This window comes from Streptomyces sp. NPDC056503 (assembly GCF_042794995.1).
Lineage (GTDB): Bacteria > Actinomycetota > Actinomycetes > Streptomycetales > Streptomycetaceae > Streptomyces.
In genome coordinates this window covers 113,433-166,700 of sequence record NZ_JBHTST010000001.1, presented here as the reverse complement: position 1 = coordinate 166,700, position 53,268 = coordinate 113,433, and the positions used below count along the sequence as shown (strand labels likewise).

Here is a 53,268-nt window from a genome sequence, read left to right as displayed (position 1 = left end):
GGGCGGGGCCGCGGGGCGCCTCGGCGGCGTCGTGGGACGAGGTCACGCGGAGTCACCCTCACGCATCGGGACCCGGACGCCCTTCTCGTCGGCGACGCGCTCCGCGATGTCGTAGCCGGCGTCGACGTGCCGGATGACGCCCATGCCGGGGTCGTTGGTGAGCACGCGGCGGATCTTCTCGCCGGCGAGCTTGGTGCCGTCGGCGACGGAGACCTGGCCGGCGTGGATGGAGCGGCCCATGCCGACGCCGCCGCCGTGGTGGATGGAGACCCAGGAGGCGCCGGAGGCGACGTTGACCATGGCGTTGAGCAGCGGCCAGTCGGCGATCGCGTCGGAGCCGTCGAGCATGGCCTCGGTCTCGCGGTACGGGGAGGCGACCGAGCCGCAGTCGAGGTGGTCGCGGCCGATGGCGAGGGGGGCGGCGAGGGTGCCGTTGCCGACCATGTCGTTGAACATGTCGCCGGCCTTGTCGCGCTCGCCCTGGCCGAGCCAGCAGATGCGGGCCGGGAGGCCCTGGAAGTGGACGCGCTCGCCGGCCATCTTGATCCAGCGGTGGAGGGACTCGTTCTCCGGGAAGAGGTCGAGGATCGCCTTGTCCGTCTTGTGGATGTCGCTCGCCTCGCCGGAGAGGGCGGCCCAGCGGAACGGGCCCTTGCCCTCGCAGAACAGCGGGCGGATGTACGCGGGCACGAAGCCGGGGAAGGCGAAGGCGCGGTCGTAGCCGGCGAGCTGGGCCTCGCCACGGATCGAGTTGCCGTAGTCGAAGACCTCGGCGCCGGCGTCCATGAAGCCGACCATGGCCTCGACGTGCTTCGCCATCGACTCGCGGGAGCGCGTGGTGAAGCCGGCCGGGTCCTTGGCCGCCGCGTCGGCCATGTCGTCGAAGGCGACGCCGATCGGGAGGTACGCGAGCGGGTCGTGGGCCGAGGTCTGGTCGGTCACGATGTCGATCGGGGCGCCCTCGGCGAGCATCCGCGGGAGCAGCTCGGCGGCGTTGCCGAGGAGGCCGATGGAGAGCGGGCGGCGGGCGTCGCGCGCCTCGACGGCGAGCTGGAGGGCGTGGGCGAGGTCGTCGGCCTTCACGTCCAGGTAGCGGTGCTCGATGCGGCGCTCGATGGCGCGCGGGTCGACGTCGATGCAGATCGCGACGCCGTCGTTCATCGTCACGGCGAGCGGCTGGGCGCCGCCCATGCCGCCGAGGCCGGCGGTGAGGGTGATCGTGCCCGCGAGGGTGCCGTTGAACTTCTTCGCGGCGACGGCGGCGAAGGTCTCGTAGGTGCCCTGGAGGATGCCCTGGGTGCCGATGTAGATCCAGGAGCCGGCCGTCATCTGGCCGTACATCGTGAGGCCGAGGTGCTCCAGGCGGCGGAACTCCTCCCAGTTGGCCCAGTCGCCGACCAGGTTGGAGTTGGCGAGGAGGACGCGCGGGGCCCACTCGTGCGTCTGCATGACGCCGACGGGACGGCCGGACTGGACGAGCATCGTCTCGTCCTGCTTGAGGGTGCGCAGGGTGCGGACCATGGCGTCGAAGGAGCGCCAGTCGCGGGCGGCCTTGCCGGTGCCGCCGTAGACGACGAGCTTGTCCGGGTGTTCGGCGACCTCGGGGTCGAGGTTGTTCTGGAGCATCCGGAGGGCGGCCTCCTGCTGCCATCCCAGGGCGCTCAGTTCCGTACCGCGCGCTGCTCGTACGGGGCGGGGTCCTGACATGGCGGTGCCTCCTCGAATGTCGTTCAGATATTCACATCCTGACTTGCTGAATACTTGTAGTCAACAGGGCGCGGCCGCCCCGCCCCGCGAACCGGGCCCCGGACGCCCCCGTGACGCCCCGCGCCCGGCCCGCCAGGATGGACCCCATGGCCTCCTACCGCCGCGATCTCGCCGTCCGAGCCGCCGTCGCCCAAGGACTCCTCACCCCCGAAGCCCCCGTCGTCGCCCTCCTCGACACCGCCGGCATCCGCGCCTCCGCCGCCGCCCTGACCAGCGCCTTCGCCACCGTCACCCGCGCCGAGACGCTGCACGCCTTCGCCGTGAAGGCCGCCCCGCTCGTGCCCGTCCTCCGGCTCCTCGCCGAGGCGGGCATCGGCGCCGAGGTGGCGAGCCCCGGCGAGCTGGCCCTCGCGCGGGCCGCCGGACTGCCCCCGTCCCGCACCGTCCTCGACTCGCCCGCCAAGACGCCCGCCGAACTGCGCGAGGCCCTCGCCCTCGGCATCGCCGTCAACGCCGACAACCTCCAGGAGCTGGCCAGGATCGACGCCCTCGTCGCCTCCGCCCCCACCGCCTCGCCGCTCGGCCTCCGGGTCAACCCGCAGGTCGGCGCGGGGACGATCGGCGCGCTGTCCACCGCCACCGCCACCTCCAAGTTCGGGGTCGCGCTGCGCGACGAGGGCGCCCGCGAGGCCGTCGTCCAGGCCTTCCTGGACCGGCCCTGGCTCACCCGGCTGCACACCCACACCGGCTCCCAGGGCGTCCCGCTCACCCTGATGGCGGAAGGCGTCCGGGCCGCGTACGAGCTGGCCGAGGAGATCAACGCCAAGGCGGGCCACCCCCGGATCGACACCCTCGACATCGGCGGCGGCCTCCCGGTGAACTTCGCCTCCGACGAGGAGACCCCCACCTACGCCGCGTACGCCCGGCTGCTCGCCGACACCGTCCCCGGCCTGCTCGACGGGCGCTACCGCCTGGTCACCGAGTTCGGGCGCTCCCTGCTCGCCAAGCACGGCACGGTCCTCACCCGCGTCGAGTACACCAAGACCGCCGGCGGGCGCCCGATCGCCGTCACCCACGCCGGCGTCCAGCTCGCCACCCGCACCGTGTACGCCCCCGAGGCCTGGCCGCTGCGGATCCTCGCGTACGACCCCGAGGGCCGCCCCCGGACCGGCGAGGTCACCGTCCAGGACGTGGCCGGCCCCGCCTGCTTCGCCGGCGACCTGCTCGCCGCCGGCCGCGCGCTGCCGCTGCTCCACCCGGGCGACGTGGTCGCCGTCCCCGACACCGGCGCGTACGCCTTCGCCCACCACTACGCCTACAACAGCCTGCCCCGCCCCGCCGTGCACGGATTCACCGTCACCGGCGACGGCGCGGTCGCCTTCGCGACCGTCCGCCCGGCCCAGACCGCGGCGGAGCTCGTCGCCGAGGCGGGCGGCGCGCACGCCGACGCGCTCGTCCGGTAGCGCGGGTCCGGGACAGCCACTTCGATGGAGCCATGACCACCACCACCGTCGTCGTGGAGCGCCGGGTCGCCGCCTCGCCCGGCCGCGTCTGGGAGGCGATCACCGACCTGCCGGACATGCCCCGGGTGCTGTCCGGCGTCCAGCGGGTCGAGGTGCTCACCGAGGGCGGCTTCGGCGTGGGCACCCGCTGGCGGGAGACCCGGAGGATGCTCGGCAAGGAGGCCACGGAGGAGATGACCGTGACCGAGTGCGAGCCGCCCGACCGGTACGTGACGGTCGCCGACTCGCACGGCATGCACTACGTCTCCGAGCTCTCGCTGCGCACCGACGGCCCCGAGGGCAGCGTGCTGCGGATGTCCTTCTCCGCCCGCCCGGCACAGGGCCGCCGGCAGAACCTCCTCGCGCGCCTCCTCGCCCGGTTCGGCGCGAAGGCCGTCTCCAAGGCGCTCGCGAAGGACCTGGAGGACATCGCGAGGACGGTCGAGAGCCGCTACTGACGACCTCCGCCGGACGCTTCTCTACCTGATTCCGGTCACCCGTAGGCATGTTCCGATGGAAAATGCCAGAACTCCCTCCCGGGGCCACGCCGTTCAGTAACGTCACCGTCACTGCCGTTGCTCGCACGCCGTATCGGGAGGGGAACCCGCGTGCCCGGAATCGACGAGTGCCTGAAGGAGGCCATGGCCGTGCCGGGTGCCCGCGGCGCCTGGCTGGTCGACTGGAACAGCGGCCTCGCGCTCGGGACCGCGGGCGAGTCGCCGGTCGGAGACCACGAGACGACGGCCGCCGAGACCGCCGAACTAGCCAGGGCGGCCGCCGAGTTCGACTCCTTCACCACAGTCGCCGGAGACACCGGGGAGACGGAGGACGACGACGGCGAACCACCCGTCGAGGACCTTATCGTCACCACCCGGGCCGGGTACCACATCCTCCGCTTCGTCCGGACCTCCTTCGACAGCAGCGTCTTCCTCCACCTCTGGCTCGACCGCGACACCGGCAACCTCGCCCTCGCCCGCATCCGCCTCGGCGACCTCGCCGAGCGGCTGGTCCTCGGATGAGCGTCTCCCCCATGCTCGTCCGGCTCGCGGCGGAGCGGGCCACCGGCGCCCTGCTGCGCGACCACGGCACCCTCTACCTCGTCGACGGCCGCGTCGTGCACGCCGAGAGCCCCGCCGCCCCCGGCATGGACGTCCTGCTCACCACCGCCGGGCGGCTGCCCCGCGAAGGCTGGGACGAGGCCGTCGACCGGGCCGGCGCCCACCGCGCGGTCGGCCGCTTCCTCGTCGACAGCGGCCGGCTGCGCGACGGCGAGCTGGAGATCTGCCACCTCGGCGCCGTCTTCGACGCCGCCTTCTTCGCCCTCTCCCCCACCAGCGGCCCCACCCGCTTCCGGTACGGCGTCGGCCACTGGTTCGGCACCGTCCGGCCGGTCTCCGCCGAGGCCGTCGAGCGCGAGACCCTCCGCCGCCGCGAACTCCTCGACGCCGTCTGGCCGTACCCCTCCGTCGACGCCGCCCCCGTGGTGCCCCGCCCGGCCGCCCCCGGCCAGGGCGTCGGCGCCCGCCGGCGCGCCCTGCTCGCCGCCGCCGACGGCCTCCGCACCCCCGCCGAGCTGGCCCGGCTCCTCGGCCGCCCCGCCTTCCACACCCTCCTCGACATCCGCAGGCTGGCCGCCGCCGGACTCGTCGAGACCCCGCTCGACGCGGCCCCCGACGCCACCCCCGCTCCCCCTCCCCCGGTCTTCCCCCCGGTGCCCCCGGTGACCGACCCCGACATCGCCCTGCTGCGCCGGCTCCGTGACGCCCTGGAGGCACACCTGTGATGAGGCGTGCTCTGCGCCTGCGCGCCGAGAGGAGACAGTTGATGACAGCCGAAGCCGAGGTGCTCGGCGAGCTCAGACGCCTGCGCGCCCGGCTGCCCCAGCTCACCGGTGCGCTCGCGGCCAGCGCCGACGGCCTCGTCCTCGCCCACGACACCGTGGACGGCGCCGCGGAGAACGTGGCCGCGCTGACCGCCGCGGCGCTCGGCGTCGGCCGGCGGCTCACCGAGTCCACCGGCCAGGGCGGCTTCCGCGAACTGCTGGTACGCGGCGAGGACGGATACGTCGCCACGTACGCGGCCGGCGGCTCCGCCGTCCTCACCCTGCTCGCCGAACCCCGCATCAACGTGGGACGGCTCCACCTGGAGGCCCGCCGGGCCGGCGTCCGCATCGGCGAACTCGTCGACGGGGCGCTGGACCGCCGCGAGCCGCACTGACCCCTCCACCCCTCACTCGGAGAAACCGAACCGATCCAGAAGGAAGCGACACCATGGCGAACACCGAGACCTCCCTCAAGGAAGCGGCCTCGATCGAGGGCGCGATCGGCGCGGCCCTCGTCGACTACACCAGCGGCATGGCACTCGGCACCATAGGCGGCGGCAAGGAGCTGGACCTGACCGTCGCCGCCGCGGGCAACACCGACGTGGTCCGGGCCAAGGTCCGGACCATGGAGATGCTGGGCCTCAACGAGGAGATCGAGGACATCCTGATCACCCTCGGCACCCAGTACCACCTCATCCGCCTGCTCAAGGGACGCGGCAACAACGGCCTCTTCCTCTACCTGGCGCTGTCCAAGGACCGGGCCAACCTGGCGATGGCCCGCCACCAGCTGAAGAAGATCGAGGCGGAGCTGGACATCTGACCCCCGGGGCCGACTACTCGACGAACAGTCCCCGCTCCGCCGCCTTCGCGTCGAACTGCTCCAGACGCGCCTGCGCGTCGGGCAGCTCGTCCGCCATGGCCTCCAGGAGGACCCGGCCGAGGAGCATCGGCGCGCAGGCGGTGTCGAAGGCGAGCCCGGTGCCGACGGCGGCCGGGATGAGCAGGTCGGAGTGGGCGGCGACGGGCGCGAAGGCGGACTCGGCCACGGTCACCACCGTGAGGCCGGCCGCCCGCGCGTACTCCAGCGCCTCGACGACCTCGCGGGGATGCCGGGGCAGCGCGAAGCAGAGCAGCGCGGTGGCCCCGGCCCGTACGGCCGCGTCGATCCGGTCGGTGAGCATCGAGCCGCCCTCGTCGAGCAGCCGGACGTCCGGGTGCACCTTGGCGGCGAAGTACGCGAAGCCGCGGGCCTGCGAGGAGGCGGCGCGCAGGCCCAGGACGAGGAGCGGGCGGGAGCCGGCGAGCAGCCGTCCGGCGCGCTCCACGGGCGCGGGGTCGGCAAGCAGCCCGGCGAGGTGCCGCAGGTTCTCGATCTCGGCGAGGACGGCCTGCTGGTACTCGTTGTGCCCGCCCTCCGCCTCCCCGGCCGGGGTGGCGGGACCGGGCGGCGCGACCTCCCGCAGATGGCGGCGGAGCGCCGGGTAGCCGTCGAAGCCGAGGGCGACCGCGAAGCGGGTGACGGAGGGCTGGCTGACGCCGGCGAGCTCGGCGAGCTCGACGCTGGAGAGGAAGGGCGCGTCGGCGGCCCGCCGGACCATGCAGTGGGCGATGCGCCGCTGCGTGGGCGTGAGCCGGTGCCCCTCGAAGAGCGCCTGGAGCCGCCCGGCCGGGCTGTCGCTCATGCCGTCCCCCTTCATCCCATTCATCCCTGACCCTGTCTGCATAAGGATATGCAGAGGGGGTGGAGGGACGGACGAGGCGTCATGGTCACGCCATGACGTCCGGTTCGTCCGAGGGCTGTAACAAACGCGGGATGCCGGTGGACCCGCACCCCCACGCGGAAAGAATAGCGACGTCGCCGACAGACCGGCCGGCTCCGGCCCGGCCGACGGGGGAAGAGGAAACGACATGAACTCCAAGACGGTCAGGGCCCGTTCGGGACGCCGAGGCCTGCGCGGCGCCGCCCTCGGCGCGGCCGTGGTCGCGGCCCTGCTGACCACCACCGCCTGCCAGGGCGACGACGACCCGGCCGCCGCGCCCAGCGCCGGCGCCCCGTCGACCGCCGCCCCCTCGGGCTCCGCGTCGGCCGGGGGCGGCACTCCCGAGACCACCGCGCCCACGGGCGACTCCGGGACCGGCGGCGCCACCCCCTCGGCCACGGGCACCGGGGACAGCGGCGAGACCGGTGGCGGCAACGGCACCGAGTACGCCGACTGCGAGGCCTCCGGCCTGGGCACCGAGGTCGAGCTCCAGGACGAGCGCGGGGAGACCCCCCGGCACTTCCTGCTGACCGTCACCAACCGGAGCAAGACGCCGTGCGTGCTCAACGAGGCGCCGATCGTACGGCTCAAGGCCGGGAACTCCGCCCCGATCGTCGAGACGCTCGGCGAGCCGGACAGTGAGCCGGTCGTCGTCGAGGGCGGCGGCAAGGCCTACGCGGGCCTGTACGTCTTCGGCAACGACGAGGGCGGCGAGGCGGAGTACGACCAGTCCGACCGGTTCACCGCCACCCTGGTCGCCGGCGAGGGCACCGAGCTGAACGGCACGCTGGTCTTCGACCTGCCCGACGGTCTCGGCACCGTCTCCGTCGACGACGCGGCGCGGGTCAACGGCTGGGCCGGCACCGAGGGCCTGGCGATGCGCCCGATCACGCAGCTCTGACCCTCCGGGAGGAGTGACGCGGGGACCGCCGCACCCCCATCGCTGGGGGGCGGGACGACGGCGGTCCCCGCGGGGGACACGGGCCCGGGTTCAGGGCCGGTCTCCGCGTCCGCGGCGTCTTCAGAGGTCCGGGAGCCGCTCCGGAGGTTCCGTGACGCCGACGGAGACCACTCTGCCGGAGGCGTGTTAAGCGGGTGCTGCGCGGACGTGACGCGCTCGTACCGTTTGCGCGAACGCCCGCGCGGCACCCGTCGGCCCCTCGGGGGTGCTACTTCGTGCCGCCGTTGGCCAGGAAGGCCAGCAGGTCCTGACGGCTGACGACGCCGGTGGGCTTGCCCTCGACGAGGACGATGGCGGCGTCGGCGTTGCCGAGGACCGACATCAGGTCGGCGACCGGCTCGCCGGAGCCGACCTGCGGCAGCGGCGCGGACATGTGGTCCTCCAGCGGGTCCTCCAGCTGGGCCTTCTGGGTGAAGAGGTGGTCCAGGAGCTCGCGCTCCACGACCGAGCCGATGACCTCGGCGGCCATGACGTCGGGGTGGCCGGCGCCGGGCTTCACGATCGGCATCTGGGAGACGCCGTACTCGCGCAGCACCTCGATGGCCTGGCCGACGGTCTCGTCCGGGTGCATGTGGACGAGCGAGGGCAGGCCGCCCGACTTGTGGCGCAGGACGTCGGCGACGGTGGCGGTGGCGGTGGACTCCAGGAAGCCGTAGTCGGCCATCCACTCGTCGTTGAAGATCTTCGACATGTAGCCGCGGCCCGAGTCCGGCAGCAGGACGACGACGACGTCGTCGGGGCCGAGCTCCTGGGCGACCTCCAGGGCGGCGACCACGGCCATGCCGCAGGAGCCGCCGACGAGCAGGCCCTCCTCCTTGGCGAGGCGGCGGGTCATCTGGAAGGAGTCCTTGTCGGAGACCGCGACGATCCGGTCCGTGACGTTCCGGTCGTAGGCGGTGGGCCAGAAGTCCTCACCGACGCCCTCGACCAGGTACGGACGGCCGGAGCCACCGGAGTAGACGGAGCCCTCGGGGTCGGCGCCGATCACCTTGACCTTGCCGCCGCTGGCCTCCTTCAGGTAGTTGCCGGTGCCGGAGATGGTGCCGCCGGTGCCGACGCCCGCGACGAAGTGGGTGATCTTCCCCTCCGTCTGCTCCCACAGCTCGGGACCGGTGGTCTCGTAGTGGGAGCGCGGGTTGTTCGGGTTGGAGTACTGGTCGGGCTTCCAGGCACCGGGCGTCTCGCGGACGAGGCGGTCCGAGACGTTGTAGTACGAGTCCGGGTGCTCGGGATCGACGGCGGTGGGGCAGACGACGACCTCGGCGCCGTAGGCCCGCAGCACGTTGATCTTGTCGAGGGACACCTTGTCCGGGCAGACGAAGATGCACTTGTAGCCCTTCTGCTGGGCCACGATCGCCAGGCCGACGCCGGTGTTGCCCGACGTGGGCTCGACGATGGTGCCGCCGGGCTTCAGCTCGCCGCTCTGCTCGGCCGCCTCGATCATGCGCAGGGCGATGCGGTCCTTGACCGACCCGCCGGGGTTGAAGTACTCGACCTTGGCGAGGACGGTGGCCTGAATGCCGGCCGTCACGTTGTTGAGCTTCACCAGCGGGGTGTTGCCGACGAGGCTGATCATCGAGTCGTGGAATTGCACCGTGTTCTCCGGGGTCTCCGTAATGGTGTGGCCAGCGTATGCGTAGTCGGGACGCCTTTCGGGGCAGTTAGACCTCGAACGGCTTGAAGGACCTGTGGGACCGCACGGCTCGAAGGAGGTGACGCCCGGGATGTCCAGGGCGAGGGTGGCACGCCGGATCGCGGCGGGAGCGGCGTACGGCGGCGGAAGCATCGGCCTGATCGGCGTGGCCGCGGTCGGGGTCCTGCTCGCGGAGGCGCAGCTCGCGAAGCGGACGGTGGGCACGGGGACGGCTCCCCTGCCGCCGGCGGTGGACGGGCTCTACGGCAGGGTCTTCGGCACGGAGGACCCGCTCCGACTGGCCCTTCTGGGTGATTCCACGGCCGCCGGGCAGGGGGTGCGCCGGGCGGGTCAGACGCCGGGCGCGCTGCTCGCCTCGGGGCTCGCGGCGGTCACGGAGCGGCCGGTGGTGCTGAAGAACGTGGCGCTGTCGGGAGCCCGCTCGGACGACCTGGAGCGACAGGTGTCGCTGCTGCTCGCGCAGCCGCTGGGGCCGCCGGACGTCTGCGTGATCATGATCGGGGCGAACGACGTGACGCACCGGATGCCCGCGACGGAGTCGGTACGGCTCCTGGCGGCGGCCGTGCGGCGGCTGCGGACGGCCGGGGCGGAGGTGGTCGTCGGCACCTGCCCGGACCTCGGCACGATCGAGCCGGTCTACCAGCCGCTGCGCTGGCTGGCCCGGCGGGCCTCCCGGCAGCTCGCGGCGGCGCAGACGATCGTGGTGGTGGAGCAGGGCGGGCGGACGGTGTCGCTGGGCGACCTGCTGGGCCCCGAGTTCGCGGCGAACCCGCGGGAGATGTTCGGGGTGGACCTCTTCCACCCGTCGGCGGAGGGGTACGCGACGGCGGCGATGGCCGTGCTGCCGACCCTGTGCGCCGCGCTCGGCGTATGGCCGGAACCCGACCGTCTGGAGCCGGGCCGCCGCGAGGACATCCTGCCGGTGGCGAAGGCGGCGGCGGAGGCGGTGAAGCAGGCGGGCACGGAGGTGACCGGTGCGCGGGCCCCGTGGGCGCTCCTGAAGCACCGGCGCCGGAGGCGGCTGACGGAGGCCGCGGAGGCGGAGGCGGGCGTCCCGGTGGAGGCGGGCGACGGCGCGGCCGAGGCCGGTGGCGGGGACGTACGGGGGCCCCGTCCGGACCCCCTGCCGCAGGACTCCCCGCAGACCTGAGCAAGCGCTTAGAAAAGAGGCCCTCGTCACACGCCGATCCCGGTGACCCCGCGCGGTACGTGCAGGTAACTTCCCCTTGAGTCCGACCGCCCACCAGCCTCCTGGAGCCGTGATGCCCGAAGCCGTGATCGTCTCGACCGCCCGTTCCCCCATCGGCCGGGCCTTCAAGGGCTCCCTGAAGGACCTGCGCCCCGACGACCTCACGGCCACGATCATCCAGGCCGCGCTCGCCAAGGTCCCCGAGCTCGACCCGCGCGACATCGACGACCTGATGCTGGGCTGCGGCCTCCCGGGCGGCGAGCAGGGCAACAACCTGGGCCGGATCGTCGCCGTGCAGATGGGCATGGACCACCTGCCGGGCTGCACCGTCACCCGCTACTGCTCCTCCTCGCTCCAGACCTCCCGGATGGCGCTGCACGCGATCAAGGCGGGCGAGGGCGACGTCTTCATCTCGGCGGGCGTCGAGATGGTGTCCAGCTTCGCCAAGGGCAACTCGGACTCGTGGCCCGACACCCACAACCCGCTCTTCGCCGAGGCCGAGGCCCGCACCGAGGCCGTCGCCGCCACCGAGGGCTCCACCTGGCACGACCCGCGCGAGGACGGCCTCGTCCCCGACGCGTACATCGCCATGGGCCAGACCGCGGAGAACCTCGCCCGCTGGAAGGGCATCAGCCGCCGGGAGATGGACGAGTTCGGCGTCCGTTCGCAGAACCTCGCCGAGCAGGCCATCAAGAACGGCTTCTGGGAGCGCGAGATCACCCCGGTGACGACCCCGGACGGCACGGTCGTCTCCGCGGACGACGGCCCGCGCGCCGGCGTCACCCTGGAGGGCGTACAGGGCCTCAAGCCGGTCTTCCGCCCCGACGGCCTGGTCACCGCCGGCAACTGCTGCCCGCTGAACGACGGCGCCGCCGCGCTCGTCATCATGTCGGACACCAAGGCCCGCGAGCTGGGCCTGACCCCGCTGGCCCGGATCGTCTCCACCGGCGTCTCCGGCCTCTCCCCCGAGATCATGGGCCTCGGCCCGGTCGAGGCGTCGAAGCAGGCGCTCCAGCGCGCCGGCCTGACCATCGGCGACATCGACCTCGCCGAGATCAACGAGGCCTTCGCCGCCCAGGTCATCCCCTCCTACCAGGACCTGGGCCTGGACCTGGACAAGGTGAACGTCAACGGCGGCGCCATCGCCGTCGGCCACCCCTTCGGCATGACGGGCGCCCGCATCACCGGCACCCTGATCAACAGCCTCCAGTTCCACGACAAGCAGTTCGGCCTGGAGACCATGTGCGTCGGCGGCGGCCAGGGCATGGCGATGGTCATCGAGCGGCTGAGCTGAGCCGTAGCGGAGGGTAGGGGTCGCCCGAGGAACGAGGGCGGCACCTGCCCGCAGCGGAGGCGAAGCCCAGCGCGACCGACAGACCGAGCGGCTGAGCCGATTCCGTGGCGGAAGGCAGGCCCGGTCTCCAGTGGCCGAGTGCGTCAACCTCCCCGCGTCCAAGCCGTGACCGAATCTCCCCCAGGATGTGACATACATCCCGGGGGAGTTCGTTTTCGCAGGTCAGAGCGGTTACGGGACTAAACACCCGGCCAAAATACCTGTCCGTTTCGTGACGTAATGCACTGACAGGGGGTCCCGACCCGCGACAAGCTGATGTAGGAAGTCGGGGGATCGACTCGAATCGGGAGTACGTCAGTGAGCGCCATGTCTCTTGCCCTGCTGCTGACCACCGCCGCTGCCACGGCCGTGGGCGCTGCTGCCCTGCACCACGTGCGGGGTCTCCGCAAGGAGGTCACCGCCCTGCGCACCGAGCTCGCCGCCGGCCGCGGCGTGACGGTCCCCGCGGCCCGCACCTCGCCCGCCGCCGAGATACGGGCCGCGGTCACGGAGGCCCTGGCCGAGGAGCGCGAGCGCGAGCTCGCCGAGGCGCGGGCCTTCTGGGCCGCGCAGGAGGCCCGGGACGCGGCCGACGCGCCCTCCGCCCTCCTCGGCGGCCTGGGCGGCGAGGAGTCCACCGGGCTCTTCGTGCCGCGCCAGACGGACTTCGTGGGCCTGGAGGCGATGGCTCTGGAGGCGATGGAGGCCGAGGCGGCCGCGCTCGACGGCATCGCCGACCCGGTGGACGACTTCCCCGAGTACCCGGAGGACTCCGCGGAGCTGGCCGCCGCCCGCCGCCGGCACCCCTCGCACCCGGACTTCGTGCCGGTGCAGACCCCGGTCGTCACGGACCACGAGCGCACGGTGGCGCGCCTGGAGGAGCTGGCCGACACGGCCACGGCCCTCACCGACGTCCGCCCCGGCCCGCTCGGCACCCTCGACGTGTACGTCTTCGCCGACGGCACCACGCTGTGTATGACCCCGGGCCACCGCGAGACCGCCGAGCGCCTCGCCGAAGCCCTCCGCTCCGGGCGCACCCCGGTCCTCCTCGGCGGCTCCGGCGTCTCCGGCGCCTTCGCCCTCACGTTCTCCTACGGCGAGTCCGACGAGGAGAACGTCTACATCCTCGCGGACCGCGTCATCGCGTCCCTCTAGTCCGCACCGCACCGCACCGCACCGCTCCGTACCGATCCGATCCGATCCGTACCGGCGGTGCGGGCCTCGGCCCGCGCAGCCTCCGCCGGCCCGCCTACAGCCCCGAGCGCTCCCGGGCCTCCCGTACCAAGCCCACGGCCTCGTCCAGCTCCCGTTCGCGGGAGGGGGACGGGGCCGTTCGCAGGATCTCGGCCAGGTCGTGGCCGGCCACGGCCAGCTGGTCGGCGACGGTGAAGACGCCCGCGTCGGGGATGATCCGGGGCTCCAGAGCGGGCGTCTCGGCGCGCTGCGCCCGCACCGCCAGCTCCCGGGCCAGGGCCAGCCCCTCCGCCGCCGCGCCCCGCTGGAGGCGGCTCTGCGGGGCCGCCCGGAGACGGTCGGCGAAGCGTTCCACGGCGGCGGTCAGTTCACTCGTATCCAGCACCCGGCCGACCCTACCCGGGCCCGGGGAGGGACGCGGAAGGGCCCGCCCGGCGAGTGCCGGACGGGCCCTTCCCCCGAGTCACGGGGTGCGTCAGTCGTCGCCCTGGAGGATCGACAGCAGACGCAGCATCTCCAGGTAGATCCACACCAGGGTCATGGTGAGACCGAAGGCGGCCAGCCAGGCCTCCTCGCGCGGGGCACCGTAGGTGATGCCGTCCTCGACCTGCTTGAAGTCGAGGGCGAGGAAGCAGGCGCCGAGGATGATGCCGATGACGCCGAAGAGGATGCCGAGGCCACCGCTGCGGAAGCCGAGGCCGTCACCGCCGGCGAAGACCGCGAAGAGCAGGTTGACCACCATGAGCAGCATGAAGCCCATGGCCGCGGCCATCACGAAGCCGGTGAAGCGGCGGTTGACCCGGATCCAGCCCATCTTGTACGCGATGAGCACACCGGCGAAGACCGCCATCGTGCCGAGGACGGCCTGGATGACCACGCCGTCGGCGATGTAGGTCGAGACGGCGGCCGAGATCACTCCGAGGAAGACGCCCTCGAAGGCCGCGTAGCCCAGGATCAGCGCCGGCGACGGCTTGCGCTTGAAGGACTGCACGAGCGACAGGACGAGCGCGACCAGGGCGGCGCCGATGGCGATGCCGTAGGACTTGCCGAGGTTCGCGGGGTCGACCGGCAGCAGCAGCCAGGACAGGACGGCGGTGAGCACGACCGTGCCGAGCGTCATGGCCGTACGGCTCACGACGTCGTCGATCGTCATCACGTTGCCGCGCGCCTGCTGCGGGGCGCCCGCCTGGACGTCCTGCGGCGCGTAGGGGTTGGTGGCGTACGGGTTGGTCGCACCCTCGGCGTACGGGTTACCGGTCGCGTACGGGTTCGCTCCGACGGCGGGGCCCCCGGCCTGCGGCTGCTGCGCGTTGAAGCCCGCGTAGCCGTTGTCGCGGCTGAACCCCCGTCGCGAGAAGACCGGGTTGCTGCTCCTCATCTCACTCCTCCTGGACGGCCGCACTGCGCGGCCTTGCGTCAAGGGTAATGGGTAGGCAAAAGAAACTCTCTAGTGCTCGGGGAGGATCTTTTGGAAGGAGAGGAGAGGAGGGGAGGGAGGGGTGGGCGGAGCCGATGACAGGAGGTGGGGAGGGGGGCGGTTCGCCGGGCCGCAGGGGTCTCCTGGGGCCCGGTGGTGCCCGGAACCGGACTTGAACCGGTACGGCCCGAAGGCCAGCGAGGTTTAAGCTCGCCGTGTCTGCTATTCCACCATCCGGGCGTTGCCGCGAATGTTCCGCGTTGGCACAGGAGCCTATCGGGGCCCTTCCCTCGTTCAGCGGTAACAAGGGCCCGATGTTGTCTTATTTTATTGACGCTTGAGGGTGCGTCAGTGCAGGTGAGCAGGGATTTCCCGGACTGTGACCGGGGTCGCGGGCACGAAGGCGCCACCCCTGGATTGACCAGATCTCGCCGCAGGTGTGTCACGTCCGCCGCCAGGCCGCCGTCGGGCCGCCGGTCAGGGTCGCCGTCATACCAGAGGAGGAGGCGAGGCGGCCGCGGTCCGACCCGAGAGGGCCCTCGGAACGGGCACGTGGACGGACGACCGGGACAAGAACGTTCGAAACGATGGAGTGGTTCCCGGAACACCGGGTTTCCGCTCATCCGATCGACCGTCGTGACAGGAGTCCCCTCGTGACCACCACCCCCACCGTGCCCCGCGTCACCGCGGTGGCCGCCCGCGCCACGGAACTCACGAAGGTCTACGGCCAGGGCGAGACCCAGGTGGTCGCGCTCGACCGGGTCAGCGTGGACTTCCGCCAGGGAGAGTTCACCGCGATCATGGGCCCCTCCGGCTCCGGCAAGTCGACGCTCATGCACTGCGTCGCCGGCCTCGACTCCTTCTCCTCCGGTTCGGTCCGGATCGGCGAGACCGAGCTCTCCACCCTCAAGGACAAGCAGCTCACCCAGCTCCGCCGGGACAAGATCGGCTTCATCTTCCAGGCGTTCAACCTGCTGCCGACCCTGACCGCCATGGAGAACATCACGCTCCCCATGGACATCGCCGGCCGCAAGGCCGACCAGGCGTGGGTCCAGAAGGTCATCGACATGCTCGGGCTCTCCGCCCGCCTCAAGCACCGCCCGACCGAGCTCTCCGGCGGCCAGCAGCAGCGCGTCGCCGTCGCCCGCGCCCTCGCCTCCCAGCCGGAGATCATCTTCGGCGACGAGCCCACCGGAAACCTGGACTCCCGCTCCGGCGCCGAGGTCCTCGGCTTCCTCCGGAACTCGGTCCGCGAGCTCGGCCAGACCGTCGTCATGGTCACCCACGACCCCGTCGCCGCCTCCTACGCGGACCGCGTGATCTTCCTGGCGGACGGCCGGATCGTCGACGAGATGCTGCGCCCCTCCGCCGACGGCGTGCTCGACCGCATGAAGGCCTTCGACGCCAAGGGCCGTACGAGCTGACGCGGACGCGCCGGCCCCGCACCTGACTTCCGTCCCGCCTTCCTCCAGGACCTCACCCATGTTCCGTACCGCCCTGCGCAACGTCCTCGCGCACAAGGCGCGGCTGCTGATGACCGTGCTCGCCGTGATGCTCGGCGTCGCCTTCGTCTCCGGCACCCTCGTCTTCACCGACACCCTCTCCCAGGCCTTCCGCGGCCAGTCCGCGAAGAGCTACGACGACGTGGCCGTCGCGGTCAGCCTCCGGCCGAGCCCGGAGGAGGCCGCCAAGAACCCGGGCCTCTCCCAGGCGACCGTCGACAAGGTCGCGAAGCTCGACGGCGTCACCGGCGTCCGGCCCCGCGTCGACGGCTTCGCCGGCGTGCCGGACGAGAAGGGGAAGCTGATCGGCTCCGGCTGGTCCAACAAGGGCACCAACTTCGCCCCCGGCCCCGACGGCAAGGACCCGGCCCTCGCCTTCGTCTCCGGCACCGGCCCCACCGAGCCCGGCCAGATCGCCCTCGACAAGGACACCGCCGACGAAGGCGGGTACCGGGTCGGCGAGCCGGTCCGCGTCGCCACCAACGGCCCGGTGAAGGAGTACACCCTCTCCGGCGTCTTCACCACGGAGGACGGCGCCGTCAACGCCGGCGGCAGCCTCGTCGTCTTCGACGCCCCGGTCGCCCAGAAGCTCTACCTGAAGCCCGGCTACTACTCCGACCTGAACGTCTCGGCCGCCCCCGGCACCGACGACGAGAAGCTCCGCGACGAGGTCCTGGAGGTCGTCCCGAAGGCGGCCACCGCCCAGACCGGCCAGGCCCTGGCCGACCAGCAGGCCCGCGACATCGAGTCCGGCCTCGGCGTGCTCAACCAGATGCTGCTCGGCTTCGCCGGCATCGCGCTCTTCGTCGGGATCTTCCTGATCGCCAACACCTTCACCATGCTGGTCGCCCAGCGCACCAAGGAACTGGCCCTGATGCGCGCGGTCGGTGCCTCGCGCAAGCAGATCACCCGCTCCGTCCTGGCCGAGGCCGGCATCGTCGGCGTGGTCGCCTCCGCGATCGGCTACGTGCTCGGCATCGGGCTCGCCGTGGGCCTGCGCTCCGGCATGGCCGCCTTCGACATGAAGGTCCCGGCCGGCGACCTGGTCCTGGGCGTCACCCCGGTCCTCTCCGCCTTCGGCGTCGGCGTCGTCATCACCATGCTGGCCGCGTGGCTGCCCGGCCGTCGCGCCGCGAAGATCCCGCCGGTCGCCGCCATGAACAGCGTCCACGCCACCCCGAACGCCAAGTCGCTCGTCGTGCGGAACGCGATCGGCGCCGCGATCACCGCCATCGGCGCCGTCCTGATCGTGCTCGGCGCCAACGCGGGCGGCGACGAGGGCCGGATGACCATCGCGGGCGGTGCCTTCACCACCCTCATCGGCGTCATCATCCTCATCCCGTTCCTGTCCCGGCCCGTGATCGCGCTGATCCGCCCCTTCTTCGTGAAGGCCTTCGGGATCTCCGGCAAGCTCGCCGGCCTCAACGCGGTCCGCAACCCGCGCCGCACCGGCGCCACCGCCTCCGCCCTCGCCATCGGCCTCACCCTCGTCACCGGCCTCACCGTGATCGGCGTCAGCGCCGGCCAGGCCATCGACAAGATGACCGTCGACAACATCAAGGCCGACTACATGGTCTCCATGGCCAGCGGCGAGGGCCTGTCGCAGGAGGCCCTGACGGCCCTGGAGAAGACCCCGGGCGTCACCGCGGTCTCCCCGCAGCAGGCCGGCGGCCTCGACATCAAGGGGAAGTACGTCTCCGCCTCCGGCATCACCCCCGGCGCCATCGAGAAGGTCCTGAAGGTCGACGTCGTGGAGGGCTCGCTCGCCGGGCTCGCCGACGGGCAGATCGCCGTCGCCGACGAGACCGCCGCCAAGCGCGGCCTGAAGGTCGGCGCCTCCGTCCCGGTCGAGTACCTGGACAAGAAGAAGGGCACGCTGAAGGTCGCCGCGATCTACAAGGAGAGCGAGTTCCTCTCCCCCGTCCTCGTGGACACCACGATCCTCGACGCGCACGACCCGGAGAAGTACGTCCCGCAGATCTTCGTCTCCACCGACGGCGGCCCCAGCGACGCCAACGAGCAGGCGCTGATCAAGGCGATGGGCGACAACCCGGCCATCTCCGTCATGGACGAGAAGGACATCCGCGACACCTTCGGCGGGCAGATCAACCTGATGCTGAACATCATGTACGGCCTGCTCGCGATGGCCCTGATCATCGCCGTCCTCGGCGTCGTCAACACCCTCGCGATGTCCGTCTTCGAACGGCAGCAGGAGATCGGCATGATCCGGGCGATCGGTCTCGACCGGCGCCGGGTGAAGCGGATGGTCCGCCTGGAGGCCGTGGTCATCTCCGTCTTCGGCGCGGTCGTCGGCATCGGCCTCGGCACCTTCCTCGCCTGGGCCCTCGGCAAGACCTTCGAGTCGAGCCTCCCCGGCTACGGCCTGGTCCTCCCCTGGGAGCGGATCGGCCTCTTCCTGGCCCTGGCCGCCCTGGTCGGCGTGCTCGCCTCGCTCTGGCCGGCCCGCAGCGCCGCCCGCCTGAACATGCTCACCGCCATCAAGGCCGAGTAGCCCCACCGGTACGACGAGAGGGCCGGTGTTCCCACGGGAACACCGGCCCTCTCCCCTTTTCCTTCCCCTACTCCGTCCACTCCCGCGTCCGCAGCGGCAGCCCGCTCGTCCCCGACGGCGGCGTCCGCACCGCCAGGAACTGGTTCACGCCGATCCGGTTGCGCTCGAAGGAGACCGCCGAGGCCGCCATGTAGAGCCGCCAGATCCGCGCCCGGCCCGGCGAGGTCAGCCGGACCGCCCGGTCCCACTCCTTCTCCAGGTTCGCCACCCAGCGGCGCAGCGTCAGCGCGTAGTGCTCGCGGATCGCCTCCACGTCCCGGACCTCGAAGCCGGCGTCCTCCAGGGTCGTCAGGGTGCGGCCCATCGGGGCGAGTTCGCCGTCGGGGAAGACGTACGCGTCGATGAAGGGGTCCACGTGGTACGCCTCCTCGTCGGGCTCCGGGCGGCGCGAGATCTGGTGGTTCAGGAGCCGTCCGCCGGGCTTCAGGAGGCCGTACAGGAGGTCGGTGTACTCCCGGTACCTCTCCGCCCCCACGTGCTCGGCCATGCCGATCGAGGAGATCGCGTCGAACGGCCCGTCGGGCACGTCCCGGTAGTCCTGGACCCGGATCTCGATCCGGTCGGTCAGGCCCTCCTCGGCGATCCGCTTGCGGGCGAAGGCGGCCTGTTCGCGGGAGAGGGTGACGCCGACGACCCGGGCGCCGTACTCACGGGCCGCGTGGATCGCCATCGAGCCCCAGCCGCAGCCCACGTCGAGCAGCCGGTCGCCCTCCTTCAGGGCCAGCTTGCGGGCGACGAGGTCCAGCTTGTCGCGCTGGGCCTCCTCCAGGGTCCCGTCCCCGGTCCAGTAGGCGCACGAGTAGACCATCGAGGGGCCGAGCACCAGCGCGTAGAAGTCGTTGCCCACGTCGTAGTGGTGGCTGATCGCCTGCCGGTCGCTGCGCCTGCTGTGCCGGCCGCCGCTGCGGCCCCTCGCCTCCTCGGCCGGCGGCTTCGGGGGCGGCAGCGGCCCGGCGAGCCGCAGCAGCGCCGCGGCGGCGGCCCGCATCCGGGGATCGCCCACGGAGGCGAGCAGGCCGCGGCTCTCCCCGCCGCGCTCCCAGAGCAGCCCGGAGAGCCGGTCCAGGGCCTCGTAGAGGTCGCCCTCCACGTCGAGTTCGCCGGCCACCCAGGCGCGGGCCAGGCCCAGTTCGCCGGGCTTCCAGATCATGCGGCGCAGCGCCTTGCGGTCCCGGATCACGAGGACGGGTCCTTCGCCCGCCGGGCCGGCCTCACTGCCGTCCCAGGCGCGCAGGCGCAGTGGGAGGGGACTTCCCAGCAGATCCTCGGCGAGAGTCGCGAGCCGCGTCGCGGCGTCGGCCATGGTGAAACACCTCCGTGGTCCTTGCCCCAGATTCGTCGTCACCAAGGGAACACCGTCGGTAGGGGTTTCCCATCCCGCCGCGACGCGGGAAGTGTCGGGAACACGCCGAAGGGCCGCCCGCACCACGGATGACGGACGGCCCTTCGGTACTGCGGGGTGTTACGACGCCTTGGCCTTCTCCGGGGCCGGGGCGGCCGCGGCGGGGGCCGGGGCGGGCTTGGCGGCCTCGTAGAACTCCTCGCGCGGCGTCTCCATGGCGCCGAGCGAGACGACCTCGCGCTTGAGGAACATGCCGAGGGTCCAGTCGGCGAAGACGCGGATCTTGCGGTTGAAGGTCGGCATCGCCATGCCGTGGTAGCCACGGTGCATGTACCAGGCGAGACGGCCCTTGAGCTTGATCTTGAACTTGCCCATGACGATCATGGCGACGCCCTTGTGCAGACCGAGACCGGCCACGGCGCCCTTGTTGGCGTGGCTGTAGTCCTTCTGCGGGAAGCCGCGCATGCCGGACACGACGTTGTCGCCGAGGATCTTGGCCTGGCGCAGGGCGTGCTGGGCGTTCGGCGGGCACCAGGCGCGCTCGGCCGGGACACCGGCCTTGATCGCGGCCAGGTCCGGGACCTGGGCGTTGTCGCCCGCGGCCCAGACGTAGTCCATGCCGTTGACCTGGAGCTTCTCGTTGCAGTCCACGTGGCCGCGGGGGCCGAGCGGCAGACCGAAGCGGGAGAGGGCCGGGTTCGGCTTGACGCCGGCGGTCCACACGATGGTGTTGGAGTCGACCTCGAGGCCGTTCTTGAGCACGACGTGGCCGTCCACGCAGGAGTCCATGGAGGTCTCCAGGTAGATCTCGATGCCGCGGCTCTCCAGGTGCTCCTTGCCGTACTGGCCGAGCTTGGGGCCCACCTCGGGGAGGATCTTGTCGGCCGCGTCGACCAGGACGAAGCGCATGTCCTCGCGCGAGACGTTCTGGTAGTACTTCGCGGCGTCGCGGGCCATGTCCTCGACCTCGCCGATCGTCTCGGCGCCGGCGAAGCCACCGCCGACGAAGACGAAGGTCAGGGCCTTGCGGCGGACCTCCTCGTCGGTGGTCGAGTCGGCCTTGTCCAGCTGCTCGAGGACGTGGTTGCGCAGGCCGATGGCCTCCTCGATGCCCTTCATGCCGATGCCCTGCTCGGCGAGGCCGGGGATCGGGAAGGTGCGGGAGACGGCACCCATCGAGATGACCAGGTAGTCGAAGGGCAGCTCGTACGCCTCGCCGACGAGCGGCGAGATCGTGGCGACCTTGCGGTCCTGGTCGATGGTGGTGACCCGACCGGTGAGCACCTCGGCTCCGCGCACGACGCGTCGCAGCGGGACGACGACGTGGCGCGGCGAGATGCTGCCGGCGGCGGCTTCGGGGAGGAAGGGCTGGTAGGTCATGTACGACCGGGGGTCGACGACCGTGACGGTCGCCTCGGCGTAACGCATCTTCTTGAGGATGCGCCGCGCGGCGTACAGGCCAACGTACCCGCCGCCTACGATGAGGATCCTGGGACGCTCCGTGGTGCTCATGCCATCGAGTATCCACCCACTTGGAGGGGTCACCTCGTGCGCCCCTTCACAAGCTTCCCGGGGTGCTCTGCTACACTCCGCCGCCCACGTGATCCAGGTCATGGTCGTGCAAAGGAACCGGAATGCAGTGGTGAACGTTGTTCACCCCTACTGAACTGGCCCGGAGAGCCTCCGTTAACGCTGAACCAGCAGACGCGTTCACACGATGGAAACCTCGAGCGAAGTGGCCTCCGCACCTGCGAAAGGGCCCTGAGGACCCCCTCGGAGGGCCCTAAGACCCTCCTCCGGCGCCATCAGGGCCCTTTTCCTTGTGAAGAACTTCACGAAGCTTCTCCGACAGGGTGTCGGAAGGAGCCTCGATAGCTGCCCGCTATGCCACGGATAGGGCGATCCCATCGAGGATGTCGTGCTCGCTGACCACGACCTCGGTGGCTCCGACCCGCTCGACGATCTCCTGGAGGACGAGCGCGCCGGCCGCGATGACGTCCACCCGGCCGGGGTGCACGGCGGCGATGGCGGCCCGCTCGTCGTGGGTGGAGGCGAGCAGCCAGGCGGTGACCTCGGCGACCTGGGCGGCGGAGATCCGGGAGTGGTGGATCTTCTCGGAGTCGTACTCCGGGAGCCCGAGGGCGAGGGCGGCGACGGTGGTGACGGAGCCGGCCAGTCCGACGAGGGTGGCGGCCGAGGCGATCGGCACGGTCTCGGCGGCGAGGTCGAGGGCGGCGCGGACGTCGGCGCGGATCGCCTCGGCCTCCTCGGCGGTCGGCGGGTCGTGGCGGACGTGCCGCTCGGTGAGCCGGACGCAGCCGATGTCGACGGAGCGGGCGGCCTCGACCTCCTCCGTGCCGACGACGAACTCGGTGGAGCCGCCGCCGATGTCCACGACGAGCCGGCGGTCGTCGCCGGGCAGCGACCCGGTGGCGCCGGTGAAGGAGAACGCGGCCTCCTGGTCGCCGGTGATGACCTCGGGCTCGACGCCCAGGATCGACACGACCCCGTCGACGAACTCCTGCCGGTTCTCGGCGTCCCGGGAGGCGGAGGTGGCGACGAAGCGGAGCCGCTCGGCGCCCAGCTCCTTGATGACGGCGGCGTAGTCGCGGCAGGCGGCGAAGGTCCGCTCCAGCGCCTCGGGGGCGAGCCGGCCGGTCTTGTCGACGCCCTGCCCGAGCCGGACGATCGTCATCCGCCGGTCCAGCTCGACGAGCTCCCCGGTCTCGGGGTGGACGTCGGCGACGAGGAGGCGGATGGAGTTCGTGCCGCAGTCGATTCCGGCGACCCGGGTCACTCGCCCTTCCCCTCTTCCCTGTCCGCGCACGGGTCCACGCACGGGCCCTTCGCCCACCACGCGGGGAGCATCGCCAGGGCCTCGTCGCCGAACGGGTTGACGCCCGGACCCGCGACCAGCGAGTGGCCGACGAGGACGTGCAGGCACTTGACCCGGTCGGGCATGCCGCCGGCGCTGGGGAAGCCCTCCAGGACCTCGATGGCGTCGCGGCGGGCGAGGTAGTCCTCGTGCGCGGCGCGGTAGGCGGCGGCCAGCTCGGGGTCGGTGGCGAGCCGGGCCTGCATCTCCTTCATGACCCCGTTGGCCTCCAGGGTGCCGATGGCCGAGGCCGCCCGGGGGCAGGTGAGGTAGTACGTGGTCGGGAAGGGGGTGCCGTCGGGCAGCCGGGGCGCGGTCTCGACGACGTCCGGGTTGCCGCAGGGGCAGCGGTGCGCGATGGCGCGCAGGCCGCGCGGCGGCCGGCCGAGCTGGGCTTCGAAGGCGGCGACGTCCGCCTCGGTGGGCTCGGTGCGTTCGGTCTGCGGAGGGGGCGTGTCCATGTCTCGGATCCTGGGTCGGTTCAGTTGCGGTCGGCGTTGTCGACGCCGTCCCAGAGGTTGTCGTACCAGGGACGGTCGGCCGTGCCCTGGTCGGCGCGGGGTCGGTCGGCCGCCCCGGGGTCGTTCACGGTGAAGCCGGTCTCCCCGGGGAGCACGTAGTGGAGGTGCTCACGGGCGAGGCGGCGGACGTAGGCGGGGTCCTGGAGGCGGGCCTTCTCGTCCCGCAGCTCCTCGACCCGGCGGGCGGCCTCGGCCGCCCTGCGCTCCTGGTCGGCGATCTCGCCCTGCTGGGAGACGTAGCTCCTTATCGGGTAGGCGAGGGCGACGACGAGGGAGCAGACCACGAGGGCGAGGAAGGCGGCGCGGCCGGTGAGCCGGGAGCGCCGGGCCTGGCGGCGGGTCTGGGAGCGGTAGACGCGGGCCGCGGTCTGCTCGCCGAGCAGCCTGATCCGGGTCGCGGTGGAGAACCGGTCCCCGTTCTTCACGGCCATGCGGTCTCGCCTCCCCTGGTCACACGTCCGTCCCCGCACACGGTACGGGACCGGGTGCGGGGACGGACGGAACTACGGTGCCGGGGCCGGTCGGCCCCCGCGATCAGCCCTTGAAGCGCGGGAAGGCGCTGCGGCCGGCGTAGACGGCGGCGTCGTCGAGGATCTCCTCGATGCGCAGCAGCTGGTTGTACTTGGCGACGCGCTCGGAGCGGGCCGGGGCGCCGGTCTTGATCTGGCCGCAGTTGGTGGCGACGGCGAGGTCGGCGATGGTGACGTCCTCGGTCTCACCGGAGCGGTGGGACATCATGCACTTGAAGCCGTTGCGCTGGGCGAGCTCGACGGCGTCCAGGGTCTCGGTCAGCGAGCCGATCTGGTTGACCTTGACGAGCAGGGCGTTCGCGGACTTCTCCTCGATGCCGCGGGCCAGGCGCTCCGGGTTGGTCACGAAGAGGTCGTCACCGACGAGCTGGACCTTGTCGCCCAGCTTCTCGGTGATGACGTTCCAGCCGGCCCAGTCGTCCTCGAACAGCGGGTCCTCGATGGAGACGAGCGGGTACGCGGCGACGAGCTCGGCGTAGTACTCCGTCATCTCGGCGGCGGAGCGCTCCTTGCCCTCGAAGAGGTACGCGCCGTCCTTGTAGAACTCGGAGGCGGCGACGTCCAGGGCGAGGGCGACGTCCTTGCCGGGCACGTAGCCGGCCTGCTTGATGGCCTCCAGGATGAGGTCGAGCGCCTCACGGTTGGAGCCGAGGTTCGGGGCGAAGCCGCCCTCGTCGCCGAGGCCGGTGGAGAGGCCCTTGGTCTTCAGGACGGACTTGAGGGTGTGGTAGACCTCGGTGCCCCAGCGCAGCGCCTCGGAGAAGGACTCCGCGCCGATCGGGGCGATCATGAACTCCTGGATGTCGACGTTGGAGTCGGCGTGCGACCCACCGTTGAGGATGTTCATCATCGGAACGGGCAGCAGGTGCGCGTTCGGGCCGCCCAGGTAGCGGAAGAGGGGGAGGTCGCTGGCCTCGGAGGCGGCGTGCGCGACGGCGAGGGAGACGCCGAGGATGGCGTTGGCGCCGAGCGACGACTTGTCCGGGGTGGCGTCCAGGTCGAACATGGCCTGGTCGATCAGGCGCTGCTCGGTGGCGTCGTAGCCGACGAGCTCCGGGCCGATCTGCTCGATGACGGCGAGGACGGCCTTCTCGACACCCTTGCCGAGGTAGCGGTTCTGGTCACCGTCGCGAAGCTCCAGGGCCTCGAACGCACCGGTGGAGGCACCGGACGGCACGGCAGCACGGCCGGTGCTGCCGTCGTCGAGGCCGACCTCGACCTCGACCGTGGGGTTGCCTCGGGAGTCCAGGATTTCCCGGGCTACGACGACGTCGATGGACGGCACGAGCATCTCCTTCTGGGATGTGACGCTAGGTGTGACGCATGGGTCGCAAGGTCTCGTTCGCCTTGCGACAAGAGCCTAACCGGCTCGGGCGCTCCGGCCAGCCGACCGCCCGTCCCCTGGGACGAAAAAGGGCCCAAGAGCATGCAGTAAGGGACGAAAGACCTGGAATCTACTGGACGGTAACGGCAGAACCCCGGTCCCGAGCCACGGGGGAAGGGCTCGGAACCGGGGTGGTCACCGCGGGAGGGTCGTCGGGCGCCGGTGAGCCGCCGGACTCACCGGTGCCTCGGGGCTCACTTCAGGTGGAGCTGCTGGCCCGGGTAGATCAGGTCGGCGTTCTCGACGACGTCCTTGTTGAGCTCGAAGAGCTCGGCCCAGCCACCCTTGACGCCCTGCGCCTGGGCGATCTTGCTGAGGGTGTCGCCGGCCGCGACCTTGTACTCGCCGTCACCCTTCTTGACCTTCTTGCCGGTCGGGGTGGTGACGGTCTTCTTGGCGGCGGCCTTGGGCGCGGCCTGGGTGGCCTGCTTCGGGGCCTGGGCGACCTGCTTCGGGGCCTGGCGCTGCTCGCTGCGGTTGGCGGGCTGCTCGGCGGTGCGCTCGGGGGCGCTCTGCTGCTTCGGGGCGGCGGCCTCGGCGGCGCCACCACCGTAGGAGGCGGAGGAGAGACCCACGCCACAGCTCGGCCACGCGCCCTTGCCCTGGCCCGCGAGGACCTTCTCGGCGACGGCGATCTGCTGCGACTTGCTGGCCTGGTCGGCGCTGGAGGCGTAGGCGGTGCCGCCGTACGCGGCCCAGGTGGAGGCCGAGAACTGGAGGCCGCCGTAGTAGCCGTTGCCGGTGTTGATCGACCAGTTGCCGCCGGACTCGCACTGGGCGACGCGGTCCCACTCGGAGGCGGTGGCGGCCGAGGCGGTGCCGGCGGCCATCAGCGGGGCGGCGACGGCCGCACCGGTGACGCCGACGAGGGCGACGACGCGAGTGGCCTTGGAGGGACGACGGCGCTTGCCCGTACCGGAGAACAGCATGGAGTTTCCTCTTCACCGACGCCTGTGAGGTGAGCTGTCGGGTTCGGGCTTGAAGAGTTCGCCCGGCCGCGTGTCCTTGCACGCGGCTTCACCCCTAGCCGGTCGATCGGCCGTCAGTCTCAACGGCCGGGACCGGCGCAAACCTTGGGTCCCCCACTCCTGCCTGCGGCGCTTTCGCGACGACAGTTCCCGGCGACCGACGGCAGGACTCGGCGTTTCGGTCGACGGGGCCCGCGGTGGCGAGCGGTGTCGACCGTAGACACACAGGTGCTCGAAGTTCAAAGAGGCTCACAACGGACAAATAGCCCTTACTTGCACTCCGTCAGACCTCGTTTGCGCAGGTGAGGCCTGACGGGAGCAAAGTTTGCGGACGTGACACGCCAGTTGGGACGAAGAGACCCATGTCTCACTTTCCCAAAATCGGACATACGCCCCTGAAACGGCCTCACTTCTCCGGCGAAGGGACCGTCAGCTCAAGGCTCTGACCAGGGAGGATGAGATCCGGATCGACCCCGACCGTCTGGCGGTTGGCGTCGTAGAGGGCGTCCCAGCCGCCGGCGAGATCGTTCTCCTGAGCAATCTCCGACAGGCTGTCACCCGGCATCACGGTGTAAGCGCCGCTTGCGTCCACCTTGGCGGGGGTTGAGGTGACCTTGTCCGCAGCTGCGGCATGTCTACCGGATTCCTGCGCGGTGTCCGTTACGCCGGTTTCCTCCGTGGCCGCCTCGCCCCGGTGCTTGCCCTGACCCGGCGTGGCCGACGACACGTCAGCCTCGTCCGTACCGGGGGTCACCGGGGTGGTGGGCGCCAGGGGGCTCTCCGAGCCGTCCGGCGGCGTGACCGGGGCGCCCGGCGTGCCCGTGGAGGCGTCCGGGGTGCCCGGGGTCTCCGGCGCCCGGTCGGTGGGCGCGTCCGGGGTGACGCCCGCGGGCGGCGTCGTGACCGCGCCCGCGGGGGGCGGGGTGGTGGGCGTGGTGGAGGTGGCGGGCGCGGTGGGGGCGGCGGGCGTCACCGGAGCGGTGACGGCCTTCTCCTTCTTCTCCGCGACCTCCTCCGCCCCGGCGGCATGGTCCGCCCCGGAGGCCTTCGCCGGCGCGGTGGAGGCGGACGTGCCGCCGGTCCAGTTCGACTCGGGGGCCACTCCGCCCTCGTCCTCCTGCACGACGGCGGGGCCCGGCTGGACGCCCGTGGCCTTGCCGTCGTTCTTCAGGCCCGCGATGGGCGCGCAGGTGGCCCAGTCGGTGCTGCCGGAGGAGAGCGCCTTGTCGGCGACGGCGATCTGCTGGGCGCGGCTGGCGAGGTCGGGGCTGGGGGCGTACGCGAGTCCGCCGTGCCGCTCCCACGCCTCCTGCGTCATCTGGAGGCCGCCGTACGCGCCGTTGCCGAAGTTGGCGCTCCACTGGCCGCCGGACTCGCAGGCGGCGACCCGGTCCCAGGTGGCCGCGTCGGCGGCGGAGGCGGATCCGGTGGCGAGCAGCGGCAGCGCCAGGGCGGATCCGGTCACTCCGGCGGTGACGACGAGCGCGGGAGCCTGACGGGGTCGACGGTGTCGTCCGTTTCCGGAAAGCATGTCGGGGCCTTTCGCGTGACGGCGGGGACGGCGGGGACGGCCGGGGTGGGGCCGAACGTTGGCGCGAAGGTAGCCGCATTCGAACGTCCGTCACAAGTCGATGGCTTCGCGATCACGCGAAGATCACATTTCTGACACAGCGTCACATGCCCTGCGGGGGTGCGGAAGGGGTGAACTCCACCGGAAGCGTGCGCAATCCCCTCATGATGAGCCCGCCGCGCCACCGCAGTTCGTCCGGATCGACGCCAAGTCGCAGGTCCGGCAGGCGGGTCAGGAGGGTGGCGAGCGCCGTCTGCCCCTCCAGGCGGGCGAGCGGCGCGCCCAGGCAGTAGTGGATGCCGTGGCCGTACCCGAGGTGCTGGTTGTCCTTGCGGGCGAGGTCGAGGGTGTCCGGGGCGCCGAAGCGGTCCGGGTCGCGGTCGGCGGCGGCGAGCACGACGAGGACCGGGTCGCCGGCCGGGATCGCCTGCCCGCCGATCGTCAGGCCGGTGGTCGCGTACCGCCAGGTCGCCAGCTCGACCGGCCCGTCGTAGCGCAGCAGCTCCTCGACCCCGGTCTCCAGGAGCCCGGCCTCGCCGGCGGCGAGCGAGGCCTGGAGGAGGGCGCGCTGCTCCGGGTCGCGCAGCAGGGCGTAGGTGCCGTTCCCGATCAGATTGATGGTCGTCTCGAAACCGGCGAAGAGCAGCACGAAGCACATGGCGACGGCCTCGGCCTCGGTGAGGTGGTCCCCGTGGTCGGAGGCGCGGATGAGCCCCGAGATGAGGTCGTCCGCCCCGTCCTGCCGCAGGCCTTCCCGCTTCCGGTGGATCAGCTCCGCGAGATACCCCCGGATCTTCTTCACCGACCGCGCCACCCCGCCGCGCGGGCCCCCGCCGTGCCGGATCATCATCCCGGCCCAGTCCCGGAAGTCGTCCTGGTCCTCCGCGGGCACGCCGAGCATGTCGCAGATGGCGTAGATGGGCAGCGGGAAGGCGAACTCGTGGATGAGGTCCGCGCTCCCGCGCGCCGCGAAGTCGTCGATGAGCCGGTCGGCGAGCTCCTGCACGCGCGGCGCGAAGGCGGCGACCCGGCGCGGGGTGAACGCCTTCGACACCAGCCGCCGCAGCCGGGTGTGGTCCGGCGGGTCGATGTTGAGGAGATGGGTCATCAGACCGGCGCTGCGCTCGCCCGGGATGCCGGTCTTGCCCGGCTCCGCGTGGTGGACCGGGTTCTTGGAGAGCCGCTGGTCGGCGAGGGCCTGCCGGGCGTCCGCGTACCGCGTGACGAGCCACGCCTCGACGCCGCTCGGCAGCGTGGTCCGGTGCACGGGCGCGTGCTCCCGCAGCCAGGCGTACGCCGGGTAGGGATCGCTCGCGAACTCCCAGCTGAACAGCTCCGGCACGGGCCCGTCGTCCGGCCCCGCCGGGGCCCCGGAGACGGGGCAGGAGCCCGGGCCGCCGGACCCCGGTCCGGGCGCTCCGGGCGCCCCGGCGATCCCGGGCGCTCCGGACACTCCCGGGGTTCCGGGGGTTTCGGGCACTCCGGGCATTACGGGGCCGTCGGCCGCACCGGTCCCTCCCGGGGTTCCACCGGGGGTTCCAGGGGTGCGAGGCGTGCCGGGCGTACCGGGCTCAGCGGGTGTTCCGGGCGTCGGGGCGGGTCCTTCACTCACTCCCCGACCGTACAGTCCGGCCGGTCGGGCCCCGTCGGCCGACCTGACGTGATCACCGCCCGGTGATCACCCCGTGACGGCCCGTGCCCTACATTTCCCGCGTGGACCTCCCCTTGCTCAGAAGCACGTTCGCGGTCGTCGAGAGACGGGCCGAACACGCCGTCACGTACTTCTACTCGCACCTCTTCTGGCGCAACCCCGGCGTGCGTGAGCTCTTCCCCGAGAACATGGTCCCGCAGCGCGACCGGCTGTTCGCCGCGCTCACCCACGTGGTGACCGGCCTCGACGACCCGGGCCTCCCCACCTACCTGGGACGGCTCGGCCGCGACCACCGCAAGTTCCTCGCCACCCCCGCCCTGTACGCGGCGGTCGGCGAGAGCCTGCTCGCCGCCTTCGCGCACGCCGCCGGGTCCACCTGGACGATCGAGGCGGAGAAGGCGTGGTCGGAGGCGTACGGCCACGTCGCCGACCTGATGCTCCGGGGCGCGGACGAGTCCACCCGCGCCGGGGAGCCCGCCTGGTGGGACGCGGACGTCGTCGGCCACCGCCGCCACGACGACGACCTGGCCGTCCTGACCCTCCGCCCCCGGCGGCCGTACCCCTATCTCCCCGGCCAGTACGCCGGCGTCAGCTCGCTCCGGGTCCCGCGGGTGTGGCGCACGTACTCGCTCGGCAACGCCCCCCGCGAGGACGGCACCCTCGACCTGCACGTGAGCCGGATCCGGGGCGGGGCCATGTCCACGGCCCTGGTGGAGGAGGTCCGTCCGGGCGAGACGCTGCGGCTGAGCGCGGCCGGCGGCGCGGCGACCTGCCGGACGGCGGCGGGCACGCTCCGCACCTATATATGCGCCGGTACGGGCTGGGCGCCGGTCAAGGCGCTCCTGGAGGAGGCGGCCGCCTCCGACCCGGAGGCCGAGGGCCGGATCTTCATGGTGGCCCGCTCCCGTGAATACCTGTACGGACGGGAGGAGTTGGACCGGCTGGCCGCCCGGCTCCCCGGGCTGAGCGTCACCTACATCACCTCGGCCCCCCGCCACCCGCGCGACCAGGCGACCGAACGCCTCCTCACCGCGCTGCGGGCCTGCGGACGCTGGCCGGACCACGACGTCCACCTGGCCGGCCCGCCCGGCTTCGTCACCGAGGTCACCGAGGTCCTGGAGGAGCTGGGCGCCGACCCGGCCCGCACCCGCCACGACGTCCTCCCCCCGGTGGGCCGCTTCGTCTCCCGCCCCGGCTCCCGCGCCGAGTGGCTCCTGGAGCGCCCCGCGGTCCACTGGCACGACCCGGCGGCGAGGGCCCCGCGCGGGGAAGGGGCGTAGGCCGTCCCCTCGGGATCAGGCCGGGTCGGGGGCGCGGCGCCCGCGGCTCACAGACCCTCCGCCGCCCGGATCGCGTCCCGGTACGCCCGGGCCGCCGCGCGCAGGGCCGCCTCCGGGTCGACGCCCTCCGTCTCGGCGCGGACCGCGAGGGCGAGCAGGTCGTAGCCGACGCCCTCGCCCCGCGGGAGGGGCGCGTCGAGGCCGGCGGTACGGACGCGGCTCGCGAGCTTGGCGGCGAGGGCGAGACCGGGCTGGCCGACGGGGACGCCGTCCGTCACCGACTCGCGGCGCTTCTCCGCGGCCTTGGTGCGCAGCCAGTGGGCACGGACGTCCTCGGGGGTCTCGGCGGTCTCGTCGCCGAAGATGTGCGGGTGGCGCTGGATCAGCTTCTCGATGAGGCCGGCGGCCACGTCGTCGACGGAGAACGGCTCCTCGGCGTCCTCCTCGGCGATCCGCGCGTGGAAGACGACCTGGAGGAGGACGTCCCCCAGCTCCTCGCGCAGCTCGTGCCGGTCGCCGGCCTCGATCGCCTCGACGAGTTCGTACGACTCCTCGATGGCGTACTTGGCGAGCCCCTGGTGGGTCTGGAGCGAGGACCAGGGGCAGCGGCTCCGGATGACGTCCATGATCTGCACGAGGTCGAGCAGCCGGGCGCCGGGAAGGTCGTACGAGCCGGGCAGCAGCTCCAGGTCGGGCATGGTGACCCGGCCGGAGCCCGCGAGCCGGGCGAGCCCGTCGGTCAGGGCCCGGTCGCCCTCGCCGGAGGGCAGCACGAGGACGGTGCGGCCGCCGGCGCAGGCGGCGACCAGCTCCTCGGCGGTGGGGCGGGCGTGCTCGACGGCGACGCCCGCCTCCCGCAGGTACGGCAGCTGGGGGTGGTGCTCGTCGGGGCAGAGCACCCGGTCGGCGCCCCGCAGCGCCTCCCAGGCGGGCCAGGACAGCAGTCCGGGCGCCACCCGGTGGCTGGCGGTGAGCAGGACGACGCGGCCGGGGTTCTCGGAGTTCACCCTCCGAACCTACCCCGGGCGCGAGACCGCCCCGGAAGGGGGGAATCGGCCCGGGGAGGGGGCCGTCCGGGACGGCGGACCGGCCCGGGGAGGCGGGATCAGCCCGGGAGCTGCTCCGGGCCCGCCGCCGCCGGCTCCTTGGTCACCTTGAGGAGCCAGGGGGCCGTGTCGGCGCTGGTGTCGAGCTGGACCTTGGTGTCGTCCCAGGCGCCGTACCGGGGGTTCACGTCGATGTCGAGGGACGCGGAGGCGGCGGCGAAGAGCTCCTGGAGCTTCTGCTGGCCCTCGGGGGTCTCGGTGATCCCCTGCTTCTCGATGATCTTCGTCATCAGGACGTTGCGCCGGACGACGTCGTCGACCTGGCCGGGGGCGACGCCCTGCTGCTGGAGGAGGACGGCCTCCAGGCCCTCCTCGCCGCCGTTCTCGCGGACGAAGGCCTCGTGGGTCTCCTGGAGTTCGGCGCGGCTGGCGGTGACGCCCTGGTCGGCGGCGACCTTGTCGAGGATCCGGTCGAAGATCATGCCGTTGAGCTTCTGCCGGCCGAGATCGCCGGTGGCGGCGATCAGCTGGGCGGACTGCGGGGACGCGGACTGCGCGTCCCGGGCCTCCTCCACCTGGGCCTGGAGGGTGGAGACGTCGATCCGCTCGCCCCCGACGACGGCCGCCGCCCCCGGATGGGCCTCGCCGCCGCACGCGGTGAGCAGCGGGGCCGCGGCGAGGAACGCGGCGGAGAGGGCAAGCGCGGTGCGGCGGCGTGCGGGACGGTCGTGGCGGCGGTCGCGGCGGTGCAAAGGAGCCTCCCGGGCTGGTCGTGCGTCAGTTGGACGACCTTGCGGTGATCGATGGTAGGGAGTCGCCGGGACCGTAGCCACTACTTCGCAGCGACAACTTGCCCGTCACCGCGTCACGGGGGTCACTTCCGGACGACCGTCTCCCACAACGAGGCACCCGCCGCCCGGGTGTCGGCCCGGGCCCCCTCCTTCTCCCGGCCCGCGTGCGTCTCGGCGACCAGGTAGTGCGGACGGCGCTTCACCTCGTAGTAGATGCGGCCGACGTACTCGCCGATCAGGCCGACCATGACCATCTGGACGCCGGCGAGGGCGGTGACGGCGACGAGGAGGGTGACGTACCCGGGCGTGTCGACGCCGTGCGCGAGGGCGTCGACGACGATCCAGCCGGCGTAGGCGAGGGCGAGGGAGACGAGCAGCAGGCCGAGGTAGACGGCGGCGCGCAGCGGCTTGTTGTTGAAGGAGAGGAGACCGTCGAGGCCGTAGTTGAGGAGCTTGCCGAAGGTCCACTTGGACCGGCCCTCCTCGCGCACCGCGTTCTCGTAGGCGAAGGTCGTGGTCCGGAAACCGACCCAGGAGAACAGCCCCTTGGAGAAGCGGTTGTACTCCCCGAGCCCGAGGACCGCGTCGACGGTCCGCCGGGACAGGAGACGGAAGTCGCCGACCCCGTCGACGAGTTCGACGTCGACGAGCCGGTTGATCGCCCGGTAGTAGAGGCGGGCGGTGAGGGTCCGGGTGACCCGGTCGCCCTCGCGGGTCCGGCGGGCGACGACCTGGTCGTACCCCTCGGCGTGCAGCGCGACCATGCGGTGCACCAGCTCCGGCGGGTGCTGGAGGTCCGCGTCCATGATCACGACGGCGTCGCCGGCCGCGTGCCGGAGCCCGGCCAGCATGGCGGCCTCCTTGCCGAAGTTGCGGCTGAAGGAGACGAAGCGGACCCGGACGGGGTCGGCGGCGGCGAGGTCCCGCAGGATCGGGAGGGTCCGGTCGCGGCTTCCGTCGTCCACGTAGACGATCTCGAAGTCGCCTTCCAGGGCGTCGAGTTCCTTCGTCACATGGCGGTGGAAACGAGCGAGGACGTCCTCCTCGTTGAAGCAGGGGACGACGAGAGAGAGCAGCACATCCGACACCCAAAGGCAGGCCGGTGACCCTCCCGCCCCGCCGCGGTGACGCCGAGACGACCATTGCGTGAACTGCCCCGCGGCCACCGCCCCGCGCCCCTGCGGCGCTGTCATATTCGACCCGCCATGCGAACCGCCCCGCGAACTCCCCAGCGAACCTCCGCGCGAACCGGGCCCCTCGGGACCACCGGCACGCCCACCGCCCCGCGCCGCTCCACGGCCGCCGCCTCCGCCCTCGCCGGGCTGCTCGCCGTCGCCGCCGTCTGCGCCGGGGACGCGGTGGCCCGGATCTTCCCCTTCGGCCCGCGCCACCGGTCCGTGAACGACCTGGGCAACCAGTTCGTCCCCTTCCACGCGCACCTGTGGGACCTGCTGCACGGCCGCGCCGACGGCGGCCTCCTGCTCGACTGGGGGGCGGGCTGGGGCACCAGCTTCCTCCCCGACTACGGCACCTACCTGTCGAGCCCGCTGGCGCCGCTCGTGGCGCTGGTCCCGCGCGCCGACATCGAGTACGCCGTCTACGCCCTGACCGTCCTGAAGACGGCCCTGGCGGCGGCCGCGACCGCCTTCCTCCTCCGCCGGCTCTCGACCGCCCCCGCCTGGTGGTGGCCGGCCCTGCTCGGCGCCGCGTACGCGCTGTGCGGCTGGTCCCTCGCGGAGGGCACGTACAACCCGATGTGGCTGGACGGCCTGATCGCCTTCCCACTGCTGTGCCTGGTGGCGGAGTGGTCCCGCGAGGGCGTCCGCCCGCTGCTGTCGGTCCTGACGGTGACGGTCTGCTGGACGGCGAACTTCTACACGGCCTGCATGGCGACCCTCGGCGCCGCCCTCTTCCTCCTCGCGCGGCTGGCGGCGACGCCCGGCGCCCTCTGCGCCCGGGTCCCGCTCCGCGCCGCCGTCACCACGGCCCTCGGGGTGGGGCTCGCCGCGCCCGTCCTCGCGCCCGTCCTCCTGTCGACGCGGCAGGCGTACCCGGGCGTCGTACGGGACTTCCGGGCGGCGGGGGCGACGGACGTGCTGGCGCGGCTGCTGCCGGGGACGTACGGCTTCTCCACACCGGCCGTCTTCGTCGCCACGCCGGTGCTGCTGCTGGTGGCGGCGCTCGCCTTCCGGCGGGACGTGCCGGGACGGGAGCGGTGGGTGTGGACCGGGCTCGTCCTGGCCGTGGCCGCCTCCTTCCAGTGGGGCCCGACACACCTCGTGTGGCACCTCTTCGCCACCCCCAACGGCAGCCCGTACCGCCAGACCTTCGTCCTCGCCGGGCTGCTGGTGATCGCCGCGCACACCGGCCTCGCCCACGGCCCGGCCGGCCGCCGGCCGCTCGCCGCCGGCGGCGCGGTGGTCCTCGCCCTCACCGCAGCCGCCCTGCCGAGCACCCTCGCCACCCGGCCGGCCCTGCTCCTCGGCCTCGCCGGCCTGGCCGCGACGGCGGGCGCCCTCGCCCTCCCCCGCCGGCGCCGGTACGCCGTCCTCGCCGCGCTGCTCGTCACCGGCACGCTCCTCGGCCAGGCCGCCGCGACGACGGCGTACGCGGACCACGCACGCCTCGCCCACCTCGACGACTACCCGCCGTACGGCCCCGGGCACGAGCGCCGGGCGGCGGCCCTCGCGGCGGCCGACGGCTGGCCGGCCCACCGCACCGACTCCGGTCTCCCCCGCGTCGCCGGCAACGACCCGCTGCTCCTCGGCGGCCAGGGCGCCGCCTACTACAGCAGCCACACCCCCGCCGTCCTCACCGAACTGCTCACCGCCCTCGGCGGCGGCTGGACCTCCCGCGGCCGCAACCTCCAGAGCCTCGACAACCCGGTGGTGGACGCCCTCTTCGGGGTCGGCGCCCGCTGGCGGGACGGCGAGGTGGTCCGTACGGAGGCCCCGCTGCCGCTCGTGACCCTGCGCGCCCCGGCCGGCCCGCCCCCGGCCTTCGGCCCCTCCCCCTTCCGCAACCAGGAACTCCTGCTGGGCACACCGGTGTACACCGCCCCGTCCGCCTCCGGGGCCTGCCCGGTCGGTACCGAGGTCTTCCTCTGGGCCCCCGAGCGCACCGGCCCGGCGCGGCTCGGCGCCGGGGCCGCGGTCCGGCTCCTCGGCGGCGGCCCCAAGCGCCGGGCCGCGATGACCTCCCTGGGCGTCCAGGCCGCGCCCGGCGCCCGCCCGGAGGTCCCGGACGGACGGGGCCCGGCCGAGGTCGGCTGTCTGGACCGGACGCGGCTGCGGACGGCCGTGGGCGCGCTGCGGGCCTCGGCGGCGGTCACCGTCGCGCCCACGGCGACGGGCCTCACGGCCCGCTTCCCGGAACCCGTGACCGGCACGGCGGTGGTCGCCGCCCCCGCGATCCCCGGCTGGAGCTGCGGGGGCCGGACGGCGGAGCCGTACGCCGGCCTGCTCGCCGTCCCCGTCACCGGCGCCACCACCCTGAGCTGCTCCTTCCGGCCGCCCGGGCTGCTGCCCGGGCTGGCGGTGGCGGGGGCCGCGGTGCTCGCGCTCGCGGGCCTGGCGTCGAGGGCCCGGCGGGATCAGCGCCGGCGGGACCGGCGGAGCAGCAGCAGCCCGCCGGCCGCGCAGAGCGCGGCGAGCGCGGCGGCCGCGTAGGCGGGGAGGCCGGAACCGCTCTCGGCCAGTTCGCTGTCGCCGTGGCCCCCGGGCCCGTCGGTGGACGGCTCCGGGGCGGGCTCGGTGGTCGGCCCGGTGGTGGGCGGCTCGGTCGTCGGCTCGGTGGTCGGCGGCTCGGTCGTCGGCCCGGTGGTCGGCGGCTCCGGGGTCGGCTCCGTCGTCGACGGGCTCGGGGTGGGGGTGGAGGGGGTGTCGTCCTCGCAGCTCAGGTCGGCGGCGAAGGGGAAGTGGTGGATCTCGCCGGCGTTGACGTCGGCGGCCCGCGCGGCCTCCAGCGGGCCGGCCGTGAGCGCCTTGACGACGACGTCGCCCTCGATGTTGGAGGGGTCGATGTCGGTGACGTGGGCGCGCGGGGCGTAGATCGTGCCCTCGACCGAGTCGCCGGTGGCGATCGTGATCTCCGTCGCGTCGGCGAAGTTCCACAGGATGTACGGCGCGTCCTCGCCGCTGACGCCCGCCGTGTTGGGGACGTCCCAGGTGAAGACGGAGCCGCTCGCGCTGGTGTCGACGTCGATGACGAGCGGACCGGCGGCGGTCGGGCGGTCCAGGAAGGTCAGCTCGGACAGGTCGTTCAGCTCCTCGCCGGTCAGGCGCAGGACGTTGGTGCGGCGGCCGCTCAGGGTGATGCGCCCGGGGTCCTGGAGCTCCACGGTGGCGGCGCAGGAGGCGAGCGCGTCGGCGCGGTCGCGGTAGTCGGCGAAGAGGCCGGTGAAGTCCATGAGTCCGGGGTGGGGGCCGACGGAGAGGGCCGGCTGTTCGACGGTGAGCTCGATGCGCGGGGTGGAGCCGTGGCCCTGGCCGGCGGCGACGACCTGGGTCTTCACGGCGGCGCCGTTGCCGTCCCGGGTGACGACGTCGGCGCCGGTGAGGTCGCCGATCTTCACGTAACCGTCCTGGAGCACCTTGAGGACGCCGACGGGGCTGCCGCCGCCGTGGTCGATCCGGCCGCCGACGAGGAGCGCGGTGGGCTGCGCGTCGGTGCCGTCCCTGAAGGTGCCGGGGGTGTGGAGGGAGACGTTGTAGCCGGCGCCGTAGGAGAGGTCGCCGCCGATCGCGACGGGTCCCTCGGACTCGGTGGAGCCGAGCAGCGCGTCGGTCTCGACGACGACGCCGAAGCCGTTGTTGCCGGAGACGGGGTTGCCGACGTCGACGGTGGCGGCGACGGCGGGGTGGACGCCGGTGGCCAGCGCGGCGGCGACGGTGCAGGCGGCGGTCCCGAGGAGCGAGTACGGCTTCGTCATATGAGCAGATTGCGCCGGGCCCGTGACCCGCCCTCCGTGACACGCCCGGGCCCGCCGCCGAATGCAGTAGCGGACACCGGCGGGGTCCGTGCCCCGCCCGCCTCAGCTCGGGACGCGGAGGTCCTGGACCGGCGGGACGTCCCAGCGGCCGGCGTCCGGTATCCGGCTGTTGGCGCCCGACGCCGCGAGGGGGGCGCCGACGAGGGCCGCGGCGGCCAGGAGGCCGAGGCCGACGCTCACCGCGCCGGAGACCACGTCCAGGAGGACCGGGGTCAGGGCGGCCAGTGCCACCGCCAGGTACGCGAACATCCGGCCGTGGACCTCCGTCCGGAAGCGGGGACGGGGGCGGAGCGGGCGGGCCGCCAGACCGGGGACGGTGGGGTGGAGGTTCGCCGGGTCGGTGAGGTACCGGTCGGTGTAGTCGATCGCCGCGTAGCCCCAGACCATCGCGCCGGTCTCGGAGACCATGGCCACGGGGTACGCGGGACGGCCCTTCCGGCGGGCGACCGCGAGGACCGGTTCCCAGCGCTCCGGCCACACGACCCAGACATGCTCGCCCCTGCACCCGGCGGCGAAGAGGGAGAACGGGCCGATCGCGCTCGGACCGACGACGCCCTCGCCCAGGGGCTGGGTCCCGTAGTACGCGCCGTGCTCGTCGCGGAGCCTCAGCATCTGGACCACCGACGGGGCCGGGTCGACGAGCTTGCGGTTGTCCTCGTCGATGAGCCGCACCCACTGGCCGGTCTCCAGCACGAACCGGACGGCGTACACCCGGCCCGCCCTCGCGTCCTGGGCGAGGAACCGGTGGCGCTCGGGGAAGGGACGGAACAGCGTCCTCCACAGCGCCGGGAGGGTCAGCAGGAACCAGCCGCCCAGCGGGAGGGCCCAGAGGACCAGCCAGGCGTCGTTCACCTCGCCGGCGGCGGCGAGGAGGTACGCCGCGAAGGGGGTGGCCCCCGCGAGGAGCGTGCTCACGGCCGCGTACCAGTCCACCGGGTCCCGGTGGAGGACGGACGGCAGTCCCCGCCAGGGGTGCGGCGCGGGCGCGGGCACCGGCCGCCCCCGGGTCGCGAGCGCCCAGGCCCCGGCGCACACCGCGCCGGCGGCGAGCGCGGCCAGCACGCCCCCACGGGGGCCGTCGGACCGGACGTCCACCAGGCAGAGGACGAGGGCGACGGCGGCGCAGGCGAGGGCGGCGGCGCGCAGGGCTTCGGCGGCGGTACGGCTCACGGGGCGGACTCCCGGTCGGATCCGGCGGGACGGCGAACGGCGAACGGCGAACGGCGAACGGCGAACGGCGAACGGGGTCGTACGCCGTCCGCCGTTTCTCCGACCCCTGCCGGCCCCGGAAGGTTGTACGGCTTCCCGGGGTCAGGGGCGCGCGTACGGCACCGTCATGATCTCCATGTTGTGCCCGTCCGGGTCGTCGAAGTACGCGCCCCGGCCGCCGAACAGCGTGTTCACCTCGTGCGGTTGGCGGTGGGCCGGGTCCGCGAAGTAGGTGACCCCGGCCGCCTCCAGGCGGCCGATCATCGCGTCGAAGTCCTCGTCACGGACGAGGAAGGCGTAGTGCTGGTCCTGGATGGACCCCTCGGGCGCCTGGTAGAAGTCGAGCGTCACGCCGTTGGCGAGGTCGACGGGGAGGAAGGGGCCGAAGGGGGCGCCCACCCGGAGGCCGAGGATCCCGGCGAGGAAGTGGGCGGAGACGGAGCGGTCGGAGGAGTAGACGACGGTGTGGTTCAGCTGGACGGTGGGAAGTGTCACGGTTCCGACCGTACGTGACCCCTTCCGCCCGTGCCCACCGGATACCGGCCGAAACGATCAGGCCTGGCGGCCGAGTTGGCGCTGGTGTTCCAGGGCGCGGCGCAGCTCCGCCGCGAGCGGGTGGTAGGCACCGTAGAGCCGCTCCGCGTCCAGGAGGAGCCGGTTCAGCTCCGCCTGGCCCTCCGCGTGCCGCCCGGTCGCGAGGAGCAGCAGACCGGTGCGGCGCCGGATGTCGAAGGCCCGGCCGGGGTCCCGCGCGGGGCCCTGCTCGAAGTCGGGGAGGACCGCGCGGAGGGCGGCGAGCGCCTCTGCGGTCTCGCCGAGCTGCTCCAGACAGAGCGCGATGTCGTACCGGAACTGGGCGTTGCCCGGGTCGTCGGCGGCGAGCCGGCGCAGCTCGGGCAGGGCGCGCCGGTACTGCCCGTCGTCCAGCAGCGTGGAGGCGTACTGCTTGCGCAGGATGCGGACGACGGGCGAGCCCTCGCCGTGTTCGGCGGTGGCGGCCGGGAGGATCCCGCCGAGCACGTCGACGGCCTGGGTGAGGGCGCCCTCGCCGAGGAGCCGCTTCACCTCCTCCACGGCGCCCGCCACGTCGGCGCCCCGGGGCGGGTGCGCCGGTACCGGGGGCCGGGGCTGGGCGGGGACGGAGACCCGCGGGTCCGCGACGGCCGGGCGGGCGGCCGGGGGCGGGCCCGGGGGCCGGGCATGCGGGGTCCTGGGCGTGGCCGGCCAGGGCTCGTGCGGGCGCAGGAACGGGCGGGTGGGGTCCATGGGGCCGGACGGGACGCCGCGCGCGGGGAGCATCGGCAGCAGCGCCTCGTACACCTCGTGGGCGCCGGAGGGGCGGGCTGCCGGGTCCTTGGCGAGGAGCCGCAGGACGAGGGCCTCCAGGGCGTCGGGGACCTCGGGGCGGACCTGGCGGAGCGGGAGGGGCGGTTCGTGGAGGTGGCGGTGGAGGACGCCGAGGGCGGTGGAGCCGGCGAACGGCACGTTCCCGGAGAGGAGTTCGTGGAGCAGGACGCCGAGCGCGTAGAGGTCGGTCCGCGGGCCGACGGCGCCGCCCATGGCCTGTTCGGGCGCCATGTAGGCGGGGCTGCCGATGGGTTCGCCGGTGTGGGTGAGGCGGGTGGTGTCGGAGTCGAGGACGGAGGCGACGCCGAGGTCGAGGACGGTGACGGTGCCGTCGGGGCGGATCATCACGTTCCGCGGCTTGAGGTCGCGGTGGACGATCGGCACCGCGTGGACGGCGGCGAGCACCGCGCACAGCTGGGCGGCGACGCAGACCGCCCACTCCCACGGGTAGGGGTCGTGTTCGGCGAGGTGGTCGGCGAGGTCGGCGCCGTCGACGTACTGCATGACGAGGTACAGGTCGTCGCCGTCGCTGCCGGCGTCGTGGACGGTGACGAGGCCGGGGTGGTCGACGTGGGCGGTGACCCGGCACTCGCGGACGAAGCGGCGGCGCAGCTCGTCGGCGGCGGTGCGCGGGCCGGTGAGGGCGGCCGGGCTGAGGAGCTTGACGGCGACCCGGCGGTCGAGGCGGGTGTCGTACGCGGTCCACACCTGGCCCATGCCGCCCTGGCCGATGACGGTGGCCAGCTCGTACCGCCCGCCGACGACCCGGCCGCCGGTCACCTGTCCTCCTCCTTGCGGAGGAGGTCGCTGAGCTCGTCCAGCTCGGCGCGGACCTGGTCGATGCGGGGGGAGTGCGCGGGGTTCGTCGGGGTGGTGGGGGCGACGGGGGGCGGGGTCGGGACCGGGGTCGGCGTCGCGTACGGGTTGGGGAGCGGGCTCGGACCCGGGTTCGGGCTCGGGAGGGTCACCGCGGCCGCGTGGTGCGCCGGCGGGTAGCCGTACGCGGCCGGGTGCGGCGGGTACGGCAGCGGCGCCGGGGCGGCGCGGTGGTGCTTGATGTCCGCCACCAGGTAGTGCGCGGTCACGGCGACGGCCATGGCCACGACCACGCCGGCGCCGGTGTTGATCTGCCAGGAGTTCTCGTCCTCCTCCTGGAGGAGGACGAAGCAGCCGACGGTGACGGCGAGCTGCGTCCAGAAGAGGACCCAGTCCAGGACGGTCCGGCGCATGATGGCGAGCCGGAGCATCGCCACCCAGGCGAGCAGCCCGAGGGAGAGCACGACGGCGGCCGTGACGAGGACGCGGACGGCGACGGTCCCGGCGGACGGGCCGCCCCCGGGTCTCGGCGCGGGAGCGGCGGGCATCTGTCCGTACATGCGATTTCCCCCCAGGGACGGCTGATCTCGCTATGAGATTAGCCCCGACCTCACCCCGGTTGAACGGTTCCGTCCGCGAGGCCGTCGTAGAGGCCCTGGAGCAGTTGTTCGCCCAGCCGGGCGGTGAGCCGGAGGGCCTCCTCGAACTCGGCCAGGGTGCGGTAGCGCTCGCCGTGTCCGCGCTGGTCGGCGAGGGGCAGCCGGGGCAGCTGGAGGCGGCGGACGTCGAGCCGGGTGGCGGTGGAGGCGAAGCTGCTGGCCTGCCGGTTGTTGGCGGTGCCGCGGAGGAAGCCGGCGAGGAACCAGGGGTCGAGGGCGTCCGGGTCGGGGCGGAGCAGCTGGAGGCCGCGGCCGAGGGCGGCGCCGGCGGTGTCGGCGTCGACGACGCGGGCGGACGGGCCGCCGCCGAGGACGGGCACGACGACGTCGCCCTCGCGGACGAGGACGGGTTCCTCGGCCTGGCCGCCGACGGCCCCGGGGAGGGTGCCGGAGGGGGCGGCGCCGGTGAGGACGTCGTGCTCGGTGAGGACGGGGACCTCGCGGCCGGCGGGGGCGGTGCCCTGGCCGCCGGTGCGGAGCTGGAGGGCGCCGGTGCGGGCCAGTTCGCCGACGGTGGTGAGCGGGCGGGGGGCCGGACGGGCGGGCTCGGGGGCCGGGGCGAGGGCGAGGGTGCGGCGCAGGGTGGCGTCCAGGCGCTCGCGGACGGCGGCGAGTTCGGCGGCGGAGCCGCCCGCGTCGGGGGCGGTGAGGTAGCGGGCGGGGGCGAGGTCGACCTCGTCGTCGAGGAGGTCGATGACGGGGACGGCGCGGGCCAGGGTGGCGTCGCCGGCGCGTCCGGCCCAGGCGTCGAGGACCGCGTTCTGCAGGGCGGTCCAGGGGAGCTTGTCGCGGCCCGCGTCGGGCACGAGCCCGGCGGTGTCGACGAAGAGGGTCTCGGCCGGGGGGCGGCGGTCGGCGGCGGGGCGGACCAGGACCCAGAGGTGGAGCGGGATGCCGTAGGGGGGCGCGGCGCCGGCCGGGAGGGCGATGACGGCCCGCAGGGCGCCGCGGCGCAGGAGGTCGGCGCGGATGCGGCGGCCGGAGCGGCGGGAGGCGACGGCGGGGGGCATGAGGAGGACGGCGGTGCCGCCGTCGCGGAGCCGGGCCAGGGCGTGCTGGACCCAGGCCAGCTCGGACTCGGTGCGGGCGGGGAAGCCGTACTCCCAGCGGGGGTCGTAGGCCAGCTCGTCGTGGCCCCAGGCGCGCTCGTTGAACGGCGGGTGGGCGAGGACGGTGTCGGCGCGCAGCGCGGGGAAGGCGTCGGCGCGGAGGGTGTCGCCGGCCGCGGAGCGGATGTCGGCGTCGCCGTGGAGGGCGAGGCGGAGCGCGGAGAGCGCGGCCAGCTCGGGGTCGGCGTCCTGTACGGCGAGGGTGGCCGGGTGGTCGGCGGCGCGGAGGAGGCCGCCGGTGCCGGAGGCCGGGTCGAGGAGGACGGCGGCGGGCGGGTCGCCGGCGCTCGCGGTCGCGGCGGCGGCGAGGGCGGCCATGAGTTCGGCGAGCGGCGGCGGGGTGAGCGTGTACTGGCGGGGGTTGGCGTCCAGGTGGCGGCCGAGCAGGAACTCGAAGGCCTGCCGGGGGCCGCCCAGTTCGGCCGCCAGCTCGACGGCGGCGCGCAGCAGCGGGGCGGCGGGGGCCAGTTCGCCCGCGGTGGGGGTGGGTACGGCCCTGGGGACGCCGAAGCGGAGGGTCAGGACCTCCTCCATGGCGCCGGGCAGGGCCTCGGTGAAGCGGGGGTCGGGGAGGGCGGCGAGCGCGGTGAGGGCGGGGGGCCGCTCGCGCAGGAGGAGCAGGACGGCGCCGGTGTGGACGAGTCCGGCGAGGGTGCCGGCGGGGTGGCCGGCGAGCTGCTGCCAGACGCGCTCGCGGAGCGGGACCTCGGCGAGCTTGCCCTGTTCGCGGAGCCACCGCTCGACGTCGGCGAGGGAGAAGGAGGGGCTGGTCTCGGTGCCGCCCACGGGCTTGGGGAAGTCGGCGTGGCGGCGGCGCCAGTTGCTGACGGCGGCCCTGCCGACGCCCGCGAGCCGGGCGATTCCGGCGGCGGTGACCTCTGTAGCGCTGTCCTCGGGCACCTGGACCCTCCGTCCTCCCGCTCGTACGACCTGTGAACGACGAGCATACCGATCGAAGGGGTTCACGGCGTGAGCGGAGACGAACTTGGTGAACGTGGTTGACTCGGTTCACAGATGCTGATGTGATTACGTCATCGGAACACGGAGTCCACGAGAAACTCTCGACACCCGAAAGGTGTTCACAGCCATGTCGAACTCTCAGACGCAGCGCAGCTGGTTCGCCCGCCACAAGGTCCTCACCGCCGCCGGCGCGGTCGTGGTCGTCGTCGCCATCGGCGCGGCGATGGGCGGGGGCGGGGACGAGGGCACCACCCCCGAGGCGAAGTCCTCGGCCCCGGCGACCTCGGGCGGCAAGAGCTCGGACGCCGGCTCCAAGGCGCCGGAGTCGAAGGCCCCGGAGAAGAAGGCCGTCACGATCGACGGGGACGGCGACTTCGAGGTCGGCTCCGACGTCAAGCCGGGCCTCTACCGCTCGACGGGCAACGAGGACGCGATGTGCTACTGGGAGCGGGCGAAGGACGCCAAGGGCGAACTCGACTCGATCCTCGCGAACGACAACGTGACGGGCACGGCCTACGTCGAGATCAAGAAGAGCGACAAGTTCTTCAAGTCCACCGGCTGCGAGACCTGGGAGGCCGTGGACGCCAAGGCCGCCGGCTCCCCCCAGAGCACGCTCAAGGGCGGCGGCGGCATGTTCAAGGTCGGCGTCGACGTGGCGCCCGGCACCTACAAGTCCACGGGCAACAAGGACGCGGAGTGCTACTGGGAGCGCTCGAAGGACGCCGGCCACGGCATGGACGCGATCCTCGCGAACGACAACGTGACCGGCACGGCGATCGTCAAGATCACCGCCAAGGACGGCTACTTCAAGTCGGTCGGCTGCGGCGACTGGACCAAGACGTCCTGACGCCGCCGCAGCACCCGCCGCGGATCAGCCGGCGGAAACCGGGTGCCGCACCCACACGTTGGGCTCGACGTAGACCGCGTAGCCGCGCGCGGCCTCGCAGTGGACGGGCACGAGCGCGCCCGGGACCTCGACCGGCCCGTCCGTGTCGAAGGGAAGCCCCGTCCACTTCCGCCACTGCCCCAGCGAGCCGGAGACCGTCATCGACGCGGGCGCGACCGCCTCGATCCGGCCGCCCGCGCGGACGTGCACCCGCAGCCACGGGTCGTGCGGCAGCCCGTCGGCCTCCCGGGTACGGAAGGCGTACTCGTGGATGGAGGCCCCGGCCTCCAGGTGCTTGCCGTTGGGCCGGACCGGCGCGACGAGTTCGGCGAAGCCGAGCCGGGCCACGTTCGCCCGCATCGCGGCGAGCATCCGGTGCGAGATGCCGCGCCCGAGGGCGCCGGTGTCGACGGTGATCTCGATGGCGCTCACCGTGTCCGGCGCGTGGCCGTGCCGCAGGTCGGAGAAGGCCCACAGCAGCACCTCGTCCCAGCCCCGGTCGGGCAGCGTCCGCCGCCCCTCCGCGTCCAGCCGGAACGGCACGCTGAAGCCGCGGGCGACGACGGTGCCGTCCCGGTCGGTCGCCACGAGCACGTACTCGGGGAACTCGCGCACGATCCGGCCCATGTGGGACCAGCCGACCGGGTCGTACATCATGAACTCGGGCCAGAGGTCCTTCATGGACCACATCGGCCCTTCGAGCTCGGGGCGCTCGGCGAGCGTGGTGATCGTCAGTTCCTGGTCCATGCCCGCAGGTTAGAAGAGCCGTTCGAGCCGGCCAACCGAATATCGGACACGGGTCAGCCGCCGCACTGCCCCAGCATCGTCTTCCGGTCCGGGGCGGTCACCGCCAGCTCGTACTTCTCCGCCACCTGCGCGAAGCGGACCGCGTAGGCGCAGCGGACGTCCCCGGCCGGCGGCAGCCAGGAGGCCGGACCGGAGTCGCCCTTGGCGGAGTTGGCACGGCCCTGGACCGGGAGGAGGTTCAGCGGGTCGTTGGCGAGCCGCTTCCGCTTCGCGTCCGTCCAGCGGGAGGCGCCCATCTGCCAGGCGTACGAGAGCGGGACGACGTGGTCGATCTGGACCTCGGAGGCCTTCTGCTTGCGCCAGTCGATGGTGGTGCCGGTGTACGGGTCGTCCAGCGTCATCGCCACGACCACGCAGTCCGAACCGTCCCGGAAGCGGAGGTCGCGGCCGTCGCGGCGGAGCAGGTCGTTGCGGGTGTCGCAGCCGTTGCGGGCGAACGGCACGCCGTCGGCCTTGTCCAGCCAGGCGTGTCCGAACGCGTCCCGCGCGTACCCCGTGCGGGGCCCGCGCCCCTTGGTGGCGAGCCCCCCGATGAGCTCCCGGGCCCGCGCCCGCTCCGCCTCCGCCGTCACCGGCGCCAGCCCCGGCTTCGTACCGTCCGGGTTCCCGAGCGGACTCGCCATCCGCCCGGCGGGCACACCCCCACCGGGCGCCTCCCGTCCGCCGTCCCCGGGCGGCGTGCACGCGGAGAGGAGGACGAGCCCGGAGAGCACGGCGGCGGGGTACAGCCTTCGACGTATCAGCACCCGCGCATCCTAGGCGCAAAACCACCGATAGCGATCATTTCATCATCATGGGCCGGGTGGCGGCTCCGGATGCCGCACCAGCCACTCCTGGAACTCCCGGTGCCGGAACTGGTAGGCGGCGCCGGAGGTGCGCAGGAGACCGGCGGCCACGCACCGGTCGAGGAAGCTGCCGAGCCGGAGGGGGAGGCGGGGGCGGTGCGCCGCCAGGACGCAGAGATGGAGGAACCAGGGGCCCGCGAAGGCCAGCAGGGTCAACGTCATCAGCGGGTACAGGGTGAGGAGGGCCGACACCATCTTCTTCCCGTCGGTCCACTCGTACCCGGGAAAGACCAGCGCGGCCAGGGCGAAGGCCAGCCCCACGGCGCTTCCCGTGCGGGCCCACCCGGACGGCCCGAGGACCGCCTGGTCGAACCGGTACATCAGCCCGGAACAGAACAGCAGCCCGAGCAGGAAGGACTCGGCGAGGGCCACGTGCGGCAGCCCCAGCCCGCCCCAGGCCGGGGGCGCGCTCGTCGCCCCCACCATCGCCGCGAAGAGCGTTCCCGTGACCACGACGGGAAGGGGCGCGCGCCGCAGCGCCGTCCGCCAGACGACCCGCCACACGGGGCTGCCGAGAGCGGGCAGGACGAAGAAGTCGAACGAGAGCGCACGCGGAGGGCGTGCGAGCAGCTGCGTCCCGGCCAGAGCCAGCAGAACCAGCGCGAAGAGCATGGTGAACACGGCCTGGCCCACTCCCGACCAGCCGGCGGCGGCCCCCACGGAGAACGCCGTGAAGACGACGCCGAGACAGCCGCCGTAGAGCACCTTCGCCGTCCGCCCGCCCAGCCGCCCCGCGAGCTCCCGCAGGACGAGGTCCGCGTCAGGACCGTGCTCCGTCTCCAGGGCCCGCGCCAGGGTCGCCAGCCGGCGGTGGACCCGCTCCGGCGCGTCCCCGTTCCCGGCGGACGCCAGCGAGGCCCCGACGAACCGTCCGAGCAGCCGGTCCGCCACCTCCGCCTCCGTACCGGCACCCGCCGACTCCCCCGGCTCCCCCTCCCGTTCGTACGCCACCGCCGCCAGCGTCAGCCGCCACGGCGTGGACAGGGCGCGGGCCCGCACCCCGTCCGGACGGTCGCGCAGTTCGCGCAGGAGCGGCTCCCAGGCGGCGGGGCGTCGGACCGCGCCCCGGCGGGCCGACAGGAAGGCGACCGCGCGGTCGGCCGTCACCGGGGCGATCTCCAGGCGGGCCGCGTCCAGGATGTGCCCGCCCGCCGCCTCCAGCGCGTCGTACTCCGCCGAGCGGCAGGTCAGGACGAGGGGCGCCGGCTCCGTGCCGTCCTGATGGCGGGAGAGGGCCTCCAGGGCGCGGGCCGCGCGGGTCTCCAGGCCCGTCGCGCCCGTCGCGTCCATCTCGTCGAGGCCGTCCAGGACCGGCAGGACCATGCGGGCCGACACGACCGCCCGGGCCGACCGCTCCCGCAGGCCGTAGTCGCGCTGGAGGTGGCGCACCAGCCAGCCCTCGAACGACTCCGCCGCGTCCCAGTCCGCCAGCGAGACCAGCACCGGGACCGGTTCGGCCTCGCCCCGCACCCGCGTCAGCTCCATCACGAACTTCCGCGCCAGGACCGTCTTCCCGGCGCCCGGCTCCCCCGTGATCACCAGCCGGCGCGGGCGCAGCTCGCGGTAGTCCTCGACGACCTTCTCCAGACGCCCCGCCGGGGACGCGGGGAGCGCGGGCTCGCGGGCGTTGCCGTACGGACGGAAGGCGAACGTCACGTCGATGGGCGTCAGGTCGCCGCCGAGCGCCTCCGTCCACTGCGGCTCACCGACGGCCTTCACCGCACGGGCGAGCCGCGCGACGACGTCGGGCTCCGCCTCCGGAGGCCGGCGCAGCGCCCACAGCGCGAGGAGCGCCGCGCAGACCCCGGCGACCATCGCGACCGTGTCGATCCGGGTGGACCGCTCCAGCGAGCCCGCCCAGCCGTCGCCGTACAGCGCCCACAGCGCGCATACGGCCACGACCAGCAGGCTCACGCCGGCCAGGACCCTCCCCCGTACCATCCGCCCCCCGTTCCCCCGTGGCTGCTAGTCCAGGATGGTGGTCAGGAACTCCCCCGTCCAGGCGAGGAGTTCGCGTCCGACGAGCGGCTTGCCGCCGATGGGCCGGGTGGCCGGGCGGGGCACCAGGATCTGGTGGACGGCCGGCTTCACGACGGACTTGGGGTGGAGGCGCTTCAGGCGGAGCTCCTGGGACTCGCGGAGCTCCACGGGGGCGAAGCGGATGTTGGGGCCCTGGAGGACGATCTCGCCGACCCCGCAGGCACGGGCCAGCATGCGCAGACCGGCGACGAGGAGGAGGTTCTCGACCGGCTCGGGCAGCTTGCCGTAGCGGTCGGTGAGCTCCTCCCGCACGGCCTTGACGTCCTCCTCCGAGTTCGCGGAGGCGATCGCGCGGTAGGCCTGGAGGCGCAGCCGCTCGCCGGGCGCGTAGTCGTGGGGGACGTGCGCGTCGACCGGCAGCTCGATCTTGACCTCCAGCGGGGCCTCCTCCTCCGCGCCGCCCTCCATCTGCGCCCGGTAGTCCGCGACCGCCTCGCCGACCATGCGGACGTACAGGTCGAAGCCGACGCCCGCGATGTGGCCGGACTGCTCGCCGCCGAGGAGGTTGCCCGCGCCGCGGATCTCCAGGTCCTTCATCGCCACGTACATGCCGGCGCCCATCTCGGTGTGCTGGGCGATGGTCGCCAGCCGCTCGTGGGCGGTCTCCGTGAGGGGCTTCTCCGGCGGGTAGAGGAAGTAGGCGTAGCCGCGCTCGCGGCCCCGGCCGACGCGGCCGCGCAGCTGGTGGAGCTGGGACAGGCCGAAGTTGTCGCCGCGCTCCACGATCAGCGTGTTGGCGTTGGAGATGTCGATGCCGGACTCGACGATCGTCGTCGAGACGAGCACGTCGAACTTCTTCTCCCAGAAGTCCACGACGACCTGCTCCAGGGCCGATTCCGACATCTGGCCGTGCGCCGTCGCGATCCGCGCCTCCGGGACGATCTCACGGAGCCGGGCCGCCGCGCGGTCGATGGAGTCGACGCGGTTGTGGATGTAGAAGACCTGCCCCTCGCGGAGCAGTTCGCGGCGGATCGCCGCGCCGATCTGCTTCTCCTCGTAGGGGCCGACGAAGGTGAGGACCGGGTGCCGCTCCTCCGGCGGGGTGGTGATGGTGGACATCTCGCGGATGCCCGTCACCGCCATCTCCAGCGTCCGGGGGATCGGGGTCGCGGACATGGTCAGGACGTCGACGTTGGCGCGGAGCTTCTTCAGCTGCTCCTTGTGCTCGACGCCGAAGCGCTGCTCCTCGTCGACGATGACCAGCCCGAGGTCCTTGAACCTCGTCTCCGAGGAGAACAGGCGGTGGGTGCCGATGACGACGTCCACCGACCCCTCCCGCAGCCCCTCCAGGGTCGCCTTCGACTCGGTGTCCGTCTGGAAGCGGGAGAGGGCGCGGACCTTCACCGGGAACTGGCCGTACCGCTCGCTGAAGGTGCCGAAGTGCTGCTGCACGAGGAGGGTCGTCGGCACGAGGACGGCGACCTGCTTGCCGTCCTGGACCGCCTTGAAGGCGGCCCGTACCGCGATCTCCGTCTTGCCGTAGCCGACGTCGCCGCAGATCAGCCGGTCCATCGGGACCGTCTTCTCCATGTCCTCCTTCACCTCGGCGATCGTGGAGAGCTGGTCGGGCGTCTCCGCGTACGGGAAGGCGTCCTCCAGCTCGCGCTGCCAGGGCGTGTCGGGGCCGAAGGCGTGGCCGGGGGCCGCCATCCGGGCGCTGTACAGCCGGATCAGGTCGGCGGCGATCTCCTTGACCGCCTTCTTCGCCCGCGCCTTCGTCTTCGTCCAGTCCGCGCCGCCGAGCCGGTGCAGGGTGGGCGCCTCGCCGCCGACGTACTTGGTGACCTGCTCCAGCTGGTCCGTCGGGATGTAGAGGCGGTCGCCGGGCTGGCCGCGCTTGGCGGGGGCGTACTCGACGAGCAGGTACTCGCGGGTCGCGCCCTGCACGGTCCGCTGCACCATCTCCAGGTAGCGGCCGACGCCGTGCTGCTCGTGCACGATGTAGTCGCCGACCTCCAGGGTCAGCGGGTCGATGGTCTTGCGCCGCTTGGCCGGCATCCGCTGGCCGTCCTTGCCGGCCGCCTTCTGCCCCGACAGGTCGGTCTCCGTCAGGACCGCGAGCCCCAGCTCCGGGTCGACGAAGCCGAAGTCGATGGAGCCGCAGGCCACGTGCACGACGGCCGGGTCCACCGTCGCCAGGTCGGCGGCGAGGCGGGCCGCGATCCCCTCGCCGCCCAGCACCTCGACGGTGCGGGAGGCGGGGCCGTGGGCCTCCGTCACGTACACCGTCCGCCAGCCGTCGGCCAGCCAGCCCTTGGTGTCGGCGAGCGCGCGGGCGGTGTCGCCGCGGTACGTCTCGGGGGCGCGCATGCCGAGCGTGAGGGTGTCGCCGTCGGTCTCGGCGTCCGCCGCGAACGGCGACACCGACCACCACATCATGCCGAGCTCCCGCGCCCGGTCCCGGACGTCCGCGATCCCCCACAGGGAGGCCGCGCCGACGTCGATCGGCGCCTCGCCGCCGCCGGCCGTCGCCGCCCACGAGGCCTGGAGGAACTCCTGGCTGGTGGCGACCAGGTCGGCGGACCGGGTCCTGACCCGCTCGGGGTCGCAGACGACGGCCATCGACCCGGCCGGGAGGACGTCGAGGAGCAGCTCCATGTCGTCGACGAGGACCGGCGCGAGGGACTCCATGCCCTCGACCGCGATGCCCTCGGCGATCTTGTTCAGCATCTCGCCGAGCTCCGGGTGCTCCTCGGCGAGGGCCGCGGCCCTCGCCCGCACCTCGTCCGTCAGCAGCAGCTCGCGGCAGGGCGGCGCCCACAGGCCGTGCGCGGCGACTTCGAGCGAACGCTGGTCGGCGACCTTGAAGTACCGGATCTCCTCGACCTCGTCGCCCCAGAACTCGATCCGGAGCGGATGCTCCTCGGTCGGCGGGAAGACGTCCAGGATGCCGCCGCGGACGGCGAACTCGCCGCGCTTCTCGACCAGCTCGACACGGGAGTACGCGGCGGCGGCGAGCCCCTCGACGACCTCCCCGAGATCGGCCGTCCGGCCGCTGCGCAGCGCCACCGGCTCCAGGTCCCCCAACCCCTTCACCTGCGGCTGGAGTACGGAACGGATCGGCGCGACGACGACGGAGACGGGCCCGGCGGCCGGGTCGTCGGGGCTCGGGTGCGCGAGCCGGCGCAGCACGGCGAGGCGGCGGCCGACGGTGTCGGAGCGGGGCGAGAGCCGTTCGTGCGGCAGCGTCTCCCAGGACGGGTACTCGACGACGGTGTCCGGGTCGAGGAGCGACCGCAGCGCCGCCGCCAGGTCCTCGGCCTCCCGGCCGGTCGCCGTCACCGCGAGCACCGGGCGCCCCGAGTCCCTGGCCAGCGCGGCCACGGCGAAGGGCCGGGCGGCGGCGGGGCCGACCAGGTCCACGTGCGGACGGTTCCCGTCCGAGGCGGCCGTCACCGCCTCCGCGAGGGCCGCGTCCTTGACGACGAGGTCGAGCAGACCGTGCAGGCTCATGGAGCTTCCATCCCGGTACGTACGAGGGTGAACGGACAAGCGGCAACGCGAACGACCCGACACGTGAACGGGCCGGGGCCTCCACCCTACGACGCACCTCCCCGTTCCGGTGCGGCATGCGTTCCGCCGGGTCGGCGGCCGCCCGGGGAGGGCGGCGCGCGGCGCCCCCGCGGCGCGCGCGGGGGCGGACGGTTCACTCCGGGGGGTGAGGGGCGCGGCGGCCGGTCGGGCGTCCCCGGACGGCCGTACGGCCCCGGCGCGACGTTCCGCACCGGGGCCGTAGGCGTACCGCCACGCCCGCTACTCGCTCGCGATCGCGTTCAGGACGTTCATCCGGCCCGCCCGGAACGCCGGGATCAGCGCCGCGAAGAGCCCCACGAAGGCCGAGCCCACGAAGACCGTGAGGATCGTCGGCCACGGGATCTCCAGGACCCCGAAGCCCTCCAGGGCGAGGAGCTGCTGCGCGGCCGTGCCCCAGCCCATCCCGAGGCCCAGGCCGAGGAGCGCGCCGAACAGGGCGATCACCACCGACTCCAGGCGGATCATGCGGCGCAGCTGCCGGCGGGAGAGGCCGATGGCCCGCATCAGGCCGATCTCGCGGGTGCGCTCGACCACGGACAGGGCGAGGGTGTTCACGACGCCGAGGATCGCGACGACGATCGCCAGCGCCAGCAGGCCGTAGACGATGTTCAGGAGCTGCCCGACCTGGTTCTGGAGGTCCTCCTTGTAGTCGGCCTGGTTGGAGACCTTGTACTGGGGATACGGGGCCAGCGCCTCCTTCAGGGAGGCGTACGCCGCCTCCTCCTGGCCCTCCTCCGCGCTCGCGAGCAGCAGCGCGCTCGCCGGCATCCGCTCGGCCGGCAGGTGGGCCGCGGCGGTGGTGACGTTCGTGTACATCGCGCCGTTGTCGACGTTGCCGGTGTCGGCCGTGATCGCCGCGACCTTCAGCTTCGCCGTCGAGCCGTGCGCGAAGGCGACGGTGAGGGTGTCGCCGACCTTCACGTCGTGCCCGGTCGCGTAGTCGCTGCCGACGGACATCGCCCCGGGGGCGTACGCGGCCGCCAGGTCTCCGGCGGTCACCTCGCGCCTGAGGTCACCGGCGTACGAGGGCTCGGTCGCCGCCAGCCACTCCTTGGAGACCGTGCCGCGCGGGTCGGTGATCCTCACGTCCACCGGGCGGTACTCGGTGACGTGGTCGAGCCCCGCCACCTTCTCCACGGCGGCCTGCGCCTGCGTCACGATCGGCGTGCCCATCTGGTTCTGCACGATGTAGTCCGCGCCGACGGACCGGTCGAGCTCGTCGGTGGCCGAGGCCACCATGGAGGAGCCGACGACGGAGAGGCAGGCGACGAGCGCGAGGCCGATCATCAGGGCGGCGCCGGTCGCGCCGGTGCGGCGCGGGTTGCGGAGCGCGTTGCGCTCGGCCATCCGGCCGACGGGCCCGAAGACCCGCAGGACGACGACGCCGAGGGCCCGGACGACCCCGCCCGCGAGGACCGGGCCGACGACGACGAAGCCGAGCAGCGACAGCACGATGCCGGCGCCGAGCCACAGCGAACCCGTACCGGCCTTCCCG

General features: G+C 73.3%; 43 protein-coding genes, 1 tRNA gene and 1 riboswitch (1 of these 45 cut by a window edge). Of the genes, 15 read left to right on the top strand and 29 right to left on the bottom strand.

The window, feature by feature from the left end:
• Positions 1-42: 42 nt before the first annotated feature.
• Entirely contained in the window at positions 43-1,707 is a 1,665-nt protein-coding gene (gene hutU / locus ACFQ8C_RS00710; protein WP_383450618.1) for a urocanate hydratase, read from the bottom strand.
• Between the two features lie 137 nt (positions 1,708-1,844).
• Between hutU and ACFQ8C_RS00705 the strand changes: the two genes are divergently transcribed.
• From ACFQ8C_RS00705 to ACFQ8C_RS00680, 6 genes are all read left to right on the top strand, one after another.
• Entirely contained in the window at positions 1,845-3,170 is a 1,326-nt protein-coding gene (locus ACFQ8C_RS00705) for a diaminopimelate decarboxylase (RefSeq protein WP_383450636.1), read from the top strand.
• A 32-nt stretch (positions 3,171-3,202) separates the two neighbouring features.
• Positions 3,203-3,667 (top strand): SRPBCC family protein, encoded by a 465-nt coding sequence (locus ACFQ8C_RS00700; protein WP_383450615.1) that lies wholly within the window; start codon positions 3,203-3,205, stop codon positions 3,665-3,667.
• A 150-nt stretch (positions 3,668-3,817) separates the two neighbouring features.
• Positions 3,818-4,228: a roadblock/LC7 domain-containing protein gene (locus tag ACFQ8C_RS00695; RefSeq protein ID WP_383450612.1), complete on the top strand. Its 411-nt coding sequence runs from the start codon at positions 3,818-3,820 to the stop codon at positions 4,226-4,228.
• A complete protein-coding gene (locus ACFQ8C_RS00690) occupies positions 4,225-4,992 on the top strand; it encodes a transcriptional regulator (protein ID WP_383450609.1) in 768 nt (255 codons plus the stop codon). Before ACFQ8C_RS00695 ends, ACFQ8C_RS00690 begins: the two co-directional genes overlap by 4 nt.
• Entirely contained in the window at positions 4,992-5,426 is a 435-nt protein-coding gene (locus ACFQ8C_RS00685) for a roadblock/LC7 domain-containing protein (protein ID WP_383450606.1), read from the top strand. The genes ACFQ8C_RS00690 and ACFQ8C_RS00685 overlap by 1 nt, the downstream gene beginning before the upstream one ends.
• Before the next feature lie 53 nt (positions 5,427-5,479).
• Entirely contained in the window at positions 5,480-5,851 is a 372-nt protein-coding gene (locus ACFQ8C_RS00680; protein ID WP_383450604.1) for a hypothetical protein, read from the top strand.
• A gap of 13 nt (positions 5,852-5,864) precedes the next feature.
• Here ACFQ8C_RS00680 and ACFQ8C_RS00675 read toward each other — a convergent pair whose 3' ends face one another.
• A complete protein-coding gene (locus ACFQ8C_RS00675; RefSeq protein WP_383450601.1) occupies positions 5,865-6,713 on the bottom strand; it encodes a MurR/RpiR family transcriptional regulator in 849 nt (282 codons plus the stop codon).
• A gap of 226 nt (positions 6,714-6,939) precedes the next feature.
• On the opposite strand from ACFQ8C_RS00675, the gene ACFQ8C_RS00670 reads away from it, so the two are divergent.
• Entirely contained in the window at positions 6,940-7,692 is a 753-nt protein-coding gene (locus tag ACFQ8C_RS00670; RefSeq protein ID WP_383450599.1) for a DUF4232 domain-containing protein, read from the top strand.
• Positions 7,693-7,960: 268 nt separating this feature from the next.
• On the opposite strand, the gene ACFQ8C_RS00665 is transcribed toward ACFQ8C_RS00670, so the two are convergent.
• On the bottom strand, positions 7,961-9,346 hold the full coding sequence (locus ACFQ8C_RS00665) for a cystathionine beta-synthase (RefSeq protein WP_383450596.1): 1,386 nt from the start codon (positions 9,344-9,346) through the stop codon (positions 7,961-7,963).
• 130 nt (positions 9,347-9,476) lie between these two features.
• Between ACFQ8C_RS00665 and ACFQ8C_RS00660 the strand changes: the two genes are divergently transcribed.
• The 3 genes from ACFQ8C_RS00660 to ACFQ8C_RS00650 all read left to right on the top strand — a co-directional run bounded on the left by ACFQ8C_RS00660 (position 9,477) and on the right by ACFQ8C_RS00650 (position 13,083).
• Complete coding sequence (locus ACFQ8C_RS00660) at positions 9,477-10,556, top strand: SGNH/GDSL hydrolase family protein (RefSeq protein WP_383450594.1); 1,080 nt, start codon at positions 9,477-9,479, stop codon at positions 10,554-10,556.
• A 112-nt stretch (positions 10,557-10,668) separates the two neighbouring features.
• A complete protein-coding gene (locus tag ACFQ8C_RS00655; protein ID WP_383450592.1) occupies positions 10,669-11,889 on the top strand; it encodes an acetyl-CoA C-acetyltransferase in 1,221 nt (406 codons plus the stop codon).
• Between the two features lie 357 nt (positions 11,890-12,246).
• The gene (locus tag ACFQ8C_RS00650) at positions 12,247-13,083 is read left to right on the top strand and encodes a hypothetical protein (RefSeq protein WP_383450589.1); all 837 of its coding nucleotides are present in this window, start codon (positions 12,247-12,249) and stop codon (positions 13,081-13,083) included.
• A 94-nt stretch (positions 13,084-13,177) separates the two neighbouring features.
• Here ACFQ8C_RS00650 and ACFQ8C_RS00645 read toward each other — a convergent pair whose 3' ends face one another.
• The 3 genes from ACFQ8C_RS00645 to ACFQ8C_RS00635 form a co-directional block, all read right to left on the bottom strand.
• Positions 13,178-13,507 (bottom strand): hypothetical protein, encoded by a 330-nt coding sequence (locus ACFQ8C_RS00645; RefSeq protein WP_383450587.1) that lies wholly within the window; start codon positions 13,505-13,507, stop codon positions 13,178-13,180.
• Between the two features lie 90 nt (positions 13,508-13,597).
• Complete coding sequence (locus ACFQ8C_RS00640) at positions 13,598-14,500, bottom strand: Bax inhibitor-1/YccA family protein (RefSeq protein ID WP_383450584.1); 903 nt, start codon at positions 14,498-14,500, stop codon at positions 13,598-13,600.
• A gap of 193 nt (positions 14,501-14,693) precedes the next feature.
• Positions 14,694-14,779, bottom strand: a tRNA-Leu gene (locus ACFQ8C_RS00635).
• A 413-nt stretch (positions 14,780-15,192) separates the two neighbouring features.
• Between ACFQ8C_RS00635 and ACFQ8C_RS00630 the strand changes: the two genes are divergently transcribed.
• Both ACFQ8C_RS00630 and ACFQ8C_RS00625 read left to right on the top strand, forming a co-directional pair.
• The gene (locus tag ACFQ8C_RS00630; RefSeq protein ID WP_383450581.1) at positions 15,193-15,963 is read left to right on the top strand and encodes an ABC transporter ATP-binding protein; all 771 of its coding nucleotides are present in this window, start codon (positions 15,193-15,195) and stop codon (positions 15,961-15,963) included.
• Positions 15,964-16,021: 58 nt separating this feature from the next.
• Positions 16,022-18,553, top strand: coding sequence for an ABC transporter permease (locus ACFQ8C_RS00625; protein ID WP_383450578.1), 2,532 nt, complete (start codon positions 16,022-16,024; stop codon positions 18,551-18,553).
• A 67-nt stretch (positions 18,554-18,620) separates the two neighbouring features.
• Here the strand turns inward: ACFQ8C_RS00625 and ACFQ8C_RS00620 are convergent, their stop codons facing one another.
• The 9 genes from ACFQ8C_RS00620 to ACFQ8C_RS00580 form a co-directional block, all read right to left on the bottom strand.
• A complete protein-coding gene (locus ACFQ8C_RS00620) occupies positions 18,621-19,916 on the bottom strand; it encodes a class I SAM-dependent methyltransferase (protein ID WP_383450576.1) in 1,296 nt (431 codons plus the stop codon).
• Between the two features lie 159 nt (positions 19,917-20,075).
• A complete protein-coding gene (locus tag ACFQ8C_RS00615) occupies positions 20,076-21,467 on the bottom strand; it encodes an NAD(P)/FAD-dependent oxidoreductase (protein ID WP_383450575.1) in 1,392 nt (463 codons plus the stop codon).
• Between the two features lie 370 nt (positions 21,468-21,837).
• A complete protein-coding gene (locus tag ACFQ8C_RS00610; protein WP_383450573.1) occupies positions 21,838-22,752 on the bottom strand; it encodes an exopolyphosphatase in 915 nt (304 codons plus the stop codon).
• The gene (locus tag ACFQ8C_RS00605; RefSeq protein ID WP_383450570.1) at positions 22,749-23,291 is read right to left on the bottom strand and encodes a DUF501 domain-containing protein; all 543 of its coding nucleotides are present in this window, start codon (positions 23,289-23,291) and stop codon (positions 22,749-22,751) included. Before ACFQ8C_RS00605 ends, ACFQ8C_RS00610 begins: the two co-directional genes overlap by 4 nt.
• Positions 23,292-23,311: 20 nt before the next feature.
• Positions 23,312-23,782 carry a septum formation initiator family protein gene (locus ACFQ8C_RS00600; RefSeq protein WP_383450567.1) on the bottom strand — a complete coding sequence of 157 codons (471 nt, stop codon included), beginning with the start codon at positions 23,780-23,782 and terminating at the stop codon, positions 23,312-23,314.
• Between the two features lie 103 nt (positions 23,783-23,885).
• Positions 23,886-25,166, bottom strand: a complete 1,281-nt coding sequence (gene eno, locus ACFQ8C_RS00595) for a phosphopyruvate hydratase (protein ID WP_383450565.1) — start codon at positions 25,164-25,166, stop codon at positions 23,886-23,888.
• A 293-nt stretch (positions 25,167-25,459) separates the two neighbouring features.
• Positions 25,460-26,194, bottom strand: coding sequence for a transglycosylase family protein (locus ACFQ8C_RS00590; RefSeq protein WP_383450563.1), 735 nt, complete (start codon positions 26,192-26,194; stop codon positions 25,460-25,462).
• A 4-nt stretch (positions 26,195-26,198) separates the two neighbouring features.
• A riboswitch (cyclic di-AMP (ydaO/yuaA leader) is annotated at positions 26,199-26,375 on the bottom strand.
• A 264-nt stretch (positions 26,376-26,639) separates the two neighbouring features.
• Complete coding sequence (locus ACFQ8C_RS00585) at positions 26,640-27,764, bottom strand: transglycosylase family protein (protein ID WP_383450560.1); 1,125 nt, start codon at positions 27,762-27,764, stop codon at positions 26,640-26,642.
• Between the two features lie 142 nt (positions 27,765-27,906).
• Positions 27,907-29,292, bottom strand: a complete 1,386-nt coding sequence (locus tag ACFQ8C_RS00580; protein WP_383450558.1) for a cytochrome P450 — start codon at positions 29,290-29,292, stop codon at positions 27,907-27,909.
• 224 nt (positions 29,293-29,516) lie between these two features.
• Between ACFQ8C_RS00580 and ACFQ8C_RS00575 the strand changes: the two genes are divergently transcribed.
• Positions 29,517-30,734, top strand: a complete 1,218-nt coding sequence (locus tag ACFQ8C_RS00575; protein ID WP_383450555.1) for a globin domain-containing protein — start codon at positions 29,517-29,519, stop codon at positions 30,732-30,734.
• 47 nt (positions 30,735-30,781) lie between these two features.
• Here ACFQ8C_RS00575 and ACFQ8C_RS00570 read toward each other — a convergent pair whose 3' ends face one another.
• The 3 genes from ACFQ8C_RS00570 to ACFQ8C_RS00560 form a co-directional block, all read right to left on the bottom strand.
• On the bottom strand, positions 30,782-31,741 hold the full coding sequence (locus ACFQ8C_RS00570; RefSeq protein ID WP_383450552.1) for a nucleoside triphosphate pyrophosphohydrolase: 960 nt from the start codon (positions 31,739-31,741) through the stop codon (positions 30,782-30,784).
• 98 nt (positions 31,742-31,839) lie between these two features.
• Positions 31,840-32,532 carry a SurA N-terminal domain-containing protein gene (locus ACFQ8C_RS00565; RefSeq protein WP_383450550.1) on the bottom strand — a complete coding sequence of 231 codons (693 nt, stop codon included), beginning with the start codon at positions 32,530-32,532 and terminating at the stop codon, positions 31,840-31,842.
• A 122-nt stretch (positions 32,533-32,654) separates the two neighbouring features.
• On the bottom strand, positions 32,655-33,650 hold the full coding sequence (locus ACFQ8C_RS00560) for a glycosyltransferase family 2 protein (RefSeq protein WP_383450547.1): 996 nt from the start codon (positions 33,648-33,650) through the stop codon (positions 32,655-32,657).
• Positions 33,651-33,776: 126 nt separating this feature from the next.
• Here ACFQ8C_RS00560 and ACFQ8C_RS00555 point away from each other — a divergent pair, with 126 nt between their 5' ends.
• On the top strand, positions 33,777-36,239 hold the full coding sequence (locus ACFQ8C_RS00555) for a YfhO family protein (protein ID WP_383450544.1): 2,463 nt from the start codon (positions 33,777-33,779) through the stop codon (positions 36,237-36,239).
• On the opposite strand, the gene ACFQ8C_RS00550 is transcribed toward ACFQ8C_RS00555, so the two are convergent.
• The 6 genes from ACFQ8C_RS00550 to ACFQ8C_RS00525 all read right to left on the bottom strand — a co-directional run bounded on the left by ACFQ8C_RS00550 (position 36,164) and on the right by ACFQ8C_RS00525 (position 43,601).
• Positions 36,164-37,501 carry a collagen-binding domain-containing protein gene (locus ACFQ8C_RS00550; RefSeq protein ID WP_383450541.1) on the bottom strand — a complete coding sequence of 446 codons (1,338 nt, stop codon included), beginning with the start codon at positions 37,499-37,501 and terminating at the stop codon, positions 36,164-36,166. The genes ACFQ8C_RS00555 and ACFQ8C_RS00550 overlap by 76 nt on opposite strands.
• 102 nt (positions 37,502-37,603) lie before the next feature.
• The gene (locus tag ACFQ8C_RS00545) at positions 37,604-38,731 is read right to left on the bottom strand and encodes a hypothetical protein (RefSeq protein WP_383450538.1); all 1,128 of its coding nucleotides are present in this window, start codon (positions 38,729-38,731) and stop codon (positions 37,604-37,606) included.
• A 141-nt stretch (positions 38,732-38,872) separates the two neighbouring features.
• Positions 38,873-39,265: a VOC family protein gene (locus ACFQ8C_RS00540; RefSeq protein ID WP_383450536.1), complete on the bottom strand. Its 393-nt coding sequence runs from the start codon at positions 39,263-39,265 to the stop codon at positions 38,873-38,875.
• 57 nt (positions 39,266-39,322) lie between these two features.
• Positions 39,323-40,897, bottom strand: a complete 1,575-nt coding sequence (locus ACFQ8C_RS00535) for a protein kinase (RefSeq protein WP_383450533.1) — start codon at positions 40,895-40,897, stop codon at positions 39,323-39,325.
• The gene (locus tag ACFQ8C_RS00530) at positions 40,894-41,493 is read right to left on the bottom strand and encodes a hypothetical protein (RefSeq protein WP_383450531.1); all 600 of its coding nucleotides are present in this window, start codon (positions 41,491-41,493) and stop codon (positions 40,894-40,896) included. Before ACFQ8C_RS00530 ends, ACFQ8C_RS00535 begins: the two co-directional genes overlap by 4 nt.
• A gap of 50 nt (positions 41,494-41,543) precedes the next feature.
• Positions 41,544-43,601, bottom strand: coding sequence for an N-6 DNA methylase (locus tag ACFQ8C_RS00525; RefSeq protein ID WP_383450528.1), 2,058 nt, complete (start codon positions 43,599-43,601; stop codon positions 41,544-41,546).
• 187 nt (positions 43,602-43,788) lie between these two features.
• Between ACFQ8C_RS00525 and ACFQ8C_RS00520 the strand changes: the two genes are divergently transcribed.
• A complete protein-coding gene (locus tag ACFQ8C_RS00520; protein WP_383450525.1) occupies positions 43,789-44,508 on the top strand; it encodes a hypothetical protein in 720 nt (239 codons plus the stop codon).
• Positions 44,509-44,532: 24 nt separating this feature from the next.
• Here the strand turns inward: ACFQ8C_RS00520 and ACFQ8C_RS00515 are convergent, their stop codons facing one another.
• The 5 genes from ACFQ8C_RS00515 to ACFQ8C_RS00495 all read right to left on the bottom strand — a co-directional run.
• Positions 44,533-45,294, bottom strand: a complete 762-nt coding sequence (locus ACFQ8C_RS00515) for an N-acetyltransferase (RefSeq protein ID WP_383450523.1) — start codon at positions 45,292-45,294, stop codon at positions 44,533-44,535.
• Between the two features lie 53 nt (positions 45,295-45,347).
• Positions 45,348-46,067, bottom strand: a complete 720-nt coding sequence (locus tag ACFQ8C_RS00510) for an HNH endonuclease family protein (protein ID WP_383450633.1) — start codon at positions 46,065-46,067, stop codon at positions 45,348-45,350.
• Positions 46,068-46,145: 78 nt separating this feature from the next.
• Positions 46,146-48,113, bottom strand: coding sequence for an NACHT domain-containing protein (locus tag ACFQ8C_RS00505; protein WP_383450520.1), 1,968 nt, complete (start codon positions 48,111-48,113; stop codon positions 46,146-46,148).
• A 51-nt stretch (positions 48,114-48,164) separates the two neighbouring features.
• The gene (gene mfd, locus ACFQ8C_RS00500) at positions 48,165-51,692 is read right to left on the bottom strand and encodes a transcription-repair coupling factor (RefSeq protein ID WP_383450517.1); all 3,528 of its coding nucleotides are present in this window, start codon (positions 51,690-51,692) and stop codon (positions 48,165-48,167) included.
• Positions 51,693-51,992: 300 nt separating this feature from the next.
• Positions 51,993-53,268, bottom strand: partial view of an ABC transporter permease gene (locus ACFQ8C_RS00495; RefSeq protein ID WP_383450514.1) — the 3' portion only. The gene runs 1,298 nt beyond the window's last position; only the last 1,276 of its 2,574 coding nucleotides appear in the window; its start codon lies off the right edge, out of view; its stop codon occupies positions 51,993-51,995.

Bases quoted from the DNA above. Each gene is read 5' to 3' on its own strand.
- ACFQ8C_RS00670 (WP_383450599.1), top strand. From the start codon at position 6,940: ATGAACTCCAAGACGGTCAGGGCCCGTTCGGGACGCCGAGGCCTGCGC.
- ACFQ8C_RS00530 (WP_383450531.1), bottom strand. From the start codon at position 41,493: ATGTACGGACAGATGCCCGCCGCTCCCGCGCCGAGACCCGGGGGCGGC.
- hutU (WP_383450618.1), bottom strand. From the start codon at position 1,707: ATGTCAGGACCCCGCCCCGTACGAGCAGCGCGCGGTACGGAACTGAGC.
- ACFQ8C_RS00600 (WP_383450567.1), bottom strand. From the start codon at position 23,782: ATGGCCGTGAAGAACGGGGACCGGTTCTCCACCGCGACCCGGATCAGG.
- ACFQ8C_RS00700 (WP_383450615.1), top strand. From the start codon at position 3,203: ATGACCACCACCACCGTCGTCGTGGAGCGCCGGGTCGCCGCCTCGCCC.
- ACFQ8C_RS00705 (WP_383450636.1), top strand. From the start codon at position 1,845: ATGGACCCCATGGCCTCCTACCGCCGCGATCTCGCCGTCCGAGCCGCC.
- ACFQ8C_RS00585 (WP_383450560.1), bottom strand. From the start codon at position 27,764: ATGCTTTCCGGAAACGGACGACACCGTCGACCCCGTCAGGCTCCCGCG.
- ACFQ8C_RS00675 (WP_383450601.1), bottom strand. From the start codon at position 6,713: ATGAGCGACAGCCCGGCCGGGCGGCTCCAGGCGCTCTTCGAGGGGCAC.
- ACFQ8C_RS00640 (WP_383450584.1), bottom strand. From the start codon at position 14,500: ATGAGGAGCAGCAACCCGGTCTTCTCGCGACGGGGGTTCAGCCGCGAC.
- ACFQ8C_RS00555 (WP_383450544.1), top strand. From the start codon at position 33,777: ATGCGAACCGCCCCGCGAACTCCCCAGCGAACCTCCGCGCGAACCGGG.
- ACFQ8C_RS00515 (WP_383450523.1), bottom strand. From the start codon at position 45,294: ATGGACCAGGAACTGACGATCACCACGCTCGCCGAGCGCCCCGAGCTC.
- ACFQ8C_RS00690 (WP_383450609.1), top strand. From the start codon at position 4,225: ATGAGCGTCTCCCCCATGCTCGTCCGGCTCGCGGCGGAGCGGGCCACC.
- ACFQ8C_RS00660 (WP_383450594.1), top strand. From the start codon at position 9,477: ATGTCCAGGGCGAGGGTGGCACGCCGGATCGCGGCGGGAGCGGCGTAC.
- mfd (WP_383450517.1), bottom strand. From the start codon at position 51,692: ATGAGCCTGCACGGTCTGCTCGACCTCGTCGTCAAGGACGCGGCCCTC.
- ACFQ8C_RS00615 (WP_383450575.1), bottom strand. From the start codon at position 21,467: ATGAGCACCACGGAGCGTCCCAGGATCCTCATCGTAGGCGGCGGGTAC.
- ACFQ8C_RS00590 (WP_383450563.1), bottom strand. From the start codon at position 26,194: ATGCTGTTCTCCGGTACGGGCAAGCGCCGTCGTCCCTCCAAGGCCACT.
- ACFQ8C_RS00655 (WP_383450592.1), top strand. From the start codon at position 10,669: ATGCCCGAAGCCGTGATCGTCTCGACCGCCCGTTCCCCCATCGGCCGG.
- ACFQ8C_RS00620 (WP_383450576.1), bottom strand. From the start codon at position 19,916: ATGGCCGACGCCGCGACGCGGCTCGCGACTCTCGCCGAGGATCTGCTG.
- ACFQ8C_RS00685 (WP_383450606.1), top strand. From the start codon at position 4,992: ATGAGGCGTGCTCTGCGCCTGCGCGCCGAGAGGAGACAGTTGATGACA.
- ACFQ8C_RS00550 (WP_383450541.1), bottom strand. From the start codon at position 37,501: ATGACGAAGCCGTACTCGCTCCTCGGGACCGCCGCCTGCACCGTCGCC.
- ACFQ8C_RS00680 (WP_383450604.1), top strand. From the start codon at position 5,480: ATGGCGAACACCGAGACCTCCCTCAAGGAAGCGGCCTCGATCGAGGGC.
- ACFQ8C_RS00580 (WP_383450558.1), bottom strand. From the start codon at position 29,292: ATGCCCGGAGTGCCCGAAACCCCCGGAACCCCGGGAGTGTCCGGAGCG.
- ACFQ8C_RS00625 (WP_383450578.1), top strand. From the start codon at position 16,022: ATGTTCCGTACCGCCCTGCGCAACGTCCTCGCGCACAAGGCGCGGCTG.
- ACFQ8C_RS00520 (WP_383450525.1), top strand. From the start codon at position 43,789: ATGTCGAACTCTCAGACGCAGCGCAGCTGGTTCGCCCGCCACAAGGTC.
- ACFQ8C_RS00605 (WP_383450570.1), bottom strand. From the start codon at position 23,291: ATGGACACGCCCCCTCCGCAGACCGAACGCACCGAGCCCACCGAGGCG.